50 protein-coding genes, 7 tRNA genes and 1 other RNA gene (2 of these 58 cut by a window edge) are annotated in these 57,671 nt (G+C 61.9%); 13 read left to right on the forward strand and 45 right to left on the reverse strand.

Annotation, left to right across the window (positions count from 1 at the left end):
- The 27 genes from VGF98_04235 to VGF98_04365 all read right to left on the reverse strand — a co-directional run.
- Positions 1 to 795 carry the 5' end (the start) of a hypothetical protein gene (locus tag VGF98_04235; protein ID HEY1680829.1) on the reverse strand. The gene continues 891 nt to the left of window position 1, outside the view, so 795 of the gene's 1,686 nt are visible here — the first part of the coding sequence; the start codon lies at positions 793 to 795; the stop codon falls past the left edge of the window.
- Entirely contained in the window at positions 795 to 2,087 is a 1,293-nt protein-coding gene (locus VGF98_04240) for a hypothetical protein (GenBank protein ID HEY1680830.1), read from the reverse strand. Before VGF98_04240 ends, VGF98_04235 begins: the two co-directional genes overlap by 1 nt.
- Positions 2,088 to 2,363: 276 nt before the next feature.
- Positions 2,364 to 2,519, reverse strand: a complete 156-nt coding sequence (locus VGF98_04245) for an S-adenosylmethionine:tRNA ribosyltransferase-isomerase (GenBank protein HEY1680831.1) — start codon at positions 2,517 to 2,519, stop codon at positions 2,364 to 2,366.
- Positions 2,520 to 2,571: 52 nt separating this feature from the next.
- Complete coding sequence (locus VGF98_04250; GenBank protein HEY1680832.1) at positions 2,572 to 3,861, reverse strand: RNA polymerase sigma factor; 1,290 nt, start codon at positions 3,859 to 3,861, stop codon at positions 2,572 to 2,574.
- A 16-nt stretch (positions 3,862 to 3,877) separates the two neighbouring features.
- The gene (locus VGF98_04255) at positions 3,878 to 4,303 is read right to left on the reverse strand and encodes a YciI family protein (GenBank protein HEY1680833.1); all 426 of its coding nucleotides are present in this window, start codon (positions 4,301 to 4,303) and stop codon (positions 3,878 to 3,880) included.
- Positions 4,304 to 4,372: 69 nt separating this feature from the next.
- Positions 4,373 to 5,473, reverse strand: coding sequence for a tRNA preQ1(34) S-adenosylmethionine ribosyltransferase-isomerase QueA (queA, locus tag VGF98_04260; GenBank protein ID HEY1680834.1), 1,101 nt, complete (start codon positions 5,471 to 5,473; stop codon positions 4,373 to 4,375).
- Entirely contained in the window at positions 5,442 to 6,443 is a 1,002-nt protein-coding gene (locus VGF98_04265; protein HEY1680835.1) for a SpoIID/LytB domain-containing protein, read from the reverse strand. Before VGF98_04265 ends, queA begins: the two co-directional genes overlap by 32 nt.
- Positions 6,440 to 7,501: a Holliday junction branch migration DNA helicase RuvB gene (ruvB, locus tag VGF98_04270; GenBank protein ID HEY1680836.1), complete on the reverse strand. Its 1,062-nt coding sequence runs from the start codon at positions 7,499 to 7,501 to the stop codon at positions 6,440 to 6,442. Before ruvB ends, VGF98_04265 begins: the two co-directional genes overlap by 4 nt.
- Entirely contained in the window at positions 7,498 to 8,124 is a 627-nt protein-coding gene (ruvA, locus tag VGF98_04275) for a Holliday junction branch migration protein RuvA (protein HEY1680837.1), read from the reverse strand. Before ruvA ends, ruvB begins: the two co-directional genes overlap by 4 nt.
- Entirely contained in the window at positions 8,124 to 8,627 is a 504-nt protein-coding gene (gene ruvC / locus VGF98_04280; protein ID HEY1680838.1) for a crossover junction endodeoxyribonuclease RuvC, read from the reverse strand. Before ruvC ends, ruvA begins: the two co-directional genes overlap by 1 nt.
- Positions 8,628 to 8,637: 10 nt before the next feature.
- Positions 8,638 to 10,725, reverse strand: a complete 2,088-nt coding sequence (gene pknB, locus VGF98_04285) for a Stk1 family PASTA domain-containing Ser/Thr kinase (protein ID HEY1680839.1) — start codon at positions 10,723 to 10,725, stop codon at positions 8,638 to 8,640.
- Positions 10,722 to 12,128: a penicillin-binding protein 2 gene (locus VGF98_04290; GenBank protein HEY1680840.1), complete on the reverse strand. Its 1,407-nt coding sequence runs from the start codon at positions 12,126 to 12,128 to the stop codon at positions 10,722 to 10,724. Before VGF98_04290 ends, pknB begins: the two co-directional genes overlap by 4 nt.
- Positions 12,125 to 12,826, reverse strand: coding sequence for a hypothetical protein (locus VGF98_04295; protein HEY1680841.1), 702 nt, complete (start codon positions 12,824 to 12,826; stop codon positions 12,125 to 12,127). Before VGF98_04295 ends, VGF98_04290 begins: the two co-directional genes overlap by 4 nt.
- A gap of 20 nt (positions 12,827 to 12,846) precedes the next feature.
- Positions 12,847 to 16,023, reverse strand: a complete 3,177-nt coding sequence (gene carB, locus VGF98_04300) for a carbamoyl-phosphate synthase large subunit (GenBank protein ID HEY1680842.1) — start codon at positions 16,021 to 16,023, stop codon at positions 12,847 to 12,849.
- Positions 16,024 to 16,396: 373 nt separating this feature from the next.
- Positions 16,397 to 17,212: a hypothetical protein gene (locus VGF98_04305; protein HEY1680843.1), complete on the reverse strand. Its 816-nt coding sequence runs from the start codon at positions 17,210 to 17,212 to the stop codon at positions 16,397 to 16,399.
- A 157-nt stretch (positions 17,213 to 17,369) separates the two neighbouring features.
- On the reverse strand, positions 17,370 to 17,969 hold the full coding sequence (gene pdxH / locus VGF98_04310; GenBank protein ID HEY1680844.1) for a pyridoxamine 5'-phosphate oxidase: 600 nt from the start codon (positions 17,967 to 17,969) through the stop codon (positions 17,370 to 17,372).
- Positions 17,966 to 18,886, reverse strand: a complete 921-nt coding sequence (locus VGF98_04315) for a VWA domain-containing protein (protein ID HEY1680845.1) — start codon at positions 18,884 to 18,886, stop codon at positions 17,966 to 17,968. The genes pdxH and VGF98_04315 overlap by 4 nt, the downstream gene beginning before the upstream one ends.
- Entirely contained in the window at positions 18,883 to 19,704 is an 822-nt protein-coding gene (locus tag VGF98_04320; GenBank protein HEY1680846.1) for a DUF58 domain-containing protein, read from the reverse strand. The genes VGF98_04315 and VGF98_04320 overlap by 4 nt, the downstream gene beginning before the upstream one ends.
- A gap of 7 nt (positions 19,705 to 19,711) precedes the next feature.
- Entirely contained in the window at positions 19,712 to 20,683 is a 972-nt protein-coding gene (locus VGF98_04325; GenBank protein ID HEY1680847.1) for a MoxR family ATPase, read from the reverse strand.
- On the reverse strand, positions 20,680 to 21,558 hold the full coding sequence (locus tag VGF98_04330) for a hypothetical protein (GenBank protein HEY1680848.1): 879 nt from the start codon (positions 21,556 to 21,558) through the stop codon (positions 20,680 to 20,682). Before VGF98_04330 ends, VGF98_04325 begins: the two co-directional genes overlap by 4 nt.
- Positions 21,525 to 22,613 carry a glutamine-hydrolyzing carbamoyl-phosphate synthase small subunit gene (gene carA / locus VGF98_04335; protein HEY1680849.1) on the reverse strand — a complete coding sequence of 363 codons (1,089 nt, stop codon included), beginning with the start codon at positions 22,611 to 22,613 and terminating at the stop codon, positions 21,525 to 21,527. The genes VGF98_04330 and carA overlap by 34 nt, the downstream gene beginning before the upstream one ends.
- Positions 22,614 to 22,666: 53 nt before the next feature.
- Entirely contained in the window at positions 22,667 to 24,178 is a 1,512-nt protein-coding gene (locus tag VGF98_04340) for an alkaline phosphatase family protein (GenBank protein ID HEY1680850.1), read from the reverse strand.
- A 6-nt stretch (positions 24,179 to 24,184) separates the two neighbouring features.
- Complete coding sequence (locus VGF98_04345) at positions 24,185 to 25,675, reverse strand: alkaline phosphatase family protein (GenBank protein ID HEY1680851.1); 1,491 nt, start codon at positions 25,673 to 25,675, stop codon at positions 24,185 to 24,187.
- Between the two features lie 87 nt (positions 25,676 to 25,762).
- Complete coding sequence (locus tag VGF98_04350) at positions 25,763 to 27,046, reverse strand: dihydroorotase (protein HEY1680852.1); 1,284 nt, start codon at positions 27,044 to 27,046, stop codon at positions 25,763 to 25,765.
- Positions 27,043 to 27,945: an aspartate carbamoyltransferase catalytic subunit gene (locus tag VGF98_04355; protein ID HEY1680853.1), complete on the reverse strand. Its 903-nt coding sequence runs from the start codon at positions 27,943 to 27,945 to the stop codon at positions 27,043 to 27,045. Before VGF98_04355 ends, VGF98_04350 begins: the two co-directional genes overlap by 4 nt.
- Positions 27,929 to 28,471 (reverse strand): bifunctional pyr operon transcriptional regulator/uracil phosphoribosyltransferase PyrR, encoded by a 543-nt coding sequence (pyrR, locus tag VGF98_04360; GenBank protein ID HEY1680854.1) that lies wholly within the window; start codon positions 28,469 to 28,471, stop codon positions 27,929 to 27,931. The genes VGF98_04355 and pyrR overlap by 17 nt, the downstream gene beginning before the upstream one ends.
- Entirely contained in the window at positions 28,468 to 31,077 is a 2,610-nt protein-coding gene (locus tag VGF98_04365) for a valine--tRNA ligase (protein ID HEY1680855.1), read from the reverse strand. The genes pyrR and VGF98_04365 overlap by 4 nt, the downstream gene beginning before the upstream one ends.
- A gap of 103 nt (positions 31,078 to 31,180) precedes the next feature.
- Between VGF98_04365 and VGF98_04370 the strand changes: the two genes are divergently transcribed.
- The 7 genes from VGF98_04370 (at position 31,181) to VGF98_04400 (ending at position 42,395) form a co-directional block, all read left to right on the forward strand.
- The gene (locus VGF98_04370) at positions 31,181 to 32,491 is read left to right on the forward strand and encodes a helix-turn-helix transcriptional regulator (GenBank protein ID HEY1680856.1); all 1,311 of its coding nucleotides are present in this window, start codon (positions 31,181 to 31,183) and stop codon (positions 32,489 to 32,491) included.
- Positions 32,492 to 32,646: 155 nt separating this feature from the next.
- On the forward strand, positions 32,647 to 35,829 hold the full coding sequence (locus tag VGF98_04375; GenBank protein HEY1680857.1) for a TonB-dependent receptor: 3,183 nt from the start codon (positions 32,647 to 32,649) through the stop codon (positions 35,827 to 35,829).
- Entirely contained in the window at positions 35,826 to 37,016 is a 1,191-nt protein-coding gene (locus VGF98_04380; GenBank protein HEY1680858.1) for a hypothetical protein, read from the forward strand. The genes VGF98_04375 and VGF98_04380 overlap by 4 nt, the downstream gene beginning before the upstream one ends.
- Positions 37,013 to 39,016 (forward strand): hypothetical protein, encoded by a 2,004-nt coding sequence (locus tag VGF98_04385; GenBank protein HEY1680859.1) that lies wholly within the window; start codon positions 37,013 to 37,015, stop codon positions 39,014 to 39,016. Before VGF98_04380 ends, VGF98_04385 begins: the two co-directional genes overlap by 4 nt.
- An 18-nt stretch (positions 39,017 to 39,034) precedes the next feature.
- Entirely contained in the window at positions 39,035 to 40,483 is a 1,449-nt protein-coding gene (locus tag VGF98_04390; GenBank protein ID HEY1680860.1) for a substrate-binding domain-containing protein, read from the forward strand.
- 68 nt (positions 40,484 to 40,551) lie between these two features.
- Positions 40,552 to 41,316, forward strand: a complete 765-nt coding sequence (locus VGF98_04395) for a DUF4397 domain-containing protein (protein ID HEY1680861.1) — start codon at positions 40,552 to 40,554, stop codon at positions 41,314 to 41,316.
- Positions 41,313 to 42,395: a hypothetical protein gene (locus VGF98_04400; GenBank protein ID HEY1680862.1), complete on the forward strand. Its 1,083-nt coding sequence runs from the start codon at positions 41,313 to 41,315 to the stop codon at positions 42,393 to 42,395. Before VGF98_04395 ends, VGF98_04400 begins: the two co-directional genes overlap by 4 nt.
- Positions 42,396 to 42,400: 5 nt before the next feature.
- Here the strand turns inward: VGF98_04400 and clpX are convergent, their stop codons facing one another.
- From clpX to VGF98_04425, 5 genes are all read right to left on the reverse strand, one after another.
- Complete coding sequence (clpX, locus tag VGF98_04405) at positions 42,401 to 43,660, reverse strand: ATP-dependent Clp protease ATP-binding subunit ClpX (protein HEY1680863.1); 1,260 nt, start codon at positions 43,658 to 43,660, stop codon at positions 42,401 to 42,403.
- Positions 43,661 to 43,690: 30 nt separating this feature from the next.
- Entirely contained in the window at positions 43,691 to 44,299 is a 609-nt protein-coding gene (locus tag VGF98_04410) for an ATP-dependent Clp protease proteolytic subunit (protein HEY1680864.1), read from the reverse strand.
- A gap of 70 nt (positions 44,300 to 44,369) precedes the next feature.
- Entirely contained in the window at positions 44,370 to 45,725 is a 1,356-nt protein-coding gene (tig, locus tag VGF98_04415; protein ID HEY1680865.1) for a trigger factor, read from the reverse strand.
- Positions 45,725 to 45,799 (reverse strand) — tRNA-Gly (locus VGF98_04420). Before VGF98_04420 ends, tig begins: the two co-directional genes overlap by 1 nt.
- 27 nt (positions 45,800 to 45,826) lie before the next feature.
- Positions 45,827 to 45,908, reverse strand: a tRNA-Leu gene (locus VGF98_04425).
- 171 nt (positions 45,909 to 46,079) lie between these two features.
- Between VGF98_04425 and VGF98_04430 the strand changes: the two genes are divergently transcribed.
- Positions 46,080 to 46,280 (forward strand): hypothetical protein, encoded by a 201-nt coding sequence (locus VGF98_04430; protein HEY1680866.1) that lies wholly within the window; start codon positions 46,080 to 46,082, stop codon positions 46,278 to 46,280.
- Between the two features lie 254 nt (positions 46,281 to 46,534).
- Here VGF98_04430 and VGF98_04435 read toward each other — a convergent pair.
- From VGF98_04435 to ffs, 11 genes are all read right to left on the reverse strand, one after another.
- A tRNA-Lys gene (locus tag VGF98_04435) sits at positions 46,535 to 46,607 on the reverse strand.
- Positions 46,608 to 46,612: 5 nt separating this feature from the next.
- Positions 46,613 to 46,688, reverse strand: a tRNA-Lys gene (locus VGF98_04440).
- 119 nt (positions 46,689 to 46,807) lie between these two features.
- Positions 46,808 to 46,884 (reverse strand) — tRNA-His (locus VGF98_04445).
- Positions 46,885 to 46,930: 46 nt separating this feature from the next.
- A tRNA-Arg gene (locus VGF98_04450) sits at positions 46,931 to 47,004 on the reverse strand.
- 3 nt (positions 47,005 to 47,007) lie between these two features.
- Positions 47,008 to 47,081 (reverse strand) — tRNA-Pro (locus tag VGF98_04455).
- Between the two features lie 11 nt (positions 47,082 to 47,092).
- Positions 47,093 to 47,944 (reverse strand): GNAT family N-acetyltransferase, encoded by an 852-nt coding sequence (locus tag VGF98_04460; protein ID HEY1680867.1) that lies wholly within the window; start codon positions 47,942 to 47,944, stop codon positions 47,093 to 47,095.
- Complete coding sequence (gene rdgB, locus VGF98_04465) at positions 47,937 to 48,533, reverse strand: RdgB/HAM1 family non-canonical purine NTP pyrophosphatase (GenBank protein HEY1680868.1); 597 nt, start codon at positions 48,531 to 48,533, stop codon at positions 47,937 to 47,939. The genes VGF98_04460 and rdgB overlap by 8 nt, the downstream gene beginning before the upstream one ends.
- A gap of 11 nt (positions 48,534 to 48,544) precedes the next feature.
- On the reverse strand, positions 48,545 to 50,368 hold the full coding sequence (lepA, locus tag VGF98_04470; protein ID HEY1680869.1) for a translation elongation factor 4: 1,824 nt from the start codon (positions 50,366 to 50,368) through the stop codon (positions 48,545 to 48,547).
- An 18-nt stretch (positions 50,369 to 50,386) separates the two neighbouring features.
- Entirely contained in the window at positions 50,387 to 50,671 is a 285-nt protein-coding gene (locus VGF98_04475; GenBank protein HEY1680870.1) for a YggT family protein, read from the reverse strand.
- Positions 50,668 to 51,156, reverse strand: coding sequence for a DUF4446 family protein (locus tag VGF98_04480; protein ID HEY1680871.1), 489 nt, complete (start codon positions 51,154 to 51,156; stop codon positions 50,668 to 50,670). Before VGF98_04480 ends, VGF98_04475 begins: the two co-directional genes overlap by 4 nt.
- Positions 51,157 to 51,179: 23 nt before the next feature.
- An RNA gene (gene ffs, locus VGF98_04485) (signal recognition particle sRNA small type) lies at positions 51,180 to 51,278 on the reverse strand.
- 95 nt (positions 51,279 to 51,373) lie between these two features.
- On the opposite strand from ffs, the gene VGF98_04490 reads away from it, so the two are divergent.
- Complete coding sequence (locus VGF98_04490; GenBank protein ID HEY1680872.1) at positions 51,374 to 51,601, forward strand: CDGSH iron-sulfur domain-containing protein; 228 nt, start codon at positions 51,374 to 51,376, stop codon at positions 51,599 to 51,601.
- Position 51,602: 1 nt separating this feature from the next.
- Positions 51,603 to 52,775 (forward strand): homogentisate 1,2-dioxygenase, encoded by a 1,173-nt coding sequence (locus VGF98_04495; GenBank protein HEY1680873.1) that lies wholly within the window; start codon positions 51,603 to 51,605, stop codon positions 52,773 to 52,775.
- Here VGF98_04495 and fahA read toward each other — a convergent pair.
- Entirely contained in the window at positions 52,762 to 54,051 is a 1,290-nt protein-coding gene (gene fahA, locus VGF98_04500) for a fumarylacetoacetase (GenBank protein ID HEY1680874.1), read from the reverse strand. The two genes, VGF98_04495 and fahA, sit on opposite strands and share 14 nt — an antisense overlap.
- Complete coding sequence (locus tag VGF98_04505; GenBank protein ID HEY1680875.1) at positions 54,048 to 54,995, reverse strand: hypothetical protein; 948 nt, start codon at positions 54,993 to 54,995, stop codon at positions 54,048 to 54,050. The genes fahA and VGF98_04505 overlap by 4 nt, the downstream gene beginning before the upstream one ends.
- A 62-nt stretch (positions 54,996 to 55,057) precedes the next feature.
- Here VGF98_04505 and hppD point away from each other — a divergent pair, with 62 nt between their 5' ends.
- The 3 genes in view from hppD to VGF98_04520 are tightly spaced (each overlapping or abutting the next) and all read left to right on the forward strand, a layout consistent with a single transcriptional unit that may run on beyond the window.
- Entirely contained in the window at positions 55,058 to 56,173 is a 1,116-nt protein-coding gene (gene hppD / locus VGF98_04510) for a 4-hydroxyphenylpyruvate dioxygenase (GenBank protein HEY1680876.1), read from the forward strand.
- On the forward strand, positions 56,173 to 57,435 hold the full coding sequence (locus tag VGF98_04515) for an SUMF1/EgtB/PvdO family nonheme iron enzyme (GenBank protein HEY1680877.1): 1,263 nt from the start codon (positions 56,173 to 56,175) through the stop codon (positions 57,433 to 57,435). Before hppD ends, VGF98_04515 begins: the two co-directional genes overlap by 1 nt.
- A protein-coding gene (locus VGF98_04520; GenBank protein ID HEY1680878.1) for a peptide ABC transporter substrate-binding protein crosses the window boundary here: on the forward strand, positions 57,435 to 57,671 show its 5' portion. Its footprint extends 1,383 nt past the window's final position; 237 of the gene's 1,620 nt are visible here — the first part of the coding sequence; the start codon lies at positions 57,435 to 57,437; its stop codon lies beyond the right edge, outside the window. Before VGF98_04515 ends, VGF98_04520 begins: the two co-directional genes overlap by 1 nt.

Here is a 57,671-nt window from a genome sequence, read left to right on the forward strand (position 1 = left end):
CGGGAGCGAGTACTCGACGTGCGTGCCGTCGGTGCGCGCGAAGCCGACCGTAGAGCGTCCGGAATTCGTATACCATGCTCCCCCACCGGTCGGCGCTACGTTGCCGGGATCGCTAAACATCGGGCCGCCGTACCCTACACGCGATCGGACGTCGCTTGCACGTAGCGAAACCGTCACGTAGTCGCCGGGCCGAACGCCCGAAAGATCGATTGGGAAATCGGCGTGCATGTCGCGACCCGTCCAGATTCGCAGTATCCATCTTCGACGTTGCAAGCTGTCCACGTAGAACGCTCCGTCCTCGACGTCGATGAACGGGGATCCGTACGATCCCTGTGTATCCAACACTTCCATCCGAGCATTTGCAACTGGTATGGTTCCGGCTAATCCGGCGTGATCGTGGTCGAAAAGCATCGTCATAAAGCCACCCAAGACGATGGACGTCGAGCGAGTCCTGGATGGAAGCACGATAGCCATCACCTGTCCGCCCCAACACCCCAGGGCGGAGGCATAAATCTCGTAGTTTCCCGGCGCTAGGTGAAGCGTAAATTTGTGCAAGCCGGGCGCAAGACGATATCCCGTCTGGCTTACCGTGCGTTCCAAACCCGTGCGACCGTGTAGCGCACCGTGAGGAAGCGCGGGATCGTTCATGCGCAGGTAACTGATCCGCGGTTGTGCGTGTAGATTCTCAAGGCAGTTGACCGTGGTGACGACAACCGTTCCCGGGGCGCTTCTTTCGGCCGTCGAGCCAATGAGCAGCAGCGCTCCGGCGATGACGCTCAACGCCCAACGCAGCATTAATGCAACATCTCAACGGGACGAAATGCGATGGGCGTTCGTATCAATCGGCCATCCGGCGTTATGTGATACAGCGCAAAATCCTTACGAATCAAAAACCAAACGTTGCCATTTGAATCCGCGACGAGCTCGTCTATCGGACTCATATTTGTTTCCGAGTCTCGATGCGCTTCGGGGATGTGATAACGCGTGACTTCCCCGCTCGGTGAAACGGCGGCAATCGCATATGTCGCACTATCGACGAACCATAGGCGATCGTTGGCCGCTATCAGGTTAAATGCGTAAAGCGGTGGGGTCAACGATATGCTGCGTTGCGCACCGTCGGATGCGATGCCGATGAGGGAGGAGCCTCTACGGTCGATAAGCCACACGAGGCCGCCTAATTGCGCGGCGAAGGAAACCGAACCGTCGGTGTTCGCATGTACCGCAAGCGGCGTTGCTCGCATGTCCTTCGCATCCACGACCCCGGCGCCAAACGTTCCGCTCCAGCACGAGAACACGAGTTTATCCCCCCATTCTTGAACCCAATTCGGACCACACTTCCACGGGAGAACAATCCGCGTCGTCGCGTCCCCAGAAAATCGGACGATGCTGTTTGTGGCAAGACTCGTATACCAAGCGACATTACCGTTCGTGACGCTTAGGCGGGCATTTTCTTCTCCCGGGCTTGCCGGCGGCAACTCGAAGGTATGCATTTGGCGGGTCATTGGGCTGTAACGCGTGACCGTCGACCCTTGCATGCTCCAAGTCCAAATCGATCCGTCTGGAGCGGTCACGAACTCGTCGATTCTCTTCGGGAGTGTCGCCACGATTTCGAGTTCGCCCTTGTGCGTGATACGCTCGAGGTTTTTACCGTCCGCAAACCAGAGGCTACCATCGCTGCGGGGAGTAAGGGATGATACCGGACTATTGACGGGTAACACCGGCAATGCGAATTCATGGAGGTGGCCATCGACGTCCAAGTGTGCGATGCGCGCGAACGGACCTAGATATTCCACGAACCATTTACTGCCGTCGCGTGCGATCGTGAGATTCGTTAAGCTCGAGCGTGCAAGCTCCGCGGCGAACGTCTCTTCGTAGTAGCGGGACATATCGATCTGCACCCTTGTCACATGCCCGGCTCGTATCGACGCAGATTGCGTGAATCCGCAACAGTTGGCGAAGTGTACGATAAGGGTGTAGCTCCCCTGTAGCAAATTGTCCGCGCTGAAATCTCGGCCGTTCGTGGATACCCACATTCCTTTTTGCGCTGAACCGGCCGCCGGCTTAATGTAGATACGTAGTCCCGGCACGGGCATCACTCCGCGCAATGAACCCCGAGATTCTGCGCCGGATGCCGAACGCGACGACATCAAGCAGATCGCCACAAACAGTGCGCTCAACGTACGAAATGCCGCAGACTGCTTGCGGCCCGCATCCACCACCATCAGTTCAAGTCGTAAGGGGCGAATTGTTTTTCATTTGGGGACGATTACCAACCTCTGCAACTTTCCAGGGCTCCTCCAAGTCGTCGAGCTGACTCGACCGCCGTTTATCTCAGAGCACGAGGCGGATAAGTAGTTTCTTCTTCAGACTTCGAGGCCATTCCGGCGAACGAGCATTGCGTCGCCGAACGAGAAAAAGCGATACCGTTTCCGGACCGCTTCTTCGTATGCACGGAGCGCGCCCCCGCGTTCGATGGTTCGTCCACCGTGCTCGGGCGCAGTCGCGATCGCTTTCGCCACAGCTACGGAATCTTGTAGTGCTCACGGTCACGGTTTCGCCTGCAGATACGATCTAGCCGACTGACAGTTCCGCGCGGCGTAGAAGCATCGAGCGTTCCCGCGCGTTGCGCGTCAGGCCGGCAGCGAGTTCGAAGACGGTGCGGGCTTCGACTCTCCGCCCGAGCTTAAAGAGCAGATCGGCGCGCGCGCTGTGCACGAAGGGATAATCGCGCAACGCGGGCTTGGCCATGAGTGCTTCGACGATCTCGAGTGCGGCAAGCGGACCGTACGCCATACCGATCGCCATCGCGCGATTGAGTTCGACGACGGGTGACGGCGCCAGCTGTGCGAGCGCATCGTACAGAGCGACGATTCCCACCCAGTCGGTCTCTTGTGCCGTTTTTGCGCGAGCATGACAAGCCGCGATCGACGCTTGCAGTGCATACGGCCCGAGCGCGGTGCTGGATCGTTCGGCCCGAGCGAGTGCCGCGACGCCGCGCCCGATCAGCAAGCGATCCCATTTCGAGCGGTCCTGATCCAATAATAAAATAGGATCGCCGGAAGCCGTCGTGCGAGCTCGGATTCGTGAGGCTTGAATCTCCATCAGGGCCACGAGCCCGTGCACTTCCGGTTCGTCTCCGACCAGCGTTGCAAGAATTCGGCCGAGACGCATCGCATCTTCACAGAGTGCCGGCCGCATCCACTCGTCACCCGCGGTCGACGCGTAGCCCTCGTTGTAGATCAAATATACGACCTCGAGCACGGAAGCGAGCCTCGCGCGGCGTTCGCTCGCGCCTGGAACTTCGAACGGGACGCGTGCGGCGGCCAGCGTGCGTTTCGCACGCACGATGCGCTGCGCGACCGTCGCTTCCGGTATGAGAAAGGCGCGCGCGATCTCGTCCGTCGTCAAGCCGCCAAGAAGTCGCAGCGTAAGCGCGACGCGCGCTTCGGTCGAAAGGATCGGATGGCACGCAATGAAGATCAGACGCAACAGATCGTCGTCGATCCGGCCGCCGTTGCGCTCCGCATCGATCGCTTCGAGTGCGGCATCGAGTTCGGAATCCTGTTCGCCGGAAGGCTTCGCTGGATCGCTATCGAGCTCGCGATATTTACGGTCGCGTCGCACGTCGCGGCGAATTCGATCGATCGCGCGGCGCTTCGCTGCGGTCATGAGCCACGCGGCCGGATTCTGCGGTATGCCCGCCCGCGGCCATCGCTCGAGCGCTGCGACGAACGCGTCCTGCGCCAGTTCCTCGGCCAACCCAACATCGCGAACGAACCGCGTAAGGCCGGCAATCAGCTTGGCCGATTCGATCCGGCAAACGGCTTCTATCGTGCGGCGGGTCTGCTCCGCGTCGATCACAGCAACCCCGTCGGCGTCAGTTGTTCGGGGGCAGCTGCTCGCGCCGTTTCACCCAGCTGTCCTTCGTTTCAGGCGTCAGTACCGGTCCGAAGTCGTCCAGTTCGAAAATTTGGCGGATCTCGACCTCGTCGCCGTCTTCGAACGGTGCGCGTTGCATCCACGCCACGACCTCGTCCTTCGACTTGGCCTGAAGGATCCAGAAGCCGCCGACCAGCTCCTTGGTTTCGGTGAACGGGCCGTCGGTGACGACCGGGGCCTTCGACCCTTGATAGCGGATGCGCGCCGCCTTTGAGGTCGGCTGCAGGCCGTCGAGCGCTAAAATCATGCCGGCCTTGGTCATCTCGTCGTTAAAGCGTCCCATCGCGTCCAGGTCTGCGGCGGTCGGTAGCGCGCCCTCCTCGTAGTCGCGGCGGCCCGGTTTTACTAGCACCATGAATCGCATTGTCTCTCCTTCGTTTGGCGGTTAACTATCTACACGTCGAACGAGCACCGGTGAATTCGACACAGCGCGTCACAATTTCTTACGTTCCGAATCCCTAAAGACAAACATCGCGTCGCCGAACGAGAAAAACCTGTAGCGCTCGCGTACTGCCTCTTCGTACGCATGCAACACCCGCTCGCGTCCGGCAAATGCGCCAACGAGCACCAATAAGCTCGACTGCGGCAAATGGAAATTGGTGATCAGGGCGTCGACCGCACGAAAGCGATATCCCGGGGTGATAAACAGGCTGGTTCTTCCGACGCCCGGCGCGATGGCTCCGTCCTCATCGGCAGCGCTTTCCAGCGCCCTCACAACGGTCGTCCCGGCCGCAACAACCCGACCGCCGCCGGCGCGCGCCGTCGCGATCGCTCGAGACGCAGCCGCCGGAATCTCGTAGTGCTCGGCGTGCATTTCGTGATCGTCGATTCGTTCGGCGGTCATCGGGCGGAACGTCCCGAGTCCGACATCGAGAACGATGCGTACGATCGAGACGCCGAGCGCTTCGATCTCGCCCAACAACTCGTCCGTAAAATGCAACGAGGCGGTCGGTGCGGCGACGCTGCCCGGCACTCGCGCGAACACGGTTTGATAACGACGCTCGTTTTCATGAGAATCGTCGTGCACGTAAGGCGGCAGCGGCAACCGGCCGGCTCGCTCCAGAAACGCTTCGAACGGTTCTAGCAATTCGAACTCGACCTCGCGCGCACCGTCGGAGAGTTCGGCGGTAACGCGTGCGCTACCGGAGGCATCGAAACGGATGCGATCGCCGGTATGCAACCGGCGGGCCGGGCGTGCAAGCGCGACCCAACGCGAAGCGTTCGGATCGAACCGGCCGCCACCGGCCGGATGCAGCAGCAGCAACTCGACCCGGCCGCCGCTCGGCTCGCGCGAACCGAACAATCGTGCGGCGATCACTCGCGTCTCGTTCAGCACCAGCACGTCGCGGGGACGCAGATACTGTGGTAAGTCGGCAAAATGCGCGTGTTCGATCGCATCGCCCTCGAGCACCATCAAACGACTCGCGTCGCGCCGTCCGGCGGGGTGCTGGGCGATGAGATCCGGCGGCAGCTCGTAGCGATATGCGTCGCTACGACGGTCGTCAGACGTTGCCGATCGACGTTCCAGGAAAATACCACGCTATGATATCGGCGGCCGAACGGCCCAACTGGGCGAGCCCTCGGGCGCCCCACTGGCACAACCCGACGCCATGGCCCGAGCCGTCGCCCTCGAACCACAGCGATGGCGGTGACGGCGCTTGACGAACGCTCGTTACGAGCAGGCTGCGTAAAACGTGGCTCCCTACCAGTAATCGAAACGTCTCGCCTTTGATCGTTACCGTCCCACGCTCGCAGGTGAGATCGAACCCGCGCGCACGTCCGCTGGCATCGATGGACGACACACGAAGGTTTTGCAACGCCCCCGTTGCGTCGAGCCGCCGGCCGCACGCACGAGTCACGTCGTCGAGTGTGATCGTCGTCTGCCACCGGTAGTACGGCGAAGACGAGCAGTACGTGCAGGGCACGCCGCCGAGGTACGGCAGCACCGCGCCGCCGCTCCATGCCTCGGACGACGATTCGGTGTGGCCGCCACAGCACGACGAGTACGCAATTTGCGCGTACGCGTTGTTAAACTTCACCACTTGTCCGGCCGTCGCATCGACCGCAGCGCGTCCGGCCGGCGTTTCGCTCGAAAGACCGCTGTAGACTTGATCGGCTTCGGAGGGAACCAGATCGTACGCTCGCTGTGGATTGCTACGCTGCAGCACGTACGTGCGCGCGCACAACGCCTGCGCTTGTAACGCCGAGGCCGGCCACGACGGCGGCATTTCGCGCGGCACGACCGAGTATAAATATTGTTCGACGTCGACGAGATTGACGATCTCGCCGCTCGGTAGGCGTTGGAACGATCCTCGATACGCGCGTCCCGCAAACACGAATCCGCCGCCGGAGGCAGGTTCTGCATCGCCCGCTCCGAGCAACACGCGCAACGCCGGGCGGGCGCTGTTACTTGCTGGATCCACGTCGTCCTGGGCTTTCACACGCAACGGCAGCGCACACGTCGCAGCCACCAATCCGAGAAAGCGCGCGCGACGCAGCGTCATAGCAATCGCTCCTGTATCGAGGGCGGCAACGCGACGCCTAAATGTTTGCGCGCCACGTCGGTCGCGCGACGTCCGGATGCGGTGCGGATAACGAACCCTTGTTTGAGGAGGTACGGTTCCACGACGTCTTCGAGCGTCTCGGCATCCTCGGTCAAGGTCGCTGCGATCGCGCCGATTCCGACCGGACCTCCGCCGTATTGCTCGAGGATCGTGCGCAGAAAGCCGCGATCCAAACGGTCGAGCCCCAACTCGTCGACGCCTTCGCGCGCCAACGCCTCCCGCGCAACCTCGGCATCGATTCTACCCTCGGCTCGAACTTCGGCGTAATCCCGCACGCGGCGCAGAAGCCGGTTGGCGACGCGCGGCGTGCCGCGGCTCCGTGCGGCGATCGTGCGCGCGCCCTCGACGTCGATCTCGACGCCAAGAACGGCCGCCGACCGGCGCAAGATACGTTCCAGTTGTTCGGGCGCGTAGTAATCGAAGTGATGGACGATTCCGAACCGCTCGCGTAGCGGCGCCGTGAGCATACCGGCCCGCGTGGTCGCTCCCACCAGGGTGAAACGCTTGAGCGGTAGTTTCAGCGTCTTTGCGTACGCGCCGCGGTCGACCAAGAAGTCGATCTGAAAATCTTCCATCGCCGGATACAGAAACTCTTCGACGACGCGTCCGAGCCGGTGAATCTCGTCGATGAAGAACACGTCGCCGTCTTCCAACGACGTGAGAATGCCGACCAGATCTTTGGGTTTCTCCAATGTCGGTCCGCTGGTCGGGCGGAAGTTCGCGCCCATTTCGCGCGCCAACAATCCCGCCAACGTCGTCTTTCCCAGACCCGGCGGACCGTACAGCAGAACGTGTTCGAGCGGCTCTGCGCGGCGTTTCGCGGCGTCGAGGGAGATGCGCAAGTTCTCGACCACCAAATCTTGACCGACGTAATCGTCGAACGAACGCGGACGCAAACTCGCGCCGTAGACTTCGTCCTCGAGCGTGTCCTGCGGGTCGACGACGCGCTCTGCATCGTCGGGACCGAGCAGCCTGTGGCGCGCGTCGCCTTCGGTCATGCCGGCGACTTCGACGACTTCCGATTGTATATCTCCGCCAATAGACGCTCGGAGTCGTCGATCGACGGATCGGCTTCGAGCGTCTCGCGAATCATCGTTTCGGCTTCGACGCGCTTGTATTCGAGTTGCAGCAGCACCGCGAGTGCTTCGCTCGCGAAGTCGGGCATGGGCGGCGGCGGCGTCTGCGGCGCGTCTTGAATCAACAAGAACTTTGCGACCTTGCCTTGCAGCTTTGCCACGATGTCGCGCGCCTTTTGCTGTCCGATCCCCGGCAGCGTTTTCAGAAAGGCATGATCGCCGCGATCGATGGCCCGCGCGATCACCGACATCGGCTGCGAAAACGCGCGCGCAGCCGAGCGCGGACCGATCGAAGCGACGCTCAACAGCGATTCGAAAAACGCGCGCTCGATCGGATTGGTGAACCCATAATAGGTAAAGCGGCCGCTGTTGCCGTCCATGTTGAGAACCGCAAAAATGTCCAGCGTTACCCGTTCGCCAGGCTTGCTCGGAATTTTTTCGGCGATGCATGGCGGAAGCAGAATTTCATAACCCAAGCCGCCGGCGCCCACCACCGCGCCTTCGTGCGTGCGTTCGATCAGGGGTCCGTCGATGCGCGTAAACATCAGCCGTGCACGCGGCCGAGCCGTTGGAGCACCGGCGACATGTTGACGAAGGCCAGCGCTAACGCTAGCGCGTCGGAAACGTCTTCCGGCTCCGGAGCACGCCGCAACCCGAGTAGTTGCGTGACCATTGCGTTCACTTGATCCTTGCGCGCGCTGCCCGAGCCGACCAGCGCGCGCTTGACGTGCGAGTGGCCGATCGAATGCACCGTGAGGCCCGCCTGCGCGGCCGCCAAACATAACACGCCGCGCGCGTGGGCCATGAGAATTGCCGTCCCTGGGTTACGGTACGTTGTATATAATTCTTCGATTACTACCGATTCGGGTTGCGTCTGCGAGATCACGTCGGTAATACCGGCGTGCAGTTCGCGCAAACGCCGTTCGAGCGTGTCACTCGCGCGCGGGCGCACCACGCCGGCTTCGATCAGCCGCATGCGGACGTGCGTTCCCTCGACGACGCCGTATCCGGTGGTTCGCAACGCCGGATCGATGCCTAATACGCGCATGTGAAACGAACTATTGCGGGCCGGTGCCGTTGACGATCAACGTCACGCTCGACCCGGGTGGAAGGCTCGTTCCGACGGCCGGATCGGTACCCACGGCACGGCCGCCCGCGCCGGCGTTGTTGGTGTACTGTATGTGCTGCACCGAATAGCCGTAACTCGCCAACGTCGACTTGGCCTGCTCAACCCCCATGCCTTCGGTGTCGGGGACTTCGCCGGATACGGCAAATGTCAACGTTACCGGCGAGCCTTGCGAGAGCGGCGTGGACGCCGACGGATCTTGCGCGACGACTGCAATCGGCCGGTTCTGCGGGAGATTTACTTGCACTTGAAACTGCATGCGCGCGCTAAAACCGGCGCCGGTAATCGCGCTAACGGCTTCCTGATAGGTGCGCCCGACCACGCCGGGAACGGCGGTCGTCGCCCCGCTGGTCGGTTGCGCGGGAACATCTTGTTCGCCGGTGCTCACGATTGCCGCGACGGCTTGTCCCGCTCCCAGCTGTTGACCCGCGGTCACGTTTTGCGATGCGATCGTATCGGCCGGAACGCCGGTCACGGCTTGCTGCGTTAAGGTGAGCGTGATGCCGAGCTTCGCCGCCAACGCTTGTGCTTTGTCGGATGTCAAACCGACGAACTTCGGGACGTCGATGGGCTTGGGACCATCCGAAACGATCAGCGTGATGCGACTCGCTTGCGGTACTTGCGTTCCGGCCTTCGGCTTTTGATCGATAACCGTGTCTTTGAGCGTATTATCGAATTGGCGCACGACGGTCACGGCAAATCCGAGATGTTGCAGAATGCGCTGCGCGTCGACGCCCGTAAATCCGCGCGCGTCCATCAATCCGACCGTCGGCTTTCCGTTGCTCACCACCAGCTCGACCAGCGAATTCGGATCGACTTTGGTACCCGCCGGCGGATTTTGGCGGATGACGTGATTCATCGCTACCGTGTCGCTCGGGCTCTTGACGAAGCGAACGCGCAAACCGCCGTTCACTGCAGTTTGCTGGGCCTGAGCGTCGCTCATATTGGTGAAGTCCGCGACGGCGATCGAGGTCTTCAGCGACGGTAGCGGACGCCCGAAAAAATAATAGCCGGCGCCGGTTGCAGCCGCTAAGAACGCGAGCAACAGCACGATCGTTCCGGTGTAATTTCGGCCTTCGCGTTCGTCGGCGACCGTGCGGTCGGGCATTGGGGTCCGGCGCGGCGGCAACGGGCGTGCTGCGTTCATCGCCTGCGTCGGCGCGTCGTCGGAGATGCGATAACCGGCAACGCTGGGGCGCTCGCGCGCTTCGCGTAACGCGGTTGCCAACTCGGCGGCCGACGTAAAACGATTCTCAGGACGCTTCTGCAGCAGCCGGTTGACGATCGCTGCCAACGCCGGACTCACACCCAGCCGTCCGGCGGGAACGGTCGGCACCGGATCGCCGATGTGTTTGAGCGCCACCGTCACCGGCGACTCGCCCGAATACGGCAGGTCGCCGGTCAGCATCTGGTACAGCACGACGCCCAAACTGTATAAGTCGGACGTTTCGTGCAGGTCGTGGCCTTGCGCTTGTTCGGGCGAAATGTAATAGACGCTGCCCATCACCAAGCCCGGCTTGGTGAGGGCCATGGTTTGTGTCGAGACGGCCCGCGCAATCCCGAAGTCCGACAACTTCACGACGTCATCTTTGGTGACCAGAATATTGGCCGGCTTGATATCGCGGTGCAACAGGCCGCTGCGATGCGCGTACGCCAAACCGCTGGCGATTTGGATACCGTAGTCCAATGCCACCGGTTCGGGCAGCTTGCCGTCGGCCGCGATGATATCGGCCAGCGAAGGACCGTCGACCAATTCCATGACGATGTAGTACGCGTCGCCTTCATGGCCCACGTCATATGTATTGACGATATTGGGATGCGAAAGCCGCGCGGCCGATTCGGCCTCTTGGTAGAAGCGGCGGACAAACTCTTGATCGGCGGCGTACTGTTCGCGCAATACCTTGATTGCGACGCGACGGCGGAGCACCGTATCGATACCGCCGAAGACGGTCGCCATGCCGCCCTCGCCGAGCTTTTTGTCCAGCTTGTAGCGGTTGTTGAAAATCCGCTCTTCGATCACGGACCTGCGCTTTGCAGAGCGGTCGCCAAGACGTCGCGCGCAATCGGGCCCGCGTAAGTCGCGCCGTACCCGACGTTTTCGACCACGACCGCCACCGCGACGCGCGGATGTTCGGCCGGCGCGAAGCAGACGAACCACGAGTGGGAGCGCCCCAACGGGTTGGTCGCGGTACCGGTCTTTCCGGCGACGGTGATATGCGGCAGCTTGGCCACGGTTCCGGTTCCGCGCTGCACCACAGCAATCATCATTGCCGTTACGTTCGCGGCCACCGCAGGCGATACCGGGTTCGAAAGGGCCGACGACTGGGACACGCTGGCCGGGACGCCGTCGCGCACTATTTGGCGCACCACGAACGGACGTGGTTCCACGCCGTCCGCGGCGATGGTCGAACCAATCAGCGCCATTTGCAGTGGCGTCATCAGCAGCGCGCCTTGCCCGAAGCCCATCTGTGCCAGTTCGCCGGGTACGAGACCCGCTTGTGGCGGCACCGATGCGCGCTCGGCCGGAAGTTGAAAGTCGAGCGAGCCGCCGATGCCCCAACGGTCGAGATACCGGTAAAACGAGTCCGTGCCCATCTTGAGCGCGATTTGCGCGAAGTCGACGTTACTCGAGAGCGCGAAGGCGGTGGTGAGATCGGCGTACCCCGTTGCTTCACCCTCGTTGTCGTGCAGCGTAAAGTCGCCTATTTGAAAATATCCGGGATCCTCGAAGTGCGATTGCATCGTCACGGTGCCGTTATCGAGGGCGGCCGCCGCCGTGAACATTTTGAACGTCGAACCCGGCGGATACAAGCCGGCGAGCGCGCGATTGAGCAGCGGGCTGCGCGTGTCGGCCGATAGTTGCGCGAACTCGTTATCGAAGTCGTTGGGATCGTAACTCGGCACGCTTCCAAGCGCGAGCACCGCGCCGCTACGCGGGTCCAACACGACGCCCGCGGCGCGCGGATACTTCGACAGTAGATCGAACAGACGTTGCTGCACGGTCGGCACGATCGTCGTCACGACATCGGCACCGTGCTCGACGAGCGATTGGCCGTGCAGAGCGGCAACGATGGTCGCAAGTTGCGCGCTCGGATCGCCGGCACTGTCGGGCGGCGTCAGAGCACGGTCGAAGGCTTGCTCGATTCCACTGGTCCCGTAGCGCGTCGAGAGATAGCCGACGGTTTGCGCCAGCGCGGAACCCATCGGGTACTGCCGCCGGCCACCGACAGTTTCGGCCAAAACGGTCCCGTCGGTTGCCAAGATGCGCCCACGCGCCGCATCGAGCAGCGCGTGACGCGGATTATTCGGACGTGCCGCGATCGAGGGAGCGGCGACGACCTGCACGTAGGCTTGGCGCGCCGCCAAGATCGCAAACAGCAGAACGAAAAAACCCGACAGCGCCCGAATCGCGCGGTTGGTCACGCTTCGTCGACGTTCTCGCGCAACAGCGTGTAACCACCATGCGTCCGCACGGCCATGTGCGGGCGTCCCTTACCGGCCGCGATGACGACGTTAACCGCCGCCAGGGCAGTCTCGTCCTCGATGGCCGTAGTCAACAGTACGACTTCGGCGTCACCCTCTGCCAAGAGCAGCGCCGAAACGTAGGCGCAACTGGGAATCGTTTCGAAGTGCCGCGTCTCGTACGGCGCTTCGTGCCACGGGCCGCGTTTTCCGAACGCTTGCGAGTGGAAATCCCAGGCGCACAGCTGTTTCTCTTTCCACACGAACTCGTCACGCACGCATAAGCGCCGGCACGCCGCGCACTGCACGATCGACGCCGCCGGTTGCGCCAGCGCGTCGGCCACATCCTCGGGAAGATCTTCGATGTTGAGAACGGCGTCATCGTCGAGCGATTCCGGTAATGCGGATTCCCAGCCGGTGCGAGCCAGCAACTCGACGTCACGCACGGGAGCCACGAACGCGCGGTGGTCTTCGGGCGCGAACGTGCGGTCCATCCAATCTACCAAGCCGGAGAGCGCGATGCCGACGTTTTGCCAGGCGTCGCCAACCACCGCACCGATCGGCGTCCATGCGATCGGCACGAGCCGCGCCGTGATGGCGCCGCCGCTGGGCCGAAAACTGTTGACGACGGCCAACGTGTTCTCGTTGCCGCCGAGCATGAAGACTTGCGGCTTTTCTTCTACGTCGCTATTGTCGTGTGCGCCGCGGCGTACTCTTGCAGGCTGCGGGGAGCTTCCGCCCGGCTGCCGAGCGCCTCCGCGAGGGCCCGGGCCGTATCCAGACTGGTCAAACACGCGATACCCGCTTCTACCGCCGCGCGGCGAATCTTGTAGTTATCCGATATTTCACGCGGACCGGCAGCGTCGTTGATCACCAGGTCCACGCGGCGCGACGAAATCAAGTCCAGTACGTGCGGCGAACCTTCGGCAATTTTATTGATCGGCTCGCACGCGATGCCGGCCGCTTCCAAGACCCGCCGCGTACCCGGCGTCGCCACTAAGGTGTGTCCCAGCTCGGCATAACGACGCAGAACCGGCACCGCTTCGGCCTTTTCGGCGTCGGCGATCGAAACGAGGATGCGCCCGCCGCTGCCCGGCATACGCACCCCGGCTGCGATGAATCCCTTGCGGAGCGCACCGGCAAACGTTGCGTCGATCCCGAGCACTTCGCCGGTCGACTTCATCTCGGGTCCGAGGATCGTTTCGACGCCGCGCATTTTCGAAAACGAAAAGACCGGCACTTTCACCACGACGAACGGCACGGCCGGACGCAACCCGGTTCCGTACGGCATGTCCCGCAAGCGTTCGCCCAATCCCACACGCGTTGCCGCCGCGACGATATTGATCCCGGTGGCTTTTTGGATGATCGGAACCGTGCGGCTGGCGCGCGGATTGGCTTCGATGATATACAACTGATCGTCGTGCACTACGAATTGAATGTTGATCAATCCTCGAATCTTCAGCTCGCGCGCGACGGCCTCGGTAACCTCGGCGATACGCCGTTCCATGGCGGCGTCGATCGTTTGCGCCGGATAGGCGCTAATCGAATCCCCGGAATGAATGCCGGCTCGCTCGACGTGTTCGAAGATGCCCGGAATCAAGATGTCGTGGCCGTCGAAGACCGCGTCGACCTCGAGTTCGAGTCCGCGCAAGTATTTGTCGACCAATAAGGGCGCGTCCGGGACGATATCCGGCGCGGACTCGGCGTAGGATGCCAACTGGCCTTCGTTGTAGACGATTTCCATCGCGCGGCCGCCGAGCACGAACGACGGACGCACCAGCACCGGAAAGCCCAGTTCGCGCGCGATCGCGCGCGCCTCGCGAAAGCTGCGTGCGGCGTGCCCCTGCGGACGTGCAACGTTGAGGCGCGACAGCGCGGCGTCGAACTGCTCGCGATTCTCAGCCATGTCGAGCGACGCTCGGTCGCTACCGACGATTCGGACGCCGCGAGCGCTGAGCTCGGCCGCAAGATTGATCGCGGTCTGCCCGCCGAACGCCAGCATCACGCCGCGAGCGTTGGTGGCGCGGTATGCCGCTTCCACTTCGTCGGCTGCCGGCGGTTCGAAGATCAGCACGTCCGAAATATCGAAATCCGTCGAAACCGTTTCGGGATTATTGTTCACGACGACGGGTGCGAAGCCGGCCGCCTTCAGTGCCCAGGCCGCGTGCACGCAACTGTAATCGAACTCGATGCCCTGTCCGATGCGGATCGGACCGCTGCCGACCACGACTACCGCCTCGCGCGCGACGGCGCGCATCTCGTCGCTTTCGCCGCGTGACAGATAGTAATACGGAGACTTGGCCGGAAACTCAGCAGCCGCGGTATCGACCATGCGAAATGCAGCCGGTTCGGCCGAGGCCATGCTCCGATCGTAGCCCCACTCGGCGGCTTGCCGCCGGTCGCCCGGCGACGGGTCGACGCGCAGGCGCTCTTCCAACTCGACGAGGTCGGCGAACTCGTTGAGCCAAAAGCGGTCGATCGACGACAGTTCGGCGATGCGCTCGATCGCGCCATGCCGGTCGCTGGCATCGAATCGCTCCGGGAACATGTCGCGACGCAGTAACTCGGCCACCGCGAACAGCCGCTCGTGCGACGGCTTTGCAATTTCCGTTTCGAGTTCGTCGCGGCTCCAGTCGTACAGCGCGCCGGTCAACGACCGCCGCTTGAGATCCAGCCCGCGGATCGCCTTGATCAGCGCTGCGCGAAACGTGCGTCCGATGCCCATCGCTTCGCCCGTGGATTTCATCTGCGTTCCCAAACGCGTATCGGCAAGTGGGAATTTATCGAATGGCCAACGCGGGATTTTTACGATGACGTAATCCAGCGTCGGCTCGTACGCAGCTTTAGTGACGCCCGTGACCGGGTTTGGAATTTGGTCGAGCGTCTGGCCTAGCGCGATACGCGTCGCGATCTTGGCGATCGGATACCCGGTAGCTTTCGATGCCAGTGCAGAACTGCGCGAAACGCGTGGATTGACTTCGATGATCGCGTATTCGCTGCGATCCGGATGCAACGCGAACTGAATGTTGCAGCCGCCCTGCACGTTGAGCGCACGAATGACGTTGATGCTCGCGCTGCGCAGCATCTGATATTCGAGATCCGACAGCGTCTGCGAGGGCGCGACGACGATCGAGTCGCCGGTATGCACGCCGACCGGATCGATGTTTTCCATGTTGCACACGGTGATACAGTTGCCGGCTTTGTCGCGCAGCACTTCGTACTCGATCTCTTTCCAACCGAGTAAGGAGGTCTCGAGCAGCACTTGATGGATGAGGCTGGCCGTCAATCCCGCGTCGAGAAACTCGCGCAGCTGTTTTTCGTCGTAGGCGATGCCGCCGCCGGTGCCACCGAGGGTGTAGGCCGGCCGGATGACTAGCGGGTAACCTTTGCGTTCGGCAAATGCGACGCCGGCCTCGATGTCGGTGATGATCTCGCTCTCGGGAACCGGCTCGCCGATCTCGATCATCTTCTTCTTAAAACGGTCGCGGTCTTCGGCCAGCTTGATCGTTTCGATCGGCGTCCCTAACGTTTCGACGCCGTATTTTTCAAGAATTCCGGCTTCGTCGAGTTCGACGGCAAGATTCAGGCCGGTCTGGCCGCCCAACGTGGGCAGCAATGCGTCGGGCCGCTCGCGCGCGATGATTTGTTCGATGGATTCAACGGTCAGCGGCTCGAGATACACCGCGTCGGCAATCTCGGGATCCGTCATGATCGTCGCCGGATTCGAGTTGACGAGGACGATCCGGTGGCCTTCCTCGCGCAACGCCCTGCACGCTTGCACGCCGGCGTAGTCGAATTCGGCAGCCTGACCGATGACGATCGGTCCAGAGCCGATGACCATTACATTCCGGGGCATGCTCGGGCCGTTTCATTGGCCTGCCGATGCTCGCAGTCCTGGAAAGTTGCGGCCGCTTCAGCGTCGAACCGCCCGACGCGCCCAATTATTTCGAATCGGATATTGATACATCTTGAGATCGCCATTGCCGGTATCCGGACATAGCCGAACCTCGCAACTCGTCTTGCCGGTTATATTTCTCTCAAGCCTTACATGATCTTCGGCTGCCCTTTCGCGTGTGCGAGCAACGCGATGCTGCCGAGTCCGGACTGTGCAACAAACACCACCCGGAAGGTCGGTCTAATCCCCGCTATCGGATTTGGTCTGGTTCCGAATCCCGCGCAACCGCCCAGGGCCGCTGCAGCGAAAAACAATACGTATTTTGGAACGGCATCTACTGCGACATTCCCGGGCTGATTGCCAAAAACTGGTACGAGCCGGTCGAAATCCTCTTGACGGCCTTTCCGCCCTGAGGGTATTTGAAGAGTTCGAGTTGCGTGCCAACTGTTACAAGGTGATCGTCCAAAAGGACATAGGGGTTACACTCGCCCTCACAATGCAAGTCGACCTGGCCGGTAATTTTTCCCGACGGTGCAATCTGATAGATTGGCTCGCCGTATGTCTCCGAATCCTGGAGGTTCATGCTCTTCGTGACGCTGGACCATGCAAGATTTCCAGGATACTGAATCGTCGCTCCGGTGACTGGGATGGTTTTAAACTTCCCTTTGCTAAACGAGCCATAAAAAAGCCGGCCTGACTGATTGGCGCCGTCGAGATAGAGCGTTCCGGTGGTACCGGCATAGGCGACGTAATTAACGATGAGAATCTTCGAACTTCGATAGAATTTCGGCTTTCCCGAGGCGCCCGTATATAGTGCGATATTCCCCGGACCGCTCTCCTCGGAAGTAAAGTTGCCGACAGCCAAATCTCCGGATTTAGGGTCGTACGCACAACTGATCGGCTCGTAGCCATCGTCAGCTAAGGTGGCGATATGGCTGCCGGTATGCGAATACTCTTCAATCGTCGAGCCTCCCGTGTTCGCAACCCAAACGTTCCCCGCCCCATCGCTGCAGTCGCTGCCTGGTTTGTTTAATCCCGTAATTACTCCCAATAACTTTCCGCTCGGATATCCCAGCATGTCGACGGCGTTCCCGTAATAGTCGACAACGAAGAGCGTCTCTTTTGTTTGGGTCGCGAGAGATGGCGCCATTGGCGTCGCGGGTACTTCGGTCGCGGACGAGCTGCAAGCGGCGAGTGCACCCAAGCCCACCAATACACAAATGCGACCTGCTAAAATGCCGATTCTCATAATCGATTTCTTCGCCGGGTCGAACTCCGTTCCTTATCCGGCGGCGGCGCCGCAATCACTACGGCTGGAGGCGAACGGCACTCCACCCATCGTGCGAACGTTCGAAGCGCATTCGATCGTGCAGCCGGTTGGGTCGGCTCTGCCAGAATTCGATACGCTGCGGTACGATCGCGTAGCCGCCCCACGAATGCGGGCGCGGCACGTCTTGTCCCTCAAAGCGAGCTTGGTACGCTTCGAAACGCTCCTCCAACAGTGCGTGGTCGTCGACGGGTTCGCTTTGCTCCGACGCCCACGCCCCTAAGCGATGCCCGCGTGGGCGCGACTCGAAATACGCGTCCGATTCATCATCGGATAAAGCGCGGGCCACGCCTTCGACGCGCACTTGCCGTTCCAGCTCGGGCCAATGCAGCACGGCCGCAACCGCCGGATTATCGCTGAGTTCGCGCCCTTTCCGGCTTAGATACGAAGTGTAGAAGCGCAAGCCGGCACGATCGAATCCACGCAGCAGCACGATGCGGGCCGACGGACGTCCCTGTGCGTCGACCGTGGCCACGCACATGCTGTCGGCCGTAATCGAACGTGCGTCGCGCGCCGCTTCTATCCAGCGTGTCAGCGTCGCGATTGGATCGTCTCCGGGAGCAACGTCGTACGGGATCACGGATATCTTCCCGTCGCCAAGCCGGTGATGAATGCACACAGCATCAAACCGCCACCGGCCAGCGCTAGCGGTAACGACGCATCGATTTCCTGATTGCGCACCGTCGTCAGGCGCGCAAGACGCGCCAATGCGTCGTGCAGCTGCACCGCATTTTCGGCGCGCGCGTACGCCCCGCCGCTGGCTTCCGCGTACTGTCGCAAGGCGTCCTCATCGATCGTGGCCTCGTCGTTGGTCCCCGGAATTAGGCCGCCTTGTTGCGTGCCGATGCCGACCGTGTACACCGGAACGTGGTGTTGCCCCAACCACTGCGCGGCCTCGATCGGATCCGAACCGGCGTTGTTGACGCCGTCGGTGATCAGTACGACGACGCGATGGCCGGCGGCCGGGAGATTCTGCGCGGCTAGCCGCAGCGCGTCGCCGATTGCCGTCGCGCCGTCGGGTTGCGGCAAATTATCGAGCGATGCCGAGACCGCCGTGCGGTCGGAACTGAGCGGCTGCACCATCTCCGCTCCAGCGGCAAACGCAATGATGCCGATTTTCGTACCGGCCGGCGTCTCGTTGATGAACGCCCGCGCCGCAGCTTTGGCAGCTTCGGCACGCGTCGGCGCGACGTCGGTCGACGCCATCGAGCCGGACGTATCGATGCAGATGAACACTTGTCCATCGTGAATCGGCAGCGGTACCGTCACGTGCGGTCGCGCCGCCGCACCGAGCAAGCCGGCGACGCCCGCCACTAACGCGATCGTTAACGCGCGCGGAATCCATGCCCGCGGGCGAATCGCTTGCGCAAAAAAGTCGACGTTAGAATAGGCGAGATCGCGCGCGGTCGTTCTCCGCTGAAGCCGCACGATGAGGATCGCGAACGCAATAACCAGCACCACGGCAAACAGCAACCACCACGGATGCTCGACGCTCACGCCGGCACCCCGCGATACGCCAGTCCAAATGCTTCATGCAACGAGCCTCCGCCGTCGCGCTCGTGCAGCAGGCCGGTGCGCCAGTTCGCTTGCGCGAAACGCTGTACGACGCTCGACTCGCGCGCTCGGACGGCGCGAGCGTAAGCGCGGCGCTCGCGTCCTCCGACGTACGCGCGAACCGCTCCGCCTTCGGCTCCGCGTACGCGAACGATGCCGCCCAACGGCAAGCCGTCGTACCACGGATCGCGCGCGACCAGCACCGTGCAATCGAAGCGCGCTCCAAGGCGATGCACCAATGCGTCGTCGCCGGCGCCGAGATCGAACCAATCGCCGATCGCTAGCAACGCGGTGCCGCGCGGCAATGCATTCAGCGCCGTCTGGAAAGCGCGCGCACAATCGAACGGGCCCGGCTGCGCCGATGCGGCGATCGCTGCGTGACGCGAGCGTTGCAGCGCTGCGGGCGTCATCCAATCGGACGCGACGTTGATGCACCGGTCGTCGGCGGTCGCAGCTCCGAACCACGCCGACGTCGCTTCGGCAGCCGCAGATAGCAACGGCCTGCGGCGACCGACGCGCATCGATCCCGACCCGTCGACGATGGCGGCCAACGTCAACGCAACGTCTTCGAGAACCACCCGCGATTGCAACGTCGCCGCGCGCGCGGTTGCCGCCCAATCGATGCGTCGCACGTCGTCGCCGGGGACGTAGGCGCGCAACTCGACGAACTCGTAGCCGTCGCCACGATAGACCGTCGGCGATCCCGCCCCTAGCGCGCGCGGTCGCCGCTTACCTCGCAACAACGCGTCGCGAATCGTCATGCTGCGACTACGGCGCGGGAATCGCGGAGATCAGTGCGTCAATCGCGCGGTCGACCGCGACGCCTTCTGTAGCCATCCGGTAGTTGAATCCGATCCGATGCCGCAGCGCGTCCGGCGCGACCGCCCGCACGTCGTCCGGCAACGCGAAGTCGCGCCCGGCCAGAAACGCACGCGCTCGCGCCAGATTCGCCAAGGCGAGTGTCGCTCGGGGACTCGCACCGTAATCGATCAACTCGGCACATGAAATCGTCCGGCCGGCCGCGCTCGTCACCGAAACGCGGTCGCCTTCGCGCGTGATCGCGACCAACTCGACGATGTAGCGTTTCAACTTCTCATCGATGTGGACGGCGTGCGCTTGCACGCGCCAGGCTGCGACGTCGGCTAACGTCGCCACGCCGCGGACCGGTTGGGTATCGGCCAACGCGAACCGGTCGAGAATCTGCAACTCTTCGTCGCGGGACGGATAGCCGACGTCGACTTTGATGAGAAACCGGTCCATCTGCGCGATCGGAAGCGCATACGTGCCTTCGGCATCGAGCGGATTCATGGTCGCCATTACGACGAACGGGTCCGGCAGCGGGTGCGTCTGCGGGCCGATCGTCACTTGGCGCTCTTGCATCGCTTCCAAAAGCGCCGATTGCACTTTAGCCGGCGCGCGGTTGATCTCGTCGGCCAACACGACGTTGGCGAAGATCGGGCCTAGTACCGTGGTAAAGGCGCTTTCGCGTTGATCGAACACGCGCGTGCCGACGATGTCGCTCGGAAGCAGATCGGGCGTAAACTGAATGCGCTTGAACGTGCCGTCCAGCGCCGCCGCCATCGCGCGGCAGGCCAGCGTCTTGGCCAAACCGGGCGGACCCTCGAGCAGCACGTGTCCGTTCGCCAAGAGCGCCATGAGCAAGGCTTCGACCACATTAGACTGACCGACGATGGTTTCGGAAAGCGCCGCCGAGAGCGCGTGGGGAGTCCGTTCGTTCATCCGATGTTACGCTCCAGCGCAAGACATGCGTCCGAGATTGCGCCCGGAAGATCCGAATCGTAGGTAAATGCGGCGCGTTCCAACGCGATCAGCAATCCGCGCATCGGCTCGGCGCCGGCGCGCGGCAATCGCAAAACCGCCGACAACGTCTCGCCTTCGTCGGCACCGATCAGGCGCCACACGGCCCCGCGAACCGCAACCGCCATTAGGCGCGTCGGATCCGCCCGCAACACCAGTAACGCATCCGCCAATTGGTCGTGGATCGTACGCGGGGGCATCGCCGGCGCTTCGTCGACCACCGGCGGCGCCGTGCGAATATCTGCAACCGCGCCCCGGCGTGCGATCGCGATGACGATCGCCACGATAACGATCATAACGATGAGCCAGAAGACGACGATGAGGAACGCGCGACGCAAGTCGAAGCCGCTCGCCGCGTTCACGAGACTCGCCGTAGGCGAGTCAACCACGGTCAACGTTAGACCGTTGGTGGAATATTGCTTGGCGCGTTTGTCGCGGGCATCGATCGCTTGCAGAACGGCCGGCGCGATCGCCAGCGCGCCGGCCGCGTGCGCCGCGACGGAAATCGTTTCGCGATACGTCGATCCGCCGGGTCCGGCGCTTACTTCGCGCTCGTCGCCCAGCAATTCGAGCGACGCGAGCAGCGGAAGCTCGAGGTTGCCGATCGAGCCGACGTTCTCACGCACGCGCAACGTGACCGTTAGGTGAAACGGTACGTCGACGTGCGGCGTCGACGTGTCGGACGACAGCGTGAAGCTCTGCACCGTCAGATGCTGCAGCGACTGCGCGCCGGCGTGTGCCGGTGCGAGCGCGAGCGCTATCGCTAGCGCTGCGATAAGCCGGCGGATTCGAACCATTGCTTGAAGAGTTTACGAGCGTCGAACGGACCGGGCGACGCTTCGGGGTGAAACTGCACGCCGGCGATCGGCAGCGTACGATGTTGGAAACCTTCGTTGGTCCCGTCGTTTAGATTGGTCATCGTTGCCTCTAACTCGGCCGGTAGCGACGATGCGTCGACCGCATAGCCGTGATTGTGCGCGGTGACGATCACCTCGCCGCTACGTTCCTGCACCGGTTGATTTCCGCCCCGATGGCCGTACGGAAGTTTGTACGTGCGTCCACCGTACGCCAATGCCAGTAATTGGTGCCCCAAACAGATGCCGAAGAGCGGCGTGCTGTCGCTCAATGCGCGCAAGGTCTCGATCGTTTCCGGCAAATCGGTCGGATCGCCGGGTCCGGGCGATACGAATACCGCCTGTGGAGCGGTGGCGAGCACGTCGTCACTCGATGCATCGTAGGGCAATACCGTTATTCGAGCGCCGAGTGCTTGGAGTTCCCGGAGAATCGCCCGCTTGACACCGCAATCGATTAGCGTAACGGGTACGCCGCCTACCGGCCCTTCCACGGTCGCCGTTTGGGTTGCCACCGAGGCGACCAAGCCGGCATTCGCGTTCCCGCGAACGAATTCGGCCAGCTTACGCTCGGCGTCGGCCAACGCGCCTTCACCAACCGCCAACGCACCGGCGATCGTGCCGTGCTCGCGTAACGCGATGGTAATCGAGCGTGTGTCGGCGCCGATGAGCGCGGGAACGTCTTGCTCGACCAGCCATGACGACAAATCGGTTCGACTTAGATGGTGCGACGGGTGCGTTGCAATCTGCTTGACCACGGCGCCCGCCGCGCACGCGCGCGAATATTGGCTGGCGCTACCCGAAATGCCGTAATTCCCGATCATCGGATAGGTGAAGGTCAGAATCTGGCCGGCGTACGACGGATCGGTCAGCGCTTCTTCGTAGCCGGTCATGCCGGTGTAGAACACCGCCTCGCCCAGCGCCAGCCCATCGGTCAAGCCGTAGCCGTCGAAGCGGCTCCCATCGGCGAGAAACAGGGCGGCCGGAGGCGAGGAATGCATCGGCCGTTCGGGTTAGCGCCGGGTCTCGCGGGTCCCTGGGAGGAGCGCTCGCCCTACTCCGTATCGACCGGCGTGTAGTCGGGTGGTAACTTCATGAAGTATGCCCGATCGTGGCTCGGATTCTCGGGTGCGATCGGCACGAACTTCCGCGGTTTCTTCGTAAAGTCGAAAACGTCGGTCAGATTGTTGGCCCGCACGTCGGTCGTGTTCAAGCTATCGAGCCCGAAGGTCGTCTCCATAAACTTCAAGATGCTGCCGAACTCGTATTGCGTGTGCGACACGTAACCTTTCTTGGCATAGGGTGAAATAACGAGCAGCGGGACCCGAAAACCGAGTCCGCGATAATCGAGTTGCGGCGGCGAAATGTGATCCCAATATCCGCCCCAATCGTCCCACACGATGATGATCGCGGTCGAATTCCAGTATTTGCTCTCACCGATCGCGTTGACGACGGAGGCCACCCAATCGGGCCCGGTATCGACGGACTTGTAATGTTGGATACTGTAATGGTCGGACTCCACGCCGGTTGGAATCACCCAGCTAACCCCGGGCAGCGCAACGGGGCCGGGAGTGTTCGGCGTCGGACACGGGCTCGTAACCGTTCCGACGTCGCAGAACACGTTGGTGTTGGGCCACGAAACGCAGTTGACCGTTGCGTTGCAAGTAAACGGAACTTTGAATTTCGTCGGCCACTCACTGCTATAACGTACGGCGGAGATGCCGTCGAACGCGTTCCACATTTGTCCGCCGTCGTCGGGCCACGGGGGGACGTAATATCGCCAGCTCACGCCTTTGGCTTCGAGCGTATCGCGCATGGTCTCGTACGTCATGCACGGGAAAGGACCGGCGAGGTTATACTGTTGTTTCGAACTCAGCAGTGGCGTCTGCGTGTACGGCGTATCGTCGCAACCCCACTTGCTGGCGCCATGGTCCTCGGGGAGATCCACTAAACTCTCCCCTTTCTCGTAGGTTGCATCGCCGCGGATCAGCGTTTGATGGGCGGTATAACTTGCGCTGAACTCGGTGGGAAACATGCGATCGCCTAAGACGTAACTTTTTGCTAACGCCCAGTACGGCCTGATATCGGCCGGATCGGTAACGCGATAGACCCAGTTTTTCTTCGGGTATTGCAGGCTATCGACGTACGCAAACCCGTCCATTCTGCCGTCGTCGTATTCCATTTTGAACGTCGGACAGTAGGTATGGCCGGGATCGTTTATTCCGGCTAACGGCTGATGGAATTTGATGTTGATGGGCGTCGGACTGGGGCCGGGGCTCGGTGTGTTCAGCTCCGGACATGGGCTCGACGCGGTCCGCGGACCCGGTTCCGCGCCGGAACCGGGGGCCGTCATTATACAGTCCGTGCCCTTAAAACAATCGAATAGATTGTCGAACGTGCGATTCTCTTGCACGATGACGACGATGTGTTGGATCTTTCCGCTGCTAGCCTGCTGTCTGGCGAGCGCTGGAAGATCGCCCGTTGCGTTCGACGTCGAAACGCCCGAGCATCCAACCGCTATGCTAACCGCAAGGAGACATGCTAGAGCAACGAGTTTCTTTGACACCGTTTGTTACTCCGTATCGACCGGTGTGGTATCGGGCCGGCGTTCGAGGAAGAACTGCAGGTCTTCATTCTTCTTCAAGGGCTTAATCGGAACGAACGCGCGCGGCTTTTGATTAAAAAAGAACGAATCGGTGATGTTGGCGGCGCGTCGATCGGTCGTTCCCAGGCTGGGAAGTCCGAACGTGCCCTCGATAAACTTTAACACGCTGCCAAACTCGTACTGCGTGTGCGATACGTAGCCTTTCTTGGCATACGGCGAGATGATGATCAACGGGACGCGGAAACCCAAGCCCGCATAATCGAGTTGCGGCGGCTTTACGTGATCGTAGAATCCACCCCAGTCATCCCAGAAAATCACGATCGCGGTCGAGTCCCAATACTTACTCTCGCCCACCGCATTGACGACGGACGTTACCCAATCCGGTCCGAGGTCCGTGCCTTGTCCGTCGGCATGATCGGATTCTTCATTGGTCGGAATGACCCACGACACGGCCGGCAATACCGCCGGTCCGTTGGATTTCGGCGTCGGGCACTTTCCGCCGGTCTTCCCGGAGATATCGCACAAAATGTTCGTGTTGGGCCACGACACGCAGCTGCCGGTGCAGTTGAAGTTTTTCGACGACGGCCATTCGTCGCTGTACCGCACGGCTTTGACGCCGTCGAACGCATTCCACATCTGGCCGCCATCGAAGCCAAACGGCGGCGCGTAATATCTCCACGATATCTTGGCCGCATCCAAGGTGTCCCGGATCGTTTCGTACGTCATGCACGGAAACGGTCCGTTGTGAACGTAGAGATGTTGCGACGTGATGAGCGGCGTCTTGCTGTCCGGCTGGTCGTCGCAGCCCCAGTTGCTCGTATTCTCGCTATTCCAGGGAAAATCGACGAGACTCTTGCCGGTTTCGTAGGTCGTGTCGCCGCGAATCAAGTCTTGATGCGCCGTGTAGCTTCCGCTGAACTCCGTCGGGAACATGCGATCGCCAAGGACGTATTGCGACGCCATATCCCAATACGGCTGAATCTGCTTGGGGTTCGTGACTCGATACGTGTACGACTCACACGGCTTGTGGAATACGCAGTCGGCCTCCCAGTAGAAACCGTCCATCCGGCCCTTATCGTATTCGACTTTGAAGCCCGGACAATAGAAGTGGTTCGGGTCCAGGTCGACGAGCGGAACGTTGAACTGCAACGCGATCGGGGTCGGGGTCGGCCCCGGCGGGAGCGTGTGCAGTGCCGGACACGGACTCGGCTCGGACGACGGGCCCGGTTTTGCGCCGGGGCCAGGCGCCGTTTTTACGCACTCGGTTCCCGGAAAGCAGTCAAAGAAATTATCGAACGTACGATTCTCTTGAACGATGACGACGATGTGTTTGATCTTGTTCCCTTGTCCCGCGTCTGCCAACGAGAACGCTTGCGCACCGGCGTAACCGCTCGGCATCGGCGTACCGGAGCAACCGACCGCGACCGCGACCGCTAACACGAGACATACTGAAACCAAGGACCTGAACACATCTTCTCAGTTACGAGGTCTCGATGCCAGTCCTCCCGCTCGCTTGCCGAACGCTTGGTTCGTCGATAACCGAGGTTATAAATCTTCGCAAAATGCGACGATTCCGCCGACGATGGTCGCGATGATCCGCCGCGGAAGCGTTCGCCCGGCGAACGGCGTCACGCGGCCTTTCGACGCGAATTGTTGCGGATCGACGCGCCACGGACGGTCGGCGAACACCACCGCGTCGCCCGGACTCCCGACCCGAAGCGATCCACCCGGGATGTTGAGAATGCGCGCCGGAGCAGTCGACAACACTTCGACGTAACGCCGTAGCGACAAATCCTCGATCGCATACGCCAGCGCGCCGGCCGCAATCTCTAATCCGGTAAACCCGACCGCGGCGTGTTCGAAATCGCCAGACTTCTCTGCATCGGTGTGCGGTGCGTGATCGCTGGCGCACGCGTCGATGCTTCCATCGCGCACGCCTTGGCGCAGCGCCGCTGCATCGGCATGCGTTCGCAGCGGGGGGTTGACTTTCGCGGCCGATCCAAGCGTCGCGACGAGCTCGTCGGTAAAGGCCAGATGATGCGGCGTCACCTCGCACGTGACATGCGTAGCCTGCAACTTCGCCGCCCGCACGAGATCTAAACCGGCGGCGGTCGTAATGTGTGCGATGTGCCAGCGCTTGCGGGTTTCGATCGCGATCGTGCAATCGCGTGCGACGATCGACTCTTCGGCAATCGCCGGGCTTCCTTGCAAACCCAATCGCCGCGAGGTCACGCCTTCGTTCATCACACCGCCGGCCTTAATGCCTTCGTCTTCGCAATGCGAAATGAACGGCGCTTCGCCCGCGGCCGCCAACGCCGCCCGCACCAACAGTGCGGTATCCTCCACGGTCGACCCGTCGTCCGAAAACGCCACCGCGCCGGCGGCCTGGAGCGCGTGATAGTCGCACAGCTCGCGTCCGAGCCGGCCGCGCGTGATCGCGCCGATCGGATAGACGCGGCACTTCGCGCGTTCGGCGGCCGCCGCAACGACGGCCCGCAGCACCGCCGGATCGTCGAGTGCCGGTTCGGTGTTGGGCATACACGCGACGGCCGTGAAGCCGCCTCGCACGGCGGCATGTGTGCCGGTCACGATCGTTTCCTTTTCGGGAAATCCGGGTTCGCGTAAGTGGACGTGCATGTCGATGAAACCGGGCGATACGAACGCGTTGCTGGCATCGATCGCGATGTCCCCGTCCTCGAGAGCGATGTGCTCGCCGACCTCGACGACGATACCGTCGCGAATGCGCACGTCCCGCAGGGCGTCGACGCCGATCGACGGATCGACCAATCGGCCGCCGGCGATCACGACGCTACCACCGCCGGCGATCAACGCCGTCCGTGCACCAAAAAGTCTAGCACGGCCATCCGAACCGATACCCCGTGTCGCACTTGCTTGGCATATCGCCAACCGGCAAAATCGAGCACGCAGTCGTCGAGTTCCATGCCGCGATTGTACGGACCGGGGTGCAAGATCACCGCGTCATCGCGCACCTTCTTCAACCGAGTACGATCGAGGCGGTAATCGCGCACGTACTCCTCGTCCGTTAGGGGCATCGACGCAAACCGTTCGCGCTGGATGCGCAACAACACGATTCCATCCGCTTTGGGCAAAACCGCATCGAAGTCGCGCTCGATGCACACGCCCGGGCCGGCGTATTCGTCGGGAAGAAACGGCGGCGGTCCCACGAGTACGACGTCGGCGTGGGCGCGTTTTAAGCCTGCGATCAACGAATGCGCAACGCGGCTGTGCGCGACATCGCCAACGATCGCGACCGTCCGTCCTTCTAAGCCGCCGAACTCCTCGATCAGCGTATACATATCCAGCAACGCTTGCGTCGGGTGCGCGTGCGTTCCGTCGCCCGCGTTGACGACGTGCCCGTCGAACACCGCGCCGAGCCGCTCGGCAAAGCCACTCTCCGGATGACGCACGACCAGCACGTCCACGCCCATCGCTCCTAGCGAGATCGCGGTGTCCTCGATGGTTTCGCCCTTCGCCAAGCTCAAGTCGCGCGGGGTCAGATTTACGACGTCGGCGCCCAGACGAAGTTCGGCTAGGTTGAAGGACGTGAACGTGCGCGTGCTCTCCTCGAAAAACGTATTGACGCACGCAACGCGATCGAGCAGGCGTCCGGGCGGCGTGCGTTCGAACTCGGCGGTCCGTTCGAAGACGTAGCGGAGATTGTCGGGGTCGAGATCGGTCAGGTCGATGAGGCTATGGCGTATCCGCAACGACCACTACCTCATCGGATGCGGCGCGTTGGGCTCCCAGCGACACTGCCACGCGTTCGCCCGCGCTGGTTGGGATTACACGGCCGACGTAATCGGGTTGGATCGGCAGCTCGCGCAACCCGCGGTCGATCAGCACGCATAATCGAATCGCCGACGGACGGCCGAGATCGGTCACCGCGTCGAGCGCGGCGCGAATGGTGCGCCCGGTGTAGAGAACGTCATCGACGATCACGACGGTGCGGCCGGTCACATCGACTGGAATTCGCGACTCCGCCATTTCGTGCGTCACGCGGTCGTCGCGGTACAGATTGACGTTGAGAAAGCCCAGCTCGGGCGGGGCGCCTCCTATGCGGGTAATTTCCGCCGCCAGACGCGCCGCGAAACCTTCCCCGCCGCGGCGCACGCCGAGCAGAACGACGCCGTCGCGCGCTTCGGACGGTTCGACGATCTCGTGCGCGAGACGCGCACAGGTACGTGCGATTTCGTCGTCGCGGATGACAACGCGATGGCGTGTGGTCGCGTTCATGCGACCGAGTCCGTTAGCGCGTCGAGTGCGGATTGCACGTTCTTTTGCTCCAACCGGTATCCCTCAAGCTTGGCTCGCTCCTTCGCAACCACGTCGGGTGCAGCCTTGGCGACGAATGCATCGTTCGACAGTTTTCGTTCCAATCGTTCCACCTCGCCCGCTAAGCGCGCGACCTCCTTGGTGTAGCGTGCCTCGAGCAACTCGCGCGGAGCCCGGGCGCGTAACGCGGCCAGCGCATCCTCCAGCGTGTCGCCGCTAGCGGGCGCGGGCTCGATGGCCGCAGCCACAAAGTGACCGAGCAACGCCGCGGCTTGAGCCGGAACGTTTGCGGGCGTTTCCAACGTTAGCGGCTCGCGCGGTTGCAGCCCCATCTCGGCCCGCAGATTGCGCAGACGCTCGGCCGCGAGCTGCACCAATTCGAAGGCGGCGGCGGCATCGCGGTCGACCGGCACCTCCTCCGGATCCGGCCACGTGGCGGTCATGATCGTCTTGCCGTCGTGCGGGATCGCCAGCCACACCTCTTCGGTAATAAACGGTTCGATGGGATGCAGCAAGCGCATCGCGTTGTTCCAAACGAACGACAGCACCGCGGCGCGCGTCGACAGGTTGTCTTCGATTTTCGTCGCCTCGAGATACCAATCGCAGAATTCGTACCACACGAAGCGCCACAACGCGTCGGCCGCCGAACCGAAGTCGTAGCGATCGTACGCGCTTTCCACCGCGAGGATCGTGTCGTGCAAGCGCGTTAAGATCCAACGATCGGCGATCGTCAGCGACTGCGGCTTCGGCAGAATACGCGCACCCGGCAAGCCTTCGGCTAACGTCAGCAAGAAGCGCGTGGCGTTCCAAATCTTGTTGTTGAAGTTGCGCGCTTCTTCGCAGCGCGACTCGACGAATCGTATTTCCTGGCCTTCGAGCCGCATCTGTCGCAGGACGCCCATACGAAATGCGTCGGCTCCGTATTGTTTGGCCAACTCCATCGGGTCGATCGCGTTGCCGAGCGATTTCGACATTTTACGCCCTTGCGCGTCAAACACCAGCGGCGGAACGAATACTTCGGGAAACGGCAGCTCGCCCATCACGTGCAGCCCCAGCATCACCATGCGGGCCACCCATAAAAACACAATATCGCCGCCGGTGACCAACACCTGCGACGGGTACCAGCACTGGAGTTCGGTGGTCGACTCCGGCCAGCCGAGAATCGAGAACGGCCAGATGCCGCTCGAAAACCAAGTGTCCAACGTGTCGGGGTCGCGCACCAAAACGTCGGTGCCGAAGTCGCGCAACGAGATCTCGCGCGCTTCTTCTTCGGTTTCGGCCACCACCGGAGTGCCGTCGGGCGCGTACCACACCGGAAGACGGTGCCCCCACCACAGTTGTCGCGAGATGTTCCAATCGCGAATATTCTCGAGCCACTGTACGTACGTGCGGCCGTGGCGCTCGGGAATAAAACGGAGCCGACCGTCGTGATACGCGTCCAACGCAGGCTTGGCGAGTTCTTCCATGCGGACGAACCATTGCAGCGATAGCATCGGTTCGATCGCATCCCCGGTGCGCTCGCTTACCGCCAGCGACATGCGATGCGCTTCTTCTTTCACCAAACGTCCGTCGCGTTGCAAGTCCTCGACGATGCGCTTGCGCGCTTCGTACCGATCCATGCCGTCGTACGGACCAACCCCGATCTCCGCGCCGGTGATGCGCGCCTGTTGATCCAAGATCGATGGCATCGGCAACGCGTGGCGAGTGCCGATATCGTAATCGGTTGCGTCGTGTGCCGGCGTCACTTTCACCGCGCCCGTCCCGAACGTGCGATCGACGGCCGCGTCGGCCACGATCGGAATCGAGCGGTCCAGTAGCGGGGGCACCAGCACGTGGCTCCCGACCAGCCCGGCGTAGCGCTCGTCGTCGGGATGCACCGCGATCGCCACGTCGCCCAGGATCGTTTCCGGGCGCGTGGTCGCGATGACGATGCTGCGGCGCGAATCGTCACGCAGCGGATACGCGACGTGCCACAATGTCGCATCCCGCTCGACACGATCGACCTCGGCGTCCGAAACGGTCGTTTGGCCGCGCGGATCCCAGTTGACCAGCCGCCGGCCGCGATAGATCCGGCCTTCACGATATAAGCGCACGAACAGCGACCGAACGGCCGCCGACAGACCTTCGTCCATCGTGAAACGGCTACGCTGCCAGTCCGGACCGAAGCCTAAAACCCGGAACTGCGATTCGATCGCGCCACCGTACGTGCGCGACCAATCCCAAGCACGCTCGACAAATCGCTCGCGCCCCAAATCGTCGCGCGTGATGCCCTCGCGTGCGAGATCTTTGATAACGACGGCTTCGGTAGCAATGGCCGCATGATCCAAGCCCGGCAGCCAGTCGGCATTGTTTCCGCGCATACGGTGGTAGCGGACCAGCACATCCATCGGGGTGTAGGTCGACCCATGCCCCAGATGCGCCCGCCCGGTAACGTTCGGCGGCGGCATGCAAATAATGAAGGGCGGCCGCGCCGGATCGGGCTCCTCGTGGAAGTAGCCATTCTCTTCCCAGCGGCGATAGAGGCGTTCTTCGACCGTGCTCGGGTCGTATTGCTTGGGAAGGTCCATGGGTGGGCCTGCGTTTCGCGCCGCGTAGACCGGACCCTCGGACCACGGAATCTTATACGAGCCGTAATGCGGCCTTAATGGCCGCTTGCTAGCATCGGCGCACATGACCACGGCGACCCAACAACGCGTAGACGAGCTTTTGCGCGACGCGCGTACGTGGGACGCGGCGCGTTTCGCGGACGCCGCCCGCTTAGTAAACGACGATCCGTCGCTGCGGCGGCTGGCCGCCGGTGTCTTTGCAATTGCGGGCCGTCACGAGGCCTTAGCGGCAGTCCAGGACGTTCGACTTCTGGCGCCACATGGAGCCGTCAACGTCGAAGAATACGTGGCTTCGCTTCCCGGCGGCCCGAGTGCGTTCGACTATGCTGCCGTCGCTGCCGCGGCAGCATGGCGGGGCGACGCCGATGCAACGTATCGTTTGCTGCGAACAGGGGCCGCGTTCGCAATCGAAGCGGGCGCTACTCATATCGCGATCGCCATCGACGAGCGGTTGGCCCAGCACGCGTTGCTCTTTGGAAACGTGGACGTCGCGCAACGCGCCGTCGCTGCGGCACTGGTATTGGCTCCCGTGCAACGAGCGTGGAGCTGGCATTGGCGCGCCGCTGCGACGGCCGCGCGATTTTCCGTAGCGGTGGGCGATACCGCGCGTGCAGTCGATCTGGTCGCACAGTCGCGCAACGCTCGATCGCCCGAGATCGACGCGCTATTCGCTCCGAGCGCGGTCGCGCTTTCCGCGCTGCAGGATGCGACGCCGTCACAATCGGTCGTCACCGACGAACTACGGCGCATCGCGCTCACGTGTGAGACGCCCCATCTGGCCGCGTCGGCCGCAATGGCCTGGGCCGTCGCCGAACCGTCCGAGCCGAGCGTGCCGTCACCGGCCGCCGTTGCTCTACGTCGCGCGCTTCTGCGCGGAAGCGACGGCTTGGATACGATCGAGCTGTATTCAATAACCGCGCGCTACGGCGACGTCGACGACGCGCGCATCGCGGCCGCAGCGCTGCTCGCGTTGGCCGCGTACGATCTTCCGTTCGCCGATGCCCACGCGCAGCTGGCGCGGGCATACATTCTGTTTCGTACCGGGCGTCACGACGCGGCTGCGGCGGCCGCCGGCGATGCCGCACGCGCGTTCGCGGCGGTTGGCCTGCGCGGCTGGACGAACGAATCGATGCTGTTGCTCGTTCGCCAAGAAGGCGATGCAGGAGCGCCACGCCGGCGACCGTCGGCGCTGGCGCTAACCGGGCGAGAACGCCAGGTAGCACAACTGATTCGCCGCGGCTCGTCAAATCGCGACGTCGCGCGCGTTTTAGATATCAGCGAGCACACCGTCGAGCGCCACGTCAGCTCGATTCTCTCCCGTCTCGGACTTCGATCGCGCTGGCAGTTGGTCGACGAACGTCAGGACGAACAATAAGACAACGCAGTCGATCATTAAGAACGTATCATTGATGCCGCTAGTGCATTAACGAACATCGCATCTCCCGGGATGCGCGCGAGCGCTAGGCTCGCCTACCATCGTGATGAGGAGTATCCGCCCCGGCCGCTTCTCGTTGCTACTGGGAGATCTCGTTGCTCGACTTCGTTGCGCGCCTCTGCAAGCGCCTTGCTTGCGTGGTGTTCTTGTGTATTGCGACTGCGCCGTTGGCCGCTGGAGCCGACACATCAGGCATCATCTCAGGTACGGTCACCGACTTTACAACGCACGTCCCGCTCGTGGGTGTGGCCGTCGTCGCGAAGTCACCGAGCGCCACTTACCGGGCCGTTACCGACGCGCACGGCCGCTACACGTTCTTGAGCGTGCTGCCGGACAACTATTCCATCTCGTTTACCCGCACCGGCTATGCTGCCTATTCCGCGGTGGCCGTCGTGCTGAACGGATCGCAGCAAAGAGTCGACGCCGAGCTATCGATCGCCCTGCGCACGATCGCCCATACTCGCGCCCGTTCGGCCGGCAGTGCGTACCAGCGCGGGATGACGATCGATACCTACACGGTGACCGGCGCGCAAATCGAGACCGTACAGGGCAAGGCGTTCAACGCCGACGAGAACCAGTTGCTGCGCAGCATACCCTCCGTCACGATCGATAAATCCGGAACCGTTTCGATTCGCGGCGGCTTCGCGTTCGAAGCGGCCTATGAGTTTGAAGGCATCGACTACACAACGCCCAACGCGAACCTGCAAAACACGCTCCAGAACGTCGGCAACTTCAACCTGCTCAATGGCGTCGGCAGCGTGCAGCTGATTCCCGGCGGCGGCGACGCCACGCACGGCGACACCGGCACCGGCCTCATCTTATTTACCGCCAAGCACGGAACGTATCCGGAGTTTTTCCATGCCGACGTCGAGTCGCAAGTGTTCCCATACTTGCATCAGCTCGGCTTGGAGTGGGGTTGGGCCGATCCCAAGCAACATCTGTCCAACTACGCCGGCTTTATCGGCATTCGCAAGAACTATCAATACGGAATTCCGGGAACGGCCGCCGCGACCCTCGGCACGTTGGGTACCAACGCAGCGACCCTCGGCAGCGTCATCGATCCAAACGCGGTGTATTACGCACCGTCGTTCGTCGCATCGAACGACTTCGTCGATAACTTAATCTACCGATTCGGCAAGAATGACAGCCAGCGGTTCCAGTTCTTCATTCAAGATCAGTCCGTCAATCAAACGCTGGATTACGGCGGTTTTCAGAACCTGCAGTACATCACCGGCGGTAAGGCCTCCGGACAGTGCTCGCGCTATCCCGTGATCGGTTCGAACGGTCCGGTCAACACGACGCAGCAGAACTTCGTGTGCGATACGCTGACGCCGACGTTCCCAGGGCAGCCCAACAGTTATGCGTTCGTATCGCAACCCGACACGCTGTCGAGCCCTTTTCTGGCGTACAAGTTTGAGTACGGCGCCAATCTCGGCGCGTCGTCGCTATTGACCGCACGCTACTTCCGTACGTTCAGCCAGCAAGAGCAGATCATGCCGGCACAAGGGATCTTCGCTTCGCCCTACGGCGGCCAGCGCACGGCGTTCCAGCTCGACGACACCACGCAAATCGGCAGCAAGAACACGATCAAAGTCGGCGGTATCTACGAGTTTCTCAAACCGTACGGCGACCGCTTCGATTACACGTCGTACACGGCGTTCACGTCGCCCGCGTACATCGTAACCTACGCGATCACACATCCCAATCAACCACTGCCGCTGCCGTACACGTATCAAGGTTTGCTGCCCAACAATAACCCGGCAGCACAGCAAGGCCTTGAAGAGGACTTCTTTTCGCCGTCGCTGTGTCGCCAGCTGAACTTGCAATCGGGCTGCGGGTATCTCAACTCCTACTTTCCAAACGGCGTACGCTTTCCGTACGAACACGACATCCCAACCGTGACGCAGCAGACGTATGGCTTGTACGTGCAAGACACGCTCGACATGTCGGACCGCTGGAAAGGCGAAGCCGGCCTGCGACTCGACGGGTACAACTTTCAGATCCCCGAGCAAGCCGGCGCACTGCCGACGGTCGGCGCGGTCGCTCACCAACGTTTATACGAGCCGCATTTCGATCTATCGTATCTGCCGGATCAACGCGATACCTTGCGCATCGGTTTCGGCCATACGCTGTCGATTCCGTTGCCCAGCCAACTCGGCAACGACGTCAGCATGACGCCTTACGCCGCCTTCGAAAATGTTCCGTCGTACGATAACACGACCGGAGCGCCCGCGCAGTACTGCGGTCCGCACGCCAACCAGCAGTGCTCCAACTATGCCCAGCAACTCTACTGGCTGACGCGCGACTATCGCTTCGGTAGCTCGACGCTTGAGGCCCCGCTCGTCGGCGCAACGTTTACCAACATAGACGTTTCGTGGGCGCACGAGTTTCGTGACGGCGCTGCATTCAAGGTGACGCCGTTTTACCGGCGCGGTTACAACGTGATCGAACAGACGGCGCAGATTATTGGATTCAACTATAATACCGGCACGCCCGTCTACGGCGACGTCGCGTATTCGAATCTGGGCACGCAAAAAGCCACCGGCGTCGAGCTCCTCTATACCAAAGAAGTTCCGCTCGGCTTGTCGATGCAGATCGGGGCGACCTACATCAGTCAGTTCGGTAACGAACCACCCGGCGCGTTTTTACAGCCTGCCGCACTGGCACTAGGCATCACATACCGCTCGCCCGATCTCTCGCCGTTCCAAGCCAATGCGGCCTTTAACTATCGCACGGCCAAAGGCTGGCGCATCAACCCGGTGATCGGCTTCAACGTCGGTTATCCGTACGGCGGCGGATACTACACCGCGGTGTATTGCAACGGTATAGCGGTCATCGTTCCAAGTACGAGCCTTTCGACGATCTTCTCGCAAACGCCGGGATACATCGATCCGCTCGATCCGGGAACCTGCACCAAGCCGAACATCGCCGCAACGCGCGGCATTCACGAACCGGGATTGCCCGGCGGCCTGCTCACCACGCCGCGCATCGATGCCGACTTGACGGTCGAGTACAGCCCGCCGACCAAATCGTTGACCAAATCGATCTTCGGATTACAAGTACAAAATCTATTCAACCAAATCTACAACGTTCCGATCGTTAACGGCTGTTACGGTATTCCCGTGACGACCGGTTTGACCAGCGGTTCGGCACCTTGTACCTACAGTACGCCGCAGTACGCACCGCCCGACGTAGCCTCACACGGCAACGCGCCGTATCTGACGTACCCGAACGAAACGCCGATTTCGTTCCGCCTCTACTACCAGGTGACGATATGATTCTGCGATTAACGATTATTGCTGCGATCGTGGCACTGCTTACCGCGTGCGGCAATGGTGCTTCCTCCGAGCCGCCGCAAACCTCGGTCGACCCAGCCGCATCGAGCAAACTGCAGTTTTCGGTCGGCGTTGCGACGATCAGCTTCAATGGCGGTCAGAGCGTCGCGTACGGACTGAACACAGTGTTAACGTTGCGTCAATCCAACGGGTTATCGGGCACGCTCTACAACATTCCGCAGATTCTCGGACCGTCGAACTTCAACGTGCTCACGTCGACGGTAACCGGCGACGAAGTGCAATCTGCCGGCGCCGATCTGGGCACCAACCACATCACCGGGGGGACGCTCAACCAAACGCTCTGGACCGGGCCGCCGCAAGGACAGAAGGCGGCGACCACCGGCGCCTTCGGGTACGGATTCTGTCCGTGCAACTCAGACGCCGGTCCGCAAAACGGCACGTCGCCGCTGTATCAAGCCTTCAATCTGCCGGTGTACGGCACCGGCAGCAACTCGGAACACTTCTATGGTGGTCCGCCGTCGTTTCCGAGCTTCGACCCGTCGCTCGAGGCGCTCGGATTCGTCGGTTATTCGCTCGGCTTTACAGACTTTGCGGTAACGCCGGTCATCGGTACGTATCGCTTGTATGCGGCCGTTCCGCCGGCATATACCACGCCGCAGAATCCGGTGCCGACACCCGGGCCCGACGGTACGCCGACGCCCGGGCCCGGAGTCCTCGCAGCGGCAGCGCAGATCACGCACGTTACGCCGCTGCCGGCGTTCAAGACGCCGAGCTTTAGCGCCGATGGTACCGGCGGTGGCACCGTTAAGGTTACCGTTCCCAAAGGCGCGACCGAGGCGGTCGTTATCCTGCGTGCGATCGCAAACAGCGGCACCGGCGTTTGCTTGCAAGCGCACACGTTCGACGCGTACTACACGCTCGTCGCCAAGCACACCGGCACGCACACGCTTACGCTGCCCGATACCATCGGGCCTAAGACCCAATCGAATCAACCGAGCGCAACGATTTGCCCGAACGGCTCATATCAGGTCTATGCGGCTGGGGCGAACTACCCGCTGTACGAGGCGTCATACCCGACGAATCTTTCGCAACTACCGGTCATTCGCGGCAACGACGGACAAGCCGACATCAGCACGTCCGATATGCTGCAAGGCACCTATCCGCAGTGATGTTACGACCGGACGCGCGTGCGGCAATCGCTCTCGCACTCGCGTTCACCGCGGGTTGCAGCGGCACTCCGGGCACGCCGAACGGCTCTGTCGTCGGATCTGGTGGCGGGCCGGTTACGCCGCCGACGGCGCTCGTGAATGTGTCGGTTGCGGTGACGGTCGCCGGCAACAACGGTGCTTCCCCCGGTTACGTTTCGTCTAAAACCGAGTCGCTCTCGATCGGCTTGGCGTCGGTGAACGGTGGTCCGGTATCCGGCGCCGGCACGTCGACCATCACCACAAGCATCAAATCGCCCGGCTGCAAACTGCGAGGTAAACAGCTGGTTTGCACCGGCAACGTTTCCGGATCGCCGGGCACCGACGTCTTCTCCGTAACGACCTACGACGGACCCAATGCAACCGGCGACGTTTTGTCCGTCGGCACGATGCAAGCATCGATCGGCAGTGGCGGCGGCAAGCTCTCGATTTCCGAGCAAAATTCGGGGCAAATCGACGGAATCGTTGCCAAACTCAAACTGGCGTTGGCCGAAAAGAACGGCAAACGCGGTAAGGCGCTCACAGTTCCCGTTGCCCTGAACGCCTACGATGCCGCCGGTGCGATGATTAGCGGAAAAACGCCCTACGCGTATCCGATCGCGCTCACGATCGAAGGCGATGCTACCGGCGCATATTCGCTGCACGCCGGCTCGCAATCGGGCGAGAGCGCGCAACTCGAAGATCCGGCCCAGCCGATTACGTTACGTTACAACGGCGATACGAACGCATCGTCGATCACGCTGCAAGCCAGCGTTTCGGCTCCGCAACCGGTCAGTGCGACGGCGCCGTTCAACTTGCGCGGTAACCCGCCGCCGCCGCCGGTCGGCACGATCTACGCCCTCAACCTCGGCAGCAACGACGGACAGGGCGCGACCGTTACGGAGTATTCCGGTAAAGCCGGCGGAAACGCCGCACCCGAGCGCACGCTGCAACTCGATGCGAAGCTATACGCGCGCAGCATCGCCGTCGACGCAACCGGAGATCTCTACGTCGGCTACTTCGATACGACGATCGGCTTCAATCCCTCGAACGGTTCTCCCGACCAGAAGAACGTGGTGGCGATGTACGCCCCCGGCGCCAGCGGTTCGGCTCGGCCGACCGCGACCCTGACCGCAGATAGCAGCAGTAAAACGTCGCTCTTCCCGCTCTACATGACGTTCGACACTGCGGGCGGTTTGGTTACGTACGGCGCGACCGACGTCGATGCGAATACCGGCGATGCCGCCCTAACGTATGCGCCCGGAGCTACCGGTGCGGCGACGCCGCAGTCCGCCTGGAACTTTTCGTCGCCGTTGCTTTCGTACGCTGGTCCGACCGGGCTCGCGCTGGACGCTGCTGGTAGCTTCTACGTCGCAGGCGCGCTCAAAACGTCACTGGGACCGCAATACGGCGTGTTCGTCAATCTCGCGAGCAACGGGAATAACCCGCAGGCAAACCCATCTCGCACGATTCCGTGGGATACGAAAACGGAACTCACGCCGGGCGACACTACCAACGTCGGACTCGACAGCAGCGGCGAGATACTTGTCGCGAACTCGCTCGTGACGTTCGGCAGCGGTAGCACCCCGACGTGTCAGGGGCGCGCCAACGTGTATGCCGCGGGCGCATCCGGTGGCGACACCGACGTTCAGCCGCTGCGCATCGTGACGTTCCAAGGCATCGTCACGCAAAATGAAGCTTGCGTATCGCCGCGCAGCCCGCTGCAGCCGTTCTATCCGTCGATCGCGGTGTACGGCGCCAACGTGTACGCCGCCGACGACTTCAACAATCAACTGGCGGCGTATCCGGACGGACACAATGGCACTATCAAGCCGTCGCTGACGATATCCGGCAGCGCTACCGGCCTCAACGCTCCGATTGCGATCGTCATCTCATCGCTTTCCGGCTCGGCCCCGGCCAAGCCGGTTACCGGCGTTTCACGCGCGCCGGCTCACTCGACATCCTCAGCTTCACGCACACGCTAGTACGAGGACATATTTGCAATGAACAAGACCCTGGCCACGCTGGCCCTGGCAACCGTTCCGGCGCTGCTTCTCAGCGCTTGTAACGGCGGTGCCATGAGCCCCAGCGGCACCTCGGCGCTGCCCGCAACGACGCATGCCGTCGGCGGCCACGCTAAACCCAACGACAACGGCCCGCAAGATCTCCACGCGGGCGGCGCGACCTTCCCCGCTTACGCCTACAACCTGGCAAACCAGCCCGTGGGTAACTACGACCAGGCACAACAACCGCCCGGCCAAGGCTCGCTGTTTAACGCAGCGCCGACCACCGGAACGATCTACTACTGTCTGACCGGCTCGGGCACCGGCCGTAAAGCGTTCGAAGGCGGCAGCGGCGATTCTGCAGCACCGCCCACCGGACCGTGCGCACCGCTCGGTGCGACGGCGACCGGCTTCGGCGGCCGCGTGGATCCGCTCGACTTCGTCGGCAGCGACGTCGCTATGCCGTCGACCGAATATCCGACCTATCAGCAGAATCGCGAAAGCGGCAGCCAGCAATGGGGCGAGCCGTTCGAGTTCCCGACGATCGGCGGACCGATCGTGTACGGCTACCGCTCTAAAGATTTCTCAACGTCGTCCAAGCTGAAATTCTCGGCGTGGACGTATTGCGCGATCGCCAACGGAACGATTTCGAATTGGAACGACCCGGCCATCACCAACGACAACGGTGGCTCGGTGACCGGCGGCACGTCCCAACCGATCACGTTCTACTTCCGTTCGGATAGCAGCGGCACCAGCTTCCTCTACACCAACCATCTCAACACGGCGTGTAACAGCAAATGGCACAAACCGTACGACGCTGCACCGTACGAAACGTCGGGACACAGTGCTGCTTGGACCTTCGGCGTTAACAGCACGTGGCCGGGACCAGGCTCGTCGAACGACCCGAACCCGAGCTTCATCGGCGAAAGCGGCAACCCGGGCGTGCTCGCCGCGGTCCAGTCCACGCCGTTCTCGACCGGTTACCTCGAAGGCGCCTACGCGAAATCGGCTAACCCGCCGGTCGCCCAAGCACTGCTGCAAAGCGGACAAAAGGGCCAGAAGGCGCTCTTCGTCGATCCGACCGACAAAGTGGCCGTTGCCAACGCATTGAAGAAAGTCACCGCCCAGTCGATCACCTACGGCGAAGGCAGCGACGGCGTCCCGCTCGGCACCAGCCGTCCGGAATGCGTCCTGTACATCGATCCGTCGCACTTCGTGACCCCGCCGAACCGTGCGTATCCGATCGTCGGCCTCAGCTACTTCCTGTTCTACGGACAGAACAACGGCGTCCACGTTGCCGACAAGAAGGCGCTGATCACGTTCATGGAATCCGCACAAGCGAACAAGATCGTCAAGAAGCTCGAATACACGGCGCTCAACGCCTCGGTGCAGAATGCCGTCCTTACCGCGCTTAACGGATCGGGCAGCAAGTCTGCCTGCCTCCAGTAAGCTTGCACTCGAAGGCCTTCGCTCGCCGTACGCGACGAGCGAAGGCCTCTTCTCTTAAGGGCCACACCATGCTCGCTCGAACCGGGTTGCTTCCATCGCTCGCGGCCGCCATCGTTCTGTTAGCGGGATGCGGCACTTCGAACGATTCTACGCCTTCGATTGCGGCCGCGCCGGGCAACGTGCAGGTTCGGTTCATCCAAGGATCCCCATCGCTCGAGGCGATCATCGGCGGACAGCCGACCGATCTCGGCCCGTCTACGTATCTCAGCGTCGACGGCACGACCGTCGCATCGTCGTTTCTCTACGCGTATCTGACGCCGTTCGCCAACTATCATTCCGGCTCGCTGTCGCTCGAAGCGCTCGATAGTTCGGGCTACAAAGTCGGCCCGGTAAAAACGACTGCGCTCGCGGCCGGAAAAAGTTATACCGTCGCACTCGTCGGCACGTATCCAAACTACAAGGCGCTGGCATTCGAAGAGCCGGCGCCGCAATCGCGGGTAACCGTTTCGGCGTACGGCGCATCGCCCAGCGTACCCAACGCTGATTTCGGTTCGTTTGTGACGTCGGGCCAGCGCCAATACAAAAAACTCGGTAGCGTAACTTTGGGAGAAATCGCCACCACGAACGTCGGCACGCACGTGACGAATTTCGGCGCCTACATCGGACACGGAACGATGCCTGTGGAACGCGGCGCGATCGCCGTAGAATCCGTCGACTCCTTCGATACCCGGGGCGTCCTGCCGTTCCACAACGCGACGCGCCTCTCATTATTTTTTCTCGACCCGAAGGGCGGTCAATCGCTCGGTCCGGTCCTAGGGAGCCTGGATCAGTGAAACGTTCGTTCTGGTTGGTCGTCGCACTCGGTGCGCTGTACGCCCTCTGGGCCTGCGGCGGCGCATCGCAAAACGGCCCGGTGCCAACGTCCTACACACCCGGCCCGGGCTCGACGCCAACGGCCGCGCCTAACGTCCTTTACGTCGATCATCACGGAACGTTGTACCGGTATGGGCTTCCATTGCGAGCCGGGGAACGTCCGTCGCAAACGCTGGTCGAATCGCCTGGTTCGGCACTGACACCACAGCTTGCGGTCGATCCCTTCGGCACCATCGCGATCGCGACGGCGCAGTACGTGTACACGTTCGCCCCGCCGATCCAATCGTTCCAACCGAAACACGCCAAGGTAAAGCTAAAACTAACGCCTGCCATAACCGAGATCGGGCCAGGCGGCGCCGATTTGGTCGACATCGAGTACGACCCGAACGATAACCTGTGGCTCCTCAACGATTTAGGCGGCGAAATCTCCGAACTCGCAGCGCCGATTCACGCGCACGCGGTTGCGGCGTTTGCCATTCCGTTCGGCGTCTCGGGAACCAAAGCGGCCGGTTTCACCGGCTTGATTCAGGCGCGCTTCGACGTCAGCGCAGCGTTGTACGTCTACGCAACTAACGCAGCCGCCAATCGCTCGCGTCTGTTCAAGATCTCGTTTCCGTATGCTAAACCACCGTCCGCCGTTGGAATCGATGTAGCCCAAGCAGACTTCGTGGACGCCAGTCAATACTTGCCGACGGACTCGAAGCCGAACTCGCTACTTCTCGGCCAATACAATGGCCTACTAGCATCTCCGGCGCCGAACCAACCGCCGCCGCCGCCATCCAACGTCTTGGCGCAGTTCCCCGAACCGTTCCCGCCGGGACAAGACTTCTTTCCGGAGTCGCACAACGACAGTATCGTCGGAGCGTTGATCGCCGACCCGCCGCGCGACATGTTTTATGCGTTGGATCGAAGCACCGGCCGTCTGGACGCGTATGCACTGCCGCTTCACAACGGAGCGACGCCCAAGTTCTCGATCGCCTGTCCCGGGGTTCCAGCCGATTGCGCCGGCCAAAGCGAGCATCTGTTCCTAGCGCCCTAACGGGACTAGGCGGGCATGTCCTTCTTCTGCTCGTGATAGATCAGCGTCGGCGCTTCTTTCTTGTCGATCACGTCTTTGTTGACGATGCACTTCTTGACGCCTTGCAGCGACGGAAGATCGTACATCACTTCCAGCATCGTCTCTTCGAGAATCGAGCGTAGTCCGCGCGCGCCGGTTTTACGGGTCTGCGCCTTGACCGCGATCGCTACCAGCGCCTCTTTGGTGAACTGCAGGTCGACGCCGTCCATGTTCAAGATCTTCTGGAACTGGCGGACAAGCGCGTTACGCGGCTCGGTAAGAATTCGGCGCAATGCCAGCTCGTCGAGCGCATCGAGCGTAACGACGATCGGCAAACGTCCGATGAACTCCGGAATGAGCCCGAACTTGAGCAGATCTTCCGGCATCAACTGCTGCAGAAGCTTGCCGACGCGGACGTCGCGCTTGCCCTCGGGGGTCGCGCGGAAACCCATGTTATTAGCAGCCACGCGCGACTCGATGATCCGCTCTAAACCGTCGAACGCTCCGCCGCAGATGAACAACACGTTGGTCGTGTCGATCTGGATGAACTCCTGATGCGGATGCTTGCGGCCGCCCTGAGGAGGCACGTTGGCCGTCGTACCCTCGAGGATCTTGAGCAGCGCCTGCTGCACGCCCTCACCGGATACGTCGCGGGTGATCGACGGGTTCTCGCTTTTGCGCGCGATCTTGTCGATCTCGTCGATATAGACGATGCCCTTCTCGGCGCGTTTGACGTCGTAATCCGCAGCTTGAATGAGTTTGAGCAGAATGTTCTCGACGTCTTCGCCCACGTAACCGGCTTCGGTCAACGAAGTGGCATCGGCCATCGCCAACGGCACGTCGAGGATCTTGGCCAGCGTCTGGGCTAGGTAGGTCTTGCCGGAGCCGGTCGGTCCGACCAGCAAAATATTCGATTTTTGTAACTCGACGTCGTCGGCCGTGCTGCCCGCATTGACGCGCTTGTAGTGATTGTAAACGGCGACCGCCAGCGACTTTTTAGCCCGGTCCTGGCCGATCACGTACTGATTGAGGATGTGGTTAATTTCTTTCGGCTTCGGGATGTTCCGAAGCCGCAGATTCTCGTCGACGTTTTTATAGAGCTCTTCCTCGATGATCTCATTGCAGAGCTCGATGCACTCGTCGCAAATGTATACGCCCGGACCCGCGATCAACTTGCGCACTTGCTCCTGCGACTTGCCGCAGAAGCTGCACTTTAGTTGTCCCTTTTCTTCTCCAAACCGGAACATCGTAGGAACGGGGGATCCTCCTTCGGCGCGCTAGGCCTGGCTCGGCAGACCCTGTCGGTCTTCGAGAATATGGTCGATTATCCCGTAATCCTTGGCCTCTGAGGGCGTCATGTAGTAGTCGCGGTCGATGTCGCGCAGCACTTGTTCGAGCGGCTTTTTGGTCGTCTCTTCATAGATCTGGGCGACCGTCTGGCGGGTCGCGATCAGATCGCGCGCTGCGATTTCGACGTCGGTGGCCTGGCCGCCGATCTGCGACACCCAGGGCTGATGGATCAGGATCTTCGTATGCGGCAGCGCATACCGCTTGCCCGCCGCTCCGCCGGTTAACAAGATCGATCCCATCGAGGCAGCCATGCCCATACAGATGGTCGCAACATCGGGTTTGATGAAGCGCATAGCGTCGTACATCGCCAAGCCTGCGGTTACGCTACCGCCGGGGGAGTTGACGTACATATCGATATCTTTGTCCGGGTCTTCTTTTTCGAGGAAGAGTAGTTGCGCGATCACCAGGTTGGCTAGGTGGTCGTCGATCGCTCCGCCGACGAAGACGATGCGGTCTTTCAGCAAGCGCGAGTAGATATCGTAGGCGCGCTCGCCGCGAGCCGACTGCTCGACGACCATCGGCACCAAATGTCCCATAAATTTACTTTCTCACGTTTCTCTTCGGACGATTGCACGGCGCCGCGGCAATGCGCGCCTGCTCCATAAACTACGCGGGCGTTCCCGGGGTTTCGATTGCCGGCGCTGCGGGTCCGGCGCGGTCGATCAGATAGTCGAGCGTTTTGGTGCGCACGATCCCGTCCATCAACGCGACGACCGAGTTGCCTAATGCTTTGCGGACTTTCGCAACGGGCTGGCCGTATTGCCGCGACAGCGCCTCGAGTTCTTCGGCAAGGTCGGCAGGTGTCGCGACGATATTCTCCTGCTTGGCAATCTGCTCCACGAGCAGCGTACCCTTCACGCGCGATTCAGCTTCGGATCGTAACTGCACGCGCAACTCATCTTCAGTTTGTCCCACACGCTCGAGATGTTGTGCGAACGAAATGCCGGACTGCGCCGCCGCGGCGGCAGCGTCTCCCATCAGCCGCTCGAGTTCGTTCTCGACCATTACTTCGGGCAACGGCACTTCGTGCGTCGCAACAAGCCGCTCGACGATCGCGCTTCCGGTCGCGCGCCGCGCGCGCGCATTCGATAGCGCTTCGAGCCGTTTGCGCACGTCGGCGCGCAGATCGTCTAACGGACGATCCGCCACGGCACGCGCGAACTCGTCGTCGATGGCCGGCACTTCAAGCGCCTTTACGTCGTGCAGCGTTACGGTGAAGTCGGCTTCCTTACCAGCCAAATCCGAGACGCTGTAGTCGGCCGGAAACGCGGCCGCAATTTGTTTGGTTTCGCCCGCTTTCATGCCGGCGATCCCGCTCGCAAATCCTGGAATAAAACGCCCTTCGGCCAGTTCGATAACCGAACCGGTCGCTGCTCCGCCTTCGAACGGATCGCCGTCGACGCGGCCCTCGTAATCCACCGTCACGACGTCGCCTAAATGCGCCGGGCGATCGGCCGGCACCAGCGTGCCTCGCTCGCGAGCTAGCGCTTGTAGGCTCCGCTCGATCTCGTCGTCGGTCACGGGCTCGGGCGTCGCCGCGACCGGCAATGCCGAGTACGGTTGTAGCGCGATCTCGGGACGCACGTGCACGGTCGCCTTGACGCGCGTCGGCCGTCCGTCGGTTTCTTCGACGATCTCGAGATGTGGATGTTCGACCGGATCGAGTTGATGCTCGCGCAGCGCGCGCGCGTATGCTTCCGGCACGACTTCGTCGACCGCTTGCGCGGTAACGGCGCCCGGGCCGTACGCCTGCTCGAACACCTTCCGCGGCGCCTTCCCTTGACGAAAGCCCGGCAGGCGAACATTTTTGGCGAGCTTGCGAAACGCGCGCTCCTCAGCTGCGGCCAGTTCGTCCGCGCTGATGGGAATGTCGAGCTCGACTTGCGTCGGCGCAAGGCGGTTGAGAGTCGAGGTGCTCAGGGTGTATATGCTCCGAAGAGAGGGGGGGCAGTCTGTAAAAATGGAGCGGAAGACGAGATTCGAACTCGCGACCCTCGCCTTGGCAAGGCGATGCTCTACCACTGAGCTACTTCCGCGTCTGCCGCCGACGAACGGGAACGACGTGGGCACACAGAGACTCGAACTCTGACGGGTTGCCCCACTGGAACCTAAATCCAGCGCGTCTACCAGTTCCGCCACATGCCCGGCACGCCCGTGTCCGGCGAACCCCGTCATATAGAACGTCCTCGTTTCATTTCCTCTCACAATGAGAGCCGTTCACGCGTTTTCGAAAGCAAGTTAGGATGGCGATGCTTTGAGGTATAAGCTCGCCGCGTAGACTCGATTTTTCACAACGCAATACAGAAAAGGTGCATCATGACGACTATCGGACCGGACGATTCGCCGGAAACGACGCCCGGCGGCGCCGACGATCTGAGCCAAGACTTCACGCTGACAGCCGGAGACGACGTCGACGACGATGATGACGACGACGACGACGACGATGACGACGCTGCCGACGACGATGTAGACGACGACGATGGCGGCGACGGGGCCAGCGAAGGCAATCCAGCCTAGCACCAATCCTAAGGGGAAGAGCCGGACCAGCATCCGGCTCTTTACTTTTGTCGCACCGAAAACGATTCACCGTCTAGCTAATCGAGGTCAGATGCGCCTGTAATCGCGGGCGTGTGCGGTCCCAAGTATCGCGATGAAATCGATGCGAACGTGATCGCGCTTAACCTGTTGCCGTTCGCAGTCATGCGACTGCTCGTCCCGACGTGCTCGTCACAAAAAAAGCCCCGCAATTTCTTGCGAGACTTTTTGAGTTTTGCACCGCGAGGGACTTGAACCCCCAACCAAGTGATTAAGAGTCACCTGCTCTACCAATTGAGCTAGCGGTGCGAATGTGGTGCGCCCTCCGGGACTCGAACCCGGGACCAACGGCTTAAAAGGCCGCTGCTCTACCGACTGAGCTAAAGGCGCTCGCGCGGCTCAGGCCGTCCTATCGATACGCAGCATTTCGTTCCGCGTCCTGCCAAACGAAAGAGAACTCGCTGCAACGCAGCCATATCAAAAAAGACCTGGAATAAAGAGCGAGAGGTTGGGGTGACCGACGGGATCCGAACCCGCGACCTCCCGAGTCACAGTCGGGCGCTCTGACCAGCTGAGCTACGATCACCACACGAACACCGAGTCTAGCATACCCGGCGACGGACGTTGCAATTCGCGCCCGGAGGGACTCGAACCCCCATCTTCGAGTTTAGAAGACTCGTGCCTTATCCTGTTAGACTACGGGCGCATATCGGGACGACAGGATTCGAACCTGCGACTTCTGCGTCCCAAACGCAGCGCTCTACCAAGCTGAGCTACGTCCCGCTCCGCCCTATCTAGAATATTAACGGATGAAAGCCTGCGTACCGTTCCGGCTCGGGAAGTGGAGCGTCGCCGGCCAGGATCGTGTGCGCTTCGACCCGCAGCCCGGCCTCCAACGCAGTGCGCAGCAGGCGGAGGTTTTCGGCTGGAACCAACAACGAACACCACGACGCGCCGAAGGTTCGCTGCAGCGTCGCCAGTGCGAACGAAAAGAGTTGCGTCGCGTACGCCGGCGAGGCGACCGCCAGCGGCCCGATGCGCCCGTCCGGTCGCGCATATGCGTACGCGACGAACTCGCCGTTGAGGGAGAAAGCGAGTGCCGCAGCCTCACGGGCGAACCGGAGATGATCCGACGGGCGCGCGGTTCCACGCACGCTGCGATCGAGCGCATCGATGAAGCGCCCGTGCTCGCGCACATCCAGCCGGGCGACGTCGAACCGGTATTCGCCGGCCGCCATCCGCAACAGTGCGTCCTCACGCGGGAGCGCGCCTCGCAACTCTACGACGCTACTCTGGACTCGCAGTCCGGCATGTGTCAAGAGTGCAAGCGCCGCAGCATCACCGGCCGCGACCGAAACGAGACGCGGCTCGCCGTCGCCCGCCCCCAGGGCTGCAGCAAAGAGACGCCGTCCGATTCCGCCTCCGCGGAAGCCTCGATCGACGTGTACGCGTCCGACCAGCAATTCATCCTCCGAACGATGCGCTAGTGCGATCGCGACCGGCTCGTCTCGATCGAATGCGGCCCAAGCACAGTCTTCGCGGGCGCATTCCATCGCCAGCGCAACGTCGAGATCGCCGCGGCCGTGTCGCCGTTCGTAGCGCGCCGCATCGTCAGCATCGCAGGCGCGAACATCGAGGTTATCCATCGTCACGCAACGATGCCAGCAACGCATCGGCCGCACGTTGCCGGTGGCTCACGCGATTCTTTTCGCCGGGGTCGAGCTGCGCGAACGTGCATGACCGCGGTGGATACCAGAACAGCGGATCGTAACCGAATCCATGCTCGCCCGCTTCACGCTCCGTGATCCGGCCCTCGACCGTTCCGCGCGCGGAACGCAAGCGTCCATGCGGTTCGACGAACGCCAGCGCCGACACGAACCTTGCACCGCGCCGCTCAGGTGATACACCGGTAAGTTCGTCGAGCAACAGCAAGCGTCGTTGCGGCCACGTAATGTTCTCGCCGCCGTATCGTGCCGAATGGATTCCCGGACGGCCACCGAGCGCGTTAACTTCCAAACCGCTATCGTCGGCCAATACGGCCGCTTCGATTCCGGCCCCGCGCAGTTGTTCGTGCAGCGCCAGCGCCTTCAGCGTGGCGTTGCCTTCAAACGAGTCCGAGGTTTCTTCGACGTCGCGATACTCCGCGAACGTTTCGAGCCGCAACGGCGACCGCTCGAAGATGGCGCGCATCTCCCGCAGCTTACCGGCGTTCTTGGTAGCGACGAATGTGCGCATGCTGTCAGGAGCTAGTCGCCGAGCCGCAAGACCGCCATGAACGCTTCTTGCGGAAGCTCGACGCGCCCGACGCGCTTCATGCGCTCCTTGCCGACCTTCTGCTTCTCGAGAAGCTTGCGTTTACGCGTGATGTCGCCGCCGTAACATTTTGCTAGAACGTTCTTGCGCATTGCGGCGACGGTTTCGCGCGCGACGATCTTCCCGCCGATCGCGGCCTGAATCGGAACGTCGAACATCTGGCGCGGAATCAACTCTTTCAGCTTTTCAGCCAGCGCGCGACCGCGGCTCGCCGCCTTTTCGCGGTCGACGATGAACGATAGCGCATCGACCGGCTCGGCGTTCAACAAGATCTCGAGTTTGACCAAGTCCCCTTCGCGGTACCCGATCACGTCATAGTCGAGCGACGCATAGCCCTGCGTGCGTGACTTGAGCTGGTCGAAGAAATCGACGATCACTTCGATGAGCGGCATCTCGTAGGTCAGAATCACGCGCCCGTCGTGGAGATATTCCATGTTCGACAGCGTGCCTCTGCGGCTTTGCGTGATGCCCATTATTCCGCCGACGTAATCCGGCGGCGTGATGATCGTCGCTTTAACGTAGGGCTCCTCGATCGTTCGAATCGATTGCGACGGCGGCATCTTCGACGGATTATCGATAATCATCGTCTCGCCGTCCGTCTTGGTCACGCGAAAAACGACCGATGGAGACGTTGCGATCAAGTCGAGCGAGTAGTTGCGTTCGAGGCGCTCCTGCACGATCTCCATGTGTAAGAGACCGAGAAACCCGCAGCGGAAGCCGAACCCCAGCGCGGCCGACGTTTCCGGTTCGTACACCAGCGCGGCGTCGTTGAGCTTGAGCTTTTCGAGCGCGTCGCGCAAGTCTTCGTACGCCGCGCCTTCGTTCGGATAGAGCCCGCAATACACCATCGGCACGGCCTTGCGGTAGCCGAGCAGCGGAATATGCGCCGGATTCGACGGGACGGTAATCGTATCGCCCACATCGATGTCGCCGAGCGATTTGATGTTGCCGATCGCGTAGCCGACGCCGCCGATGTCCAGCTTGTCGACCGCGCGCATCTCGGGCGTAAAGATGCCGACTTCGGTACACTCGAACACGTGCTGGTGCGCCATCGACATGAAGCGCATCCCGGCGCTCAACTCCCCGTCGACGACCCGAATATAACTGACGACGCCGCGGTACGGATCGAACTGCGCGTTAAACACTAGGCCGCGCAGATGATCGCGATGGCCTTTCGGCGCCGGAATGCGTGAAACGATTGCTTCGAGGATTTCCTCGATGCCGATACCGTTCTTGGCGCTGGCGAGAATGCACTCGCTGCGCTCCATCACCAGCAACTCTTCGATTTCCGCCATCACGCGTTCGGGATCGGCGGCCGGCAGATCGATTTTGTTGATGACCGGAATCACCGTCAAGCCATGCTCGATGGCCAGATGATAGTTCGCAAGCGTTTGCGCTTCGATGCCTTGCGCTGCATCGACGATCAAGAGCGCGCCCTCGCAGGCGGCCAACGAGCGCGACACTTCGTACGAGAAGTCGACGTGTCCGGGCGTATCGATCAGATTGAGCCGGTACGAGTCACCGTCGTTGGCATGATAATCCAGCGTGACCGGATGCATGCGGATCGTGATCCCGCGCTCGCGCTCCAGATCCATCGCGTCCAACTGTTGCTCGCCGAGATTGCGTAAGGCGATCGTGCGCGTAATCTCCAACAGTCGGTCCGACAGCGTCGTCTTGCCGTGGTCGATGTGCGCGATAATGCAGAAGTTGCGGACGTTCGACGCGACGTCGATACGGTGCGGGTCGGTTTTTGCCAACGCCACGCTACACCGCCATCAAAACGGCGAACAAGCGTTGATCATCGCCTTTAAGATAAGCTGCCGAACAACAACTTGAAGCAGTAAGAATACGACGAGAAACGAGATATCCAGGCCGCCGATCGGCGGGATGATCCGGCGAAACGGCCGGAGCACCGGCTCGACCAATCCGGCCAGAATGTAGACCCACCGGCCGCGCGCGTTCGGGAACCACGAAACTACTGCGTAAACGAACAAGATGGCAATATATGCCCACAGCAGTTTATCGACAACGTGCCAAAAAGTGCAAAGGCCGGCGTTCATCGCTGGTCCTTGGCACGCGCGATCGCCTGCACTTCTTCATCCGACGCTTGGGCGCTCGGCTCGAAACCCTCGACTTGCTTTCCGTACGTACGCGTGTCGGTTCGTGAATAGAGGCTCGACAGCACGACGCCATCGCCGTTGCGATTGAGCAGTGCGAGCGCATATGACAGGTCGGATCCGACGTCGTCGATCGCGTTATAGCGGACGAAGCCGATGCGCGAAACGTCGGTGGCTGCCAGCGTCTCGAGGGTCGCTACACGCGCGGCGGCGGCGGCGATCGCATCGTCGAGGCGTTGCTGGCCGGTCTGGAGCTCGCTCAACCGAGCCGACGCTCCACGGGCCGAGCCGCCGATCAAACCGTCGTGCACATCGATCGTTTCCTGTAGTTTCGAGAATGCGGGGCGCACGACCGCGGCGTGGTACACCAGCAGCGCGATCACCGAGGCGACGAATGCGGCCGCGGCCGCTATGAGGCTTGTCTGCATCTTCTTTATTATTGCACCACGACGAGGATCAGGTGGATCACGGCACCCGCAACGATCCGCTTACCGTTGCTTCCTTCCGGATCTGGCGGGGTTCACGGGGCTGCGCCGCGTGAAGCCCAACCCCCATCATGGCTTGCCCATGATAGCACAAGCCGCGGGCACCACCCTTCCGCTCGAGCGACCGGGGAGGCCCGGGCCGCCGCCGAAATTCCAGCCTATGAACGACCCTGTCATGATCAAGGTCCGCCGCGACGGTCCGTACCTCGTCACCGGCGCAATCACGCTGACCGATGCCGATGGCAACCGGTACGACATCGATATGCCGAATGTCGCGTTATGCCGGTGCGGCGCCTCGCAAACCAAACCGTTCTGCGACGGTTCGCACCGTACGAACGGGTTTTCCGGCGACGAATCCGCCGGCTCCGCTGAAAGGATCTCCTCGTAACATGCCGTCCTACGTCCGCGCCGGTTCCGTCCCGCACAAACGGCACATTCAGTTTCGCCGGCCCGACGGTGGTCTCTATGCAGAGGAGTTGTTTTCAACCAAGGGTTTCGAAAGCTCGTACTCGTTGCTCTACCATATGCGACCGCCGACCGCCACGCTCGACGTGCGTCCGTGGGAGCGCCCGGCCGTGCGCTACGTTCAGAACGATCCCTTACGCAACCGCCACTTTAAAACTGCGGCGTTACAAGTGCCCGCCGGCGACGCGGTCGAGTCGCGCGTTCCGGTGCTCGGCAATGCCGACATGAAGATTTCCGTGGCGCAGGCCGATCGCCCGATGGAGTATTGGTATCGGAACACCGGCGGCGACGAGATGCTGTTCGTGCATCACGGGGCGGGCGTGCTCGAGACACAGTTCGGCACCCTCGCGTACCGCGAGCGCGACTATCTCATCATCCCGACCGGAACGATTTATCGTTTGATTCCGGCGGCGCCGACGCGCTTACTCGTTCACGAAAGTACCGGCGAAATCAAAATTCCGCGCCGGTACCGCAACGAGTACGGCCAGCTGGAAGAGCATGCGCCCTACTACGAACGCGACTTCCGCGTTCCCGTGCTTGGGAAACCGCAAGAGCAACAAGGCGAATACGAGATCCGGGTAACCAACGCCGGCCGCAACGCAACCTATATCGTGCAAAACCATCCGTCCGACGTGGTCGGGTGGGACGGTTACTGTTACCCATACGCGTTCAACGTCGATGAGTTTATGCCGATTACCGGCAAGCTGCACCAGCCGCCGCCCGCGCACGCAACGTTTGAGGCTCCCGGTGCGGCATTCTGCGCGTTCGTTCCGCGGCTGTTCGATTATCATCCGCTCGCGATTCCGGTCCCGTACAATCACTCCAGCGTCGATTGCGACGAAGTGATTTACTACGTCAGCGGCAACTTCATGAGCCGGCGGGGAATCGACGAAGGTTCGATCACCCTGCACGCCGCCGGAGCACCGCACGGGCCGCAACCCGGCGCGGTCGAAGCCAGCCTTGGAAAAACGTCCACCGACGAAATCGCGGTGATGGTCGACACCTTCGCGCCGTTGATGATGGCCGAGCCGGTGCTGGCGTGCGAAGACGGCCAGTACTTTCGCTCTTGGCTCGAGCAGCCGGCTACGGCGCAGTAACGCCCGCGACGATCGTCCCGCGCGCCGTGCCGAACCCGATGCGCCGCGCGCGCTCGTTTTCGCACCAACCCCGCAACGTTATTTCATCGCCGTCCTGTAGGAACGAGCGGTTTTCGCCATCGATGTCGATCGGTCGCTCGCCGCGCCACGTCAGCTCGATCAGGCTTCCGTAACTGTCCGGCTCGGTGCCCGAGATCGTACCCGATGCAAACAAGTCGCCCGGCCGCGTGAGCGCGCCGTTGACGGTTGCGTGCGCGAGCTGTTGCGCCATCGACCAATACATCGCGGCGAAGCTGGTTCGCGAGATACGTTGCGGCGGGCGGCCGCGCTCGCGCATGCGCTGGGTTTGCAGTTCGACGCTCAACTGAATATCGAACCCGCTTGGCCCGCTCGCGCGGAGATAGTCGAGCGGTTGCGGATCCTGCACTGGACCGGCAATGCGAAACGGCTCGAGCGCGTCGAGCGACACGATCCACGGCGACATCGTCGTCGCGAACGACTTCCCGAGAAATGGCCCCAGTGGCTGATACTCCCAGGCCTGCACGTCGCGCGCGCTCCAGTCATTCACCAACACGAGCCCCGCGATATGCTCCTCGGCTTGCGTTACCGCGATCGGACCGTTGCGTCCGTTACCTTTACCGGTAATGAAACCGACTTCTAGCTCGATGTCGAGCATCGTGCTGGGGCCGAACGACGGCGCCGGCGCATCCGGCGGTTTGCGTTGACCGTTTGGCCGCGCCACCGGCTCGCCGTCGACTTGAATCGTGGCCGAACGTCCGTGGTAGCCGATCGGAATCCAACGCCAATTGGGAAGCAGCGGTTCGCCGCCGGGACGGAAGAGTTTGCCCAAGTTGGTCGCGTGTTCGAGCGACGAATAGAAGTCGACGTAGTCGCCGATGTCGACCGGAACGAGCATGTGCGCGTCGCGACCGTCGAGCAAAACGCCGCCGGCTACGCGATCGCGCAATGCCGAATCGCCGTCGGTCGCTAACAACTGCGACAGCCGACGCCGGAGCGCGGTTCCGGCGGCGCGGCCCTGCGCCAAGAACGCATTGAGGGTTGGCCGTTGCAGCAACTCCGGCCGGCACGCGTCGTCGAGCAATCCGGCTTGCGAGAGCGCGTACAGATCGACCAGCGTTTCGCCGACGATCGTGGCGGCATGCGGACCGGTCGGTGACGTGAAGACACCCAACGGCAAATTCTGAATGGGGAAGTCGCTATCGCGCCCGACGTCGATCCACGACTCGAGTTGCGGCGACAGCGTTTGGTCGGTCATCGCGCGGCCGGCGGGAAGACGCCCAACGCGGTGAGATCGTCGACCGGCTCTTGCACGCTGCAGCTGCCGTATCCGTGGAAGAATGTCGAACGCATTCGGCCGATCTCGCCGATGTCGACGCGACGATCGCGCCAACGCAGCGAGGTTTCGTCGAACGCAAACGCCTGCGGATCTTCTTCTGCCACGACGGCAGCTAGGTCGGCAGGCGAAACGTCGGGCGCGAGTGCGGCCGCAACCAAGATATTGAAGAACCCGTGCATCGTGAATCCGGTAACGGCATCGAGGTGTCGCACGGGATGATGCAAACCGGCCGTCGCTTTGAAGGCAACTCCATGACTTGCCGCCGCGGCGATGAACTCGGCCACGCGTTCGACGCTCGGAAACGCTTCGGCGACCGTGCCGCCGCAGCGAAGCTTGGCATGCAGACCGGTTCTTTGCAGCGCGTGCATCGCGGCATCGAGTCGCTCGCCTTCGGTACCCGGCGGGAGTTCCAGGTAGGTGGGCAGCCCGCGCAGTTCGGATCGTTGGAGCAGCGCCGCCGCCTGCGCGATCGGCGCGTCGGCACTTTCGCGCACGGCTTGCACGATCGCCATTGGAATTTCGAGTGCCTGAATGGCGATCTCGGTGCCTTCGGCGCGGATGGAACCCGCCAGCGACACGGCGGCGCCGAGCGAATCGAACCAGCGGCGCGCATCCCGTTCGACGTCGAGGATCAGCGTCAGCGGCAGCGGCCGCTCCGCGTCGCGCAATACGGCCAGCGCCTCGAGGCGAGACAGCGGCGCCACGAAACGCCCGACCAGCCACGCGTTCGTGCCGGCGACGGTGGCGTCGAATTCGTCGAGCGCGGCTTGCGCGTCCAAGGCAGCCGGCGGAAAAAGTCCGGCGTAATCAATCAGGCGTTCGAAGGCCGCCCGAACCGGCGGGAGGAGTGTCGTTGCATGCACGGTACGGGCGTGCTTCGAGCAGACCGACAGGGGCGCCTCGCGGGCTCCGCCAAGGCTCTCATATGACTACGGCAACCGAATCGCGCAGCAACCCGCTGTCGCACATCGACTGGGACTACATCGAATTCTACGTCGGCAACGCCAAGCAGGCGGCGCATTACTACATGTCGGCCTTCGGGTTCGACCAGATCGCGTACGCCGGACCGGAAACCGGGGTAAAAGACCGCGCCAGCTATTTGCTCGAGCAGAACGGTCTGCGTTTCTTGCTGACCTCGAGCCTGGTTCCGGACGACCAGATCGCACGGCACGTCGCACTGCACGGCGACGGCATCAAAGACGTCGCGATCGTCGTCGCCGACGTACGCGCAGCGCACGAACAAGCGGTTGCCGGCGGCGCGCGCAGCCTCATGGACCCGGCCACCTTCGACGACGAACACGGCCGCATCGTCCGCTCGGCGATTGCGACCTACGGCGACACGGTGCACTCGTTCGTACAGCGCGACGCGTATCGCGGTATCTTCATGCCGGGCTTCGTCGAAGCGCGCAAGAGCATCGCGTCGGTGCGCAAGCCCAATCTGCTCTTCGTCGACCACTGCGTCGGCAATGTCGGCTGGGGCGAGATGGACGTGTGGGGCGATTACTACGCCAACGTGTTCGGCTTTTCGCAGTTGGTCTCGTTCGACGACAAAGATATCTCCACCGATTACACGGCTTTGCGGTCGAAGGTCATGACCGACCCGCGGCATCGCGTGAAGTTCCCAATTAACGAGCCGGCACAGGGCAAAAAGAAATCCCAGATCGAGGAATATCTCGACTTTTATCGCGGCTCGGGCGTGCAGCACATGGCCATCCGCACCGAAGACATCGTCGCGACGGTGCAAGCCTTGCGCGACAACGGCGTCGAGTTTCTGGACACACCCGATTCGTACTACGATATGCTCGAAGAGCGCGTCGGCCATATCGACGAGGCCATCGACCTGCTGCGCGATCAGCGTATTCTGGTCGATCGCGACGATCTGGGGTATATGTTGCAGATATTCACCAAACCGCTGCAAGATCGCCCCACGGTGTTCTTCGAGATCATCCAACGTAAGGGCAGTCTCTCGTTCGGAAAAGGCAACTTTAAGGCACTCTTCGTGTCGATCGAACGGGAACAGGAGAAACGAGGAACCCTCTAGTGAACGCCACCCTAACCGGACTCGACCGCGATTGGTTGATCCAGCAGTATCGAGCGAATCGCCGGCGTTCGGCGGAGATTTTCTCGTTCGTTACCGACGAGGCGTTCTATACCCGGCCGATTCCGCTCCGGCACCCGTTCGCGTTCTACGAAGGACATCTGCCGGCGTTTAGCTTTCTCGTTCTGAACGAACGGGCGTTGGGGGAGGCGCAACTCGATCCCGTGCTAGAGAAACTCTTCGAACGCGGCATCGATCCCGGTTCGGTTGGCGATGCCCGGCGGCACGAGCGCAGCGACTGGCCGTCACGCGCGGAAATCGCCGCCTTCGGTAGAGCCTGCGACGAACGCGTCGAGCAAGCCTACGCGCACGCGCGGCTGGACGATCCGTCGAATCCCCGGCTGGTGCGCGCGCAATCGGCGTTCACGGTGATCGAGCACGAGCAGATGCATCACGAAACGACGATGTATATCGTGCACCGCCTGAAGCGGGCACTCAAGCACTACGTTGTCCAAACGCATCGAGACGGCACGCCGCCGGTCAACGAGTTTCGCACCGTTCCGGCCGGCATCGCGACGCTCGGCACAAACCGCGACGAGGTGCAGTTCGGCTGGGACAACGAGTTCGAACGTCAGACGATCGACGTTCCGGCGTTTGCGATGCAACGCTTCCCGGTTACGAATGCCGATTGGTTGGAGTTCGTCGCCGACGGCGGCCCCGAACCGCTGTTTTGGGTGCAACGCCACGGCAACTGGATGTTGCGCACGACGTTCGAAGAGTTGCCGCTGCAGCTTTCGTGGCCGGTGTACGTTTCACATCAATACGCCCGCGCATACGCCGCCTGGAGAGGCTTACGATTGCCGACCGAGGCGGAATTTCACCGTGCCGCCTACGGGGCTCCCGGCGGATTCGAACAAGCATTTCCGTGGGGCGACGCGCCACCCGCGCCCGAACACGGAAACTTCGATTTTCAACGCTACGATCCCGAGCCGGTCGACGCGCATCCGGCCGGCGCGAGCGCATGGGGTATTTACGATCTGATCGGCAACGGATGGGAATGGACCGACACGCCGTTCGCACCGCTGCCCGGATTCGAGCCAATGGCTTCGTATCCACAATACTCGGCCGACTTCTTCGACAACCGGCATTTCGTGATGAAGGGGGCGTCGCCGGTGACGGCGCGCGGTATGGTGCGTCGCAGTTTCCGCAACTGGTTTTACGACGACTACCAATATATGTTCGCAAAATTCCGCTGCGTCGCTTGATGTTCGCGCGCGGCTTTTGCCTTCTGGCGATCGCGGCGATGCTCGCCGGTACGGGCTGCTCGAGGGCCGGCAGAAACGGCGATTCCGTGAGCGACCGTCTGCGCATCGCTCTTCCGATCAATCCCACCCAACTCAACCCGATTCTGTCGCAGAACTCCATCGAAGGTTTTACCGACAGCCTGATGTTCAACATGCTGGTAACGCACGACGACCAGCATCGCCAAATCCCCGACCTC

The sequence above is a fragment of the Candidatus Tumulicola sp. genome (assembly GCA_036490475.1).
Classification (GTDB): Bacteria; Vulcanimicrobiota; Vulcanimicrobiia; order Vulcanimicrobiales; family Vulcanimicrobiaceae; genus Tumulicola.

Coding starts and splice junctions, on each gene's coding strand:
- VGF98_04255 (HEY1680833.1), bottom strand. CDS start 4,303: ATGCGATTCATGGTGCTAGTAAAACCGGGCCGCCGCGACTACGAGGAG.
- VGF98_04265 (HEY1680835.1), bottom strand. CDS start 6,443: ATGACGCTGCGTCGCGCGCGCTTTCTCGGATTGGTGGCTGCGACGTGT.
- ruvB (HEY1680836.1), bottom strand. CDS start 7,501: ATGACCGAAGGCGACGCGCGCCACAGGCTGCTCGGTCCCGACGATGCA.
- ruvA (HEY1680837.1), bottom strand. CDS start 8,124: ATGTTTACGCGCATCGACGGACCCCTGATCGAACGCACGCACGAAGGC.
- ruvC (HEY1680838.1), bottom strand. CDS start 8,627: ATGCGCGTATTAGGCATCGATCCGGCGTTGCGAACCACCGGATACGGC.
- VGF98_04295 (HEY1680841.1), bottom strand. CDS start 12,826: ATGCTCGGCGGCAACGAGAACACGTTGGCCGTCGTCAACAGTTTTCGG.
- carB (HEY1680842.1), bottom strand. CDS start 16,023: ATGCCCCGGAATGTAATGGTCATCGGCTCTGGACCGATCGTCATCGGT.
- VGF98_04305 (HEY1680843.1), bottom strand. CDS start 17,212: ATGGCGCCATCTCTCGCGACCCAAACAAAAGAGACGCTCTTCGTTGTC.
- VGF98_04320 (HEY1680846.1), bottom strand. CDS start 19,704: ATGACGATTCGCGACGCGTTGTTGCGAGGTAAGCGGCGACCGCGCGCG.
- VGF98_04325 (HEY1680847.1), bottom strand. CDS start 20,683: ATGAACGAACGGACTCCCCACGCGCTCTCGGCGGCGCTTTCCGAAACC.
- VGF98_04330 (HEY1680848.1), bottom strand. CDS start 21,558: ATGGTTCGAATCCGCCGGCTTATCGCAGCGCTAGCGATAGCGCTCGCG.
- carA (HEY1680849.1), bottom strand. CDS start 22,613: ATGCATTCCTCGCCTCCGGCCGCCCTGTTTCTCGCCGATGGGAGCCGC.
- pyrR (HEY1680854.1), bottom strand. CDS start 28,471: ATGAACGCGACCACACGCCATCGCGTTGTCATCCGCGACGACGAAATC.
- VGF98_04365 (HEY1680855.1), bottom strand. CDS start 31,077: ATGGACCTTCCCAAGCAATACGACCCGAGCACGGTCGAAGAACGCCTC.
- VGF98_04370 (HEY1680856.1), top strand. CDS start 31,181: ATGACCACGGCGACCCAACAACGCGTAGACGAGCTTTTGCGCGACGCG.
- VGF98_04380 (HEY1680858.1), top strand. CDS start 35,826: ATGATTCTGCGATTAACGATTATTGCTGCGATCGTGGCACTGCTTACC.
- VGF98_04390 (HEY1680860.1), top strand. CDS start 39,035: ATGAACAAGACCCTGGCCACGCTGGCCCTGGCAACCGTTCCGGCGCTG.
- VGF98_04395 (HEY1680861.1), top strand. CDS start 40,552: ATGCTCGCTCGAACCGGGTTGCTTCCATCGCTCGCGGCCGCCATCGTT.
- clpX (HEY1680863.1), bottom strand. CDS start 43,660: ATGTTCCGGTTTGGAGAAGAAAAGGGACAACTAAAGTGCAGCTTCTGC.
- VGF98_04410 (HEY1680864.1), bottom strand. CDS start 44,299: ATGGGACATTTGGTGCCGATGGTCGTCGAGCAGTCGGCTCGCGGCGAG.
- VGF98_04430 (HEY1680866.1), top strand. CDS start 46,080: ATGACGACTATCGGACCGGACGATTCGCCGGAAACGACGCCCGGCGGC.
- VGF98_04460 (HEY1680867.1), bottom strand. CDS start 47,944: ATGGATAACCTCGATGTTCGCGCCTGCGATGCTGACGATGCGGCGCGC.
- rdgB (HEY1680868.1), bottom strand. CDS start 48,533: ATGCGCACATTCGTCGCTACCAAGAACGCCGGTAAGCTGCGGGAGATG.
- VGF98_04475 (HEY1680870.1), bottom strand. CDS start 50,671: ATGAACGCCGGCCTTTGCACTTTTTGGCACGTTGTCGATAAACTGCTG.
- VGF98_04480 (HEY1680871.1), bottom strand. CDS start 51,156: ATGCAGACAAGCCTCATAGCGGCCGCGGCCGCATTCGTCGCCTCGGTG.
- VGF98_04490 (HEY1680872.1), top strand. CDS start 51,374: ATGAACGACCCTGTCATGATCAAGGTCCGCCGCGACGGTCCGTACCTC.
- VGF98_04495 (HEY1680873.1), top strand. CDS start 51,603: ATGCCGTCCTACGTCCGCGCCGGTTCCGTCCCGCACAAACGGCACATT.
- fahA (HEY1680874.1), bottom strand. CDS start 54,051: ATGACCGACCAAACGCTGTCGCCGCAACTCGAGTCGTGGATCGACGTC.
- hppD (HEY1680876.1), top strand. CDS start 55,058: ATGACTACGGCAACCGAATCGCGCAGCAACCCGCTGTCGCACATCGAC.